Below are 56,726 nucleotides of genomic sequence, written 5' to 3'. Positions count from 1 at the left end.
ACACGACATAGAATGAAGGAACGAAGAGCACGGCAAGGCAGGTCGAGGCGATCATGCCGCTGAAGACCGATATGCCGATCGACTTGCGGGCGGAAGCGCCGGCGCCGGTGGCAAGCACGAGCGGCAGCACGCCGAGGATAAAGGCAAAGGATGTCATCAGGATCGGCCTGAAGCGCAAACGAGCCGCTTCGACCGCCGCGTCGAGGATCTCCATGCCTTCCTGGCGTCTCTCCCGTGCATATTCGACGATGAGAATGGCGTTTTTCGAGGCGAGCGCGATCAGCAGGATCAGCCCGATCTGAGTATAGAGGTTGTTGGCGACACCGACGGCGCTCAGCGTCCCTACCGTTCCGAGCAGGGCGAGCGGCACGGCCAATAGCACTGCCAACGGCAGAATCCAGCTCTCATATTGGCCGGCGAGCACGAAATAGACCAGAAGCATCGCAAGGGCGAAGACGAAATAGATCTGCCCGCCGACAGCCTTTTCCTGGTAGGACAAAGCTGTCCACTCGAAGCCCGCGCCGCGCGACAGTGTGCGGTTGGCGATCTGTTCCATGACATCGAGCGCCTGCCCGGAACTGAAGCCAGTGGCGGCCCCGCCAACGATCGTCGCTGTCGGATAAAGGTTGTAGAGGCTGATGAGGGACGGCCCTTGGACGTTGGTGACATCCGTCACCGTGCCGATCGGCACCATGGTGCCATCGCCAGCCTTGACCTTCAAATTGCGGATGTCGTCAGGACGGACGCGAAAATCGGGAGACGCTTGTACATAGACCTGGAAGGTTCGTCCGAATTTGTTGAACTGGGTGACGTAGCTCGATCCCACATAACCCGAGAGCGCCGAGAAAACCTGCCCAACGCTGATACCGAGCGTCTCCGCCTTGATGCGATCGATCGAGACGGCGTACTGCGGCACCTCGGCCCGGAAAGATGTGCTTAGCCTTTGCAGCGCCGACTGGGCGTTGCCGTTCTTGACGATGGTATCGGCCAAGTTCTGCAGCAGCGGATAGTCGAAATTTCCGCTCCGGATCTCGACCTGCATGGTGAAGCCATTGGCGTTGCCGATGCCCTGGATCGGCGGAGGCACCACCACCAGCGTCTTTGCAGTCAATATATCCCTCAGGGCGCCGTTCAAATGCTCGTAGATCGACAGCAGATCCTGCCCCTTTGCCTTGCCGCGGACACCCCAATCCTTGAGCACGACATAGGCGACGCCGGCATTCGGCAAGCTCGCACTGTTGTCGAGGATGGAGATGCCGCTGATGGTCAGCACCTGCTCGACGCCGGGCGTCTGCTGCGCAATCTTGCCGACCTGCGCCATGACCGCATCGGTGCGTTCCTTCGAGGCGCCGTCGGGAAGCTGCGCGCTGATCAGTACATAACCTTGATCCTCGGGCGGCAGGAAGGCAGTCGGCAGTCGTGTGAGCCCCCACACGGCGACGCCGATCAACGCCAAGGCAACCAGAACGGCAATGCCGCTATGGTGAACCATGCCGCTGATGAGCTTGGCATACCCATGCTCCGCCCGATCGTAGACCTTGTTGAAACCGCGGTAAAAGAAGTTGCGCCTCTCGGGCGGCACTGCCGGGCGCAGCCAGAGCGCGCATTGCGTCGGCTTGAGCGTCATTGCGTTGATGGCGCTGATCAATGCGGTGGCGGCAATGACGAGTGCGAATTGCTTGTAGAGTTGTCCCGTCAAGCCCGGAAGGAAGGCCGCAGGAATGAACACCGCCATCAGGACGAGCGTGATGCCGATAACAGGACCGAACAGCTCGTCCATCGCCTTTTCCGCGGCCTGTTGGCCCGGCATTCCTGCCTCGATGTGTCGAGAGACACCCTCGACGATGACGATGGCGTCGTCGACGACGATGCCGATGGCTAGAACGATGGCAAACAGCGTCGATAGATTGATGGTGAAACCGAGCGCCGCCATTGCCGCGAAGGCGCCAATAATCGTGACCGGGACGGTCGTCGCCGGCACCAGCATTGCGCGCCAATCCTGAAGAAAGACGAGAATGACGATGAGCACTAGGACGCCCGCTTCCACCAGCGTTATGTAGACTTCGTTGATCGAAGCCCTCACGAACTTGGTGGTGTCGAACGGGACTTCATAGGTAAGGCCGGGCGGAAAGCTTTTGGAGAGCTGCGCCATCCTCGCGGCGACATCGCCGGCGACCGTGATGGCGTTTGCTTCCGGCAATTGAAAAATGCCGATGCCGGCTGCAGGGTGCCCATTCTGCATGAAGGACTGGCTGTAGGTCTGGGCGCCGAGTTCGACGCGACCGATGTCGCGAATGCGCGTGATGCGCCCGCCATTCTGCTGATCGACCTTGACGATGATATTCTCAAAATCGGCCGCGTCGTCCAGCCGCCCGCTGACGTTGAGCGTGTACTGGAAAGCCTGGCCTTGCGGCACTGGCGGTATGCCCACCTGACCCGCCGTCACCTCCTGGCTCTGGTCCTGCACGACGTTGATGACGTCTTGCGGCGTCAGGCCGCGCGCTTGCAGGAGCTCGGGATTCATCCAGATGCGCATGGCATATTGGCCGGCACCGAATACCGAGACATTGCCAACGCCAGGCAGGCGGGCCAGTTCGTTCTGCAGATTGATGACGGCATAGTTGGACAGGAAAAGGCTGTCATATCGGTTGTCTGGCGAGGTCAGGCTGACAAATTCCAGAATGGCCGTCGATTTCTTCTGCGTCGTGACGCCCTGAAGCTGGACGGCTTGCGGCAGCGACGACATGGCTATGGCGACACGGTTCTGCACGAGGACTTGCGCCTGGTCCGGATCGGTGCCGATCGCAAAGGTGACGGTCAGGGAATAGGTGCCGTCGCTGGCGCTCGTCGACTGCATATAGAGCATGTTCTGGACGCCGTTGACCTGCTGTTCGATCGGCAGCGCCACGGTATCGATAAGCGTGCTGGCACTTGCGCCCGGATAACGCGTCGTCACCTGTACCGTCGGCGGAACGACGTTCGGATATTGCGCGACCGGCAATTGGAAAAGCGCGACCGCGCCGATGAGGACGATGACAAGAGCCAGGACATTCGCAAGCACCGGCCGTTCGATGAAGAAGCGCGAAATCATGCTGTCCCCCTCGGATATTGGCGTGAAAACGCGAGCGAGCTCATGGCGTGTCAGACTTTGACGTGCCGGGTTTAGGCGCATCCGCTGCGGGTGCGACATCGTTCGATGCGCTTGCCGTCGCGGTTGCGTCCATTGCAACCTTCTCCGGCGCAACCTTGCTGCCGGGGATGGCCTGTTGAATGCCTTCCGTCACCACCCAATCGCCGGCGTCAAGTCCAGAGTCGATGACGCGCAGAGGGCCCTCGCGCTGACCTGCTTGCACCACCTTTTGTTCGATAGTTTCATCTTTCCCAAGGACCAGCACATAGCTGCCCTGCTGGTTGGTGCCGATTGCGTCGCTCCTTACCAACAGCGCCTTGTCCTCGCGTCCGACCGGCACGCGCACGCGCACAAAAAGACCTGGCAGAAGGGCGTGAGCCTTGTTGTCGATAATGCCGCGCACCGACAGGGTGCCGCTCGCCGAATCGATCTGCGGCGAGGCATAATCGAGATGGCCCTTGAAGGGATAACCGCTCTCGCTCTGCAGGCCGATTTCAAAGGGAACGGTCGGCAGGTCTATCTGCCGGAGCGTGTGGCCCTGTTTTGCCATGTCTTGCTTGATCATCAACACTTGTGGTTCGCTGACGCTGAAATTGACATAAATCGGATCCGTCTGGACGATGGTCGCGAGTGTGGTCGGGCCGGCTACCCCGACGAGGGCGCCGACATCAACGAGATGGGCGGTTACCACGCCGTCGAACGGCGCCACGACTTTCGTATATCCGAGGTTGATCATCGCAAGGTCGAGACTGGCCTTGGCGTTGGCGATGGAAGCGTTGGCTTGATCAAGCGTCGCCTTGGCGCTGTCGAGCGCCGTTTGTGTCGTGACCCGCTGCCTGCTTAGATTGAGCTGCCGCTGGTATTCCTGATCGGCGCCGACCTGCGATGCCTGCGCCGAGGCGAGTGTCGCTTGGGCCCCATCGACTTGTGCCTGGTAGGTATTGCTTTGGATGCTGAAGAGCTGGGTACCCTGCGGGACCATCATGCCGTCGCGATAGTCTATCGACTCGATGAAGCCTTGGACGCGCGCTTCTACATCGACGGACTTGAACGCCGCGGTATTGCCCGTCAGCTCGAAATATCGGGTGACGGGCTGCTGCAACGGGAGCGCTACGCGTACCTTCGGCGGTGGCGGCGCGACATAGGTGTTGTTGCTTCTTTCGCATGCCTGAAGAGAAATCGCGCAGAGCAGCACGACGCAAAATTGCAGACCTTGAGAAAATCCCCCACGCATTCCTGACCCCCATATCTTGCGAGTTCCAGTCTTCATGCGCAGCCTCGTCGGCAACCAAATGGCTTCGATGGATCAAGGCATGCGACACTATGAAGCGGCATCGCTAAAAATTGCAATAGCCCCGCGCCCTGCAATTATGGTGAGCCGCAACGGCGAAAGCCGAACCCGATCAGGCAGGCCTGCGTTTGCGGAACGTCATCATGACAAGCAGCAGGGCAGCAATAATCCCGGCCGCGATCAGGACGTGGTGATGCAGCGGAAGGTGGCCGAACGTCTGCTCGATGCTCTGGCCGAACAAGTAGCCTATTCCGGTGAAGAACGATCCCCAGATCAAGGCCGCCGCAGCGTTGATCAAGACGAACTTTACTGCTGGGACATCCGACATTCCGATTGCGACCGGACTGATCGTCCTCACGCCGTAAATGAACCGGAACGCGAAGATAAAGCCGGTGGGATAACGCTCCAGAAAATCCGTGACGCGGGCGAAAGCCGGCTTTTCGATGATTTTCTGTATACGCGGATAGTGGCGGGCACAGCGACCGGTGAAAAAGAGCGTCTGGTCCGCGAGAAAGGAACCGGCACAAGCGGTTGCCGCCGCACTCCAAAACGTCATGAGGTGGCGATGCGAAAACACGCCGCCGAGGATAACCATGGTTTCTCCCTCGAAAGCGGCACCCAGGAAGATTGCCAATAGGCCATATCTTGCGATCAGAAGTTCGATTGTCATGGCGAGCGACTCCTGATCGAGAGGGCGTGACCTCTACTGTTGGAAAATGAGCAGCACATAAGCCACGAAGAGCACGAGATGAACGGCGCCCTGCATGACATGGGTCCGGCCGCTGGCGAAGGTGATGATACTGACGGCAAGCGTCAGGATGAGCATCACGAGATCGCTGCCTTCAAGCCCCAGCGTAACGGGGTGTGCGAAGATATAGCTGACGGCGAGCATGGCGGGGACGGTAATCCCGATCGTCGAGAGGACCGAGCCCAGGAAGATGTTGATTGACCGCTGTAAATGATTGGCGGCGGCGGCGCGCACAGCGCTGATGGCTTCCGGTGTGGCCACCAAAACCGCCATGACGGCACCGCCGAAGGCCACAGGCGCGCGCAATGTTTCGATGACGTAGTCGATCGGCTTGGCGAGTTCTTCGACGAGGAACACCACCGGCCCCATGTAGGCGAACAGCAGGATGGTATGAAGCCATAGGGATCGGGGCGCCGGGCGCGCCTTGTGTTTGACGGGTAGTTCGTCCTCCTCTGCGAAAAAATGGTGATGGCGGCCCGCTTGAAGCATCAGGAATACGCCATAGAGTCCGATGGACATGATCCCCAGGACCATCTGTCTCGGCGCGGAAGGGTGGGGGCCTCCGGTGGTATATAGGAAACTGGGCATGATGAGGCTCAGCGTCGCCAGCGGTACGATAAGCCCGAGATAGGCGTTGGCCCCCTGCAAATTGTGGGACTGTTCCGGCCGTCGCCAGGCGCCGAACAGCAACGACAATCCGACCATGCCGTTGAGGATGATCATGACCACTGCAAAAAGCGTATCGCGCGCAAGGGTCGGATTGTTTTCGCCGTGGATCATCACGGCGGAAATGGCCATCACTTCGATCGAGGTGACAGCCAGCGTCAGGATCAATGTACCATATGGCTCCCCAAGTCGCTCCGCCAGATGATCGGCATGCCGCACGACCGAAAGCGCGGAACCAAGGACGGCGGCAAACAGCACGAGGAATATGAGAGCGAGCCAAAAAGGGTCGGCCAATTGTTTCAACAACGGACCCTCGAAGCCAAGGACGACGAGGCAGGTCAGAATGCTGATCGCCAGAAACCATTCCTCGCGCAAAAGCCGGGTCAGTACGACGGGACGAAATGCCAGACTGTCCGTCATGGGAGTGATGGCCGCGCAGGGAGCCGTGGCTGCAAAACGATAACCAATGTCATCATGTCATCCCCCGTTGCCGGACGCCTGCAAACCGCGTGAATCCATCGCCCGGAGCCCAAAATTTTACACGTGTTCGCCGTTTCCTGCGAGTGCAGCCTTTGATCGTTGATCGAGGCGTACGCCGGCAAAGGCTGTCGGGATCGATCAATCCTTCCTTCGAACCTTCTTATAGGCCCCGCTGTTGCGCTTGTCCTCTCCTCAAAAAGGGCAGGCAGGGGTGCTGCCCCAATCAGACAGGCGTCCGGCAATGTGCTGTCGTCAGTCTGCCCATCGTCTCCCACCGCACTGCGCTCCGGGCGAGTTCGCAGATACCGGCTTCGTCAATGCCATAGGTTAGCTTTTTCGTTCACACCGTACCGCATTGGTCGGAACTGACCTCGTGCAGTTTGGATAGTCCTGATTTATTGCGTCCGCTCCCTCCCCATTTTGAGGGAGCTTTCCCCGCTTGCCCCGCCTTATTCAATTGGCGGGGCTTTTTCCTCATCGTCAGGAATGCCGAAAAAACCCGCGAGCGGCGCCAAATGCGGATCATTTAACTTTCTTGATTTAGACAACTTTTATTTAGCTATTGACGATATTTAATTATCGTTTAACTTCAACCCGTTGGATTTTTTAGCGCCCGCCTGTCACCGCTTAGCAGGTGGGCGCTTTTTTATTGCCTATGCGAATCGATAGATTATGTTATCGTGATAACATTCTTTACACCTCGCCATCCCCCCAAAGTGGCGGGGTTTTCTTTTTGCCGATCACTCCGATCGATTGTGCGGGCCGTTTCGGCAATAGATGCTTCGGCTCCGCCATTCAAAGTTCTGTTCAACTCACCTTAAGTTAAGTGCGCTTCCTGCGAGAGAAAATCAAAGCATCGCGCCGTATGCAGTTGCCTAAATTAGGAAGATGTACAATAAATATACCGAGGAAAAGATCTGATAACTATGTTGTCTACAACGGGAGGGGACCATGACACTTGCAATCAATGATATTGCACCGGATTTCGAGGTGGAATCGACCGAAGGCACGATGCGATTTCACGACTGGGCCGATAATTCCTGGGTCGTCCTGTTCTCGCATCCGAAGGATTTTACGCCGGTATGCACGACCGAGCTCGGCTATATGGCCAGGATAAAACCCGAATTCGACAAGCGTGGCGTGAAAATTGTCGGTCTGTCGGTCGATCCGCTCGATCGTCATTCCGGTTGGGCAAGCGACATCGAGGAGACGCAGGGCTTTGCGCCGAATTTCCCGATGATTGCCGATGTCGATTACACGGTATCGAAGCTCTACGGCATGCTGCCGGCGGCAGTGTCCGGCGATCCGACCAAGCGCACCCCGGCTGACAATCAGACCGTGCGGAACGTCTTTGTGGTCGGCCCCGACAAGAAGATCAAATTGATTCTCGTCTATCCAATGACCACAGGCCGCAATTTCGACGAGGTCCTGCGTGTGATAGACTCGCTCCAGCTTACCGCGAAGCACAGGGTCGCAACTCCCGTGAACTGGAAGCAGGGCGAAGATGTGATCATCGCCGGTTCGGTGAGCGACGACGAAGCCAAGACCCTATATCCGCAGGGGTGGAGCGCGCCTAAGCCTTATATCCGGATCGTTCCGCAGCCGAAAGCGTAACAAGGATGCCCCTTCGGGTGGGGCGAGATTCGCGCAGGGGTGTCGCCGATGATCTTCCGCCAGCTCTTCGACAGCGTGTCCGGTACCTATACCTATCTCATCGCCAGCCGCCAGGGTGGCGAGGCACTGATCATCGATCCCGTGCTTGAGAAGGTCGAGCGCTATCTTAAGCTGGTGGAGGAGCTTGATCTCAAGCTCGTCAAGGCCGTGGACACGCATTTGCATGCCGACCACATCACCGGATTGGGTGCGCTGCGCGATCGCACCCATTGCATTACCGTCATGGGGGAGCAGACGCTTGCCGACGTCGTTTCCATGCGTGTGGCGGAAGGCGATCGTGTCGCGATCGAGGGTTTGAGCCTCGACGTACTCTATACGCCCGGCCACACGGACGATTCCTACTCCTTCCTCATGGGTGGCCGGGTGTTCACGGGCGACACGCTCCTCATTCGTGGTACGGGACGCACCGATTTTCAGAACGGCAATCCGCACCAGCAATATGATTCGATCTTCAACAAGCTTCTGAAATTGCCGGACGAGACGCTGGTCTATCCGGCCCACGACTACAAGGGCGATACGGTTTCCACCATCGGCGAGGAGAGGCTGTTCAATCCCCGCCTCAGGGTTCGGTCGGCGGACGAATATGCCGACCTCATGAACAACCTCAAGCTTCCCAACCCGAAGATGATGGATGTGGCCGTGCCGGCCAATGTCCATGTCGGTCTTCATCAGGATGAGATCGCGCGCAAAGGCTGGGCCGTCTCGGCGACCGAGGCATTGGCGCTGCGCGGCCGCCCCGACATTGCAATCGTCGACCTGCGCGAGAAGGGCGAGCGCGAAAAGCATGGAACGATCCCAGGCTCGCTGCACGCCCCCTATCCGGATTTGCTGGAAAACATCAGTGCAGGCGGCATGCTGCATGAGCTGGCGGCAGCCACCGGCAAGCGGATCGTGTTCTATTGCGCTTTCGGCGAACGATCGGCGATGGCCGTGCAGGCGGCCCAAGACGCCGGGCTATCAACCGCCTGTCATATCGAGGGCGGCATCGCTGCCTGGAAGAAGGTGAACGGGCCAGTGGCTCATTAAGCGGCAAGGCCGGTCCACAGCCGGACAACGGATCCTCCAAAGGGCGACAGGTGCCCATGTGGGGCGCTTGCAATTCTGGCGGATGCGGCCGGCCTTATTCTGGAACTGACTGCATCAATATCTCGCTGCGCAGAAAAGACGCCTCGTCTCCGAAATAGGTCTTCAGCAATTTCGGAAAATCATCGGACTGATAGAAGGCGGTGAGCGCCCGATCCACGAGAAGGCGGAAGGTGGAATCGTCTCGCGGCAACGCGATCCCATAGGGCTCATGCGTGAACAGGCGGTTGCCGATCGCAAGCTGCGAGGGATTGCGTGCATGACTGGCGAGGCCGATGAGGAGAGCCCGGTCGGCGAAATAGGCGTCGATCCTGTGGTCTTCGAGGGCTTTGAGTCCGTCCTGATGCGTTGCGAAATCCGCGACCCGCGTCTTGGGCACATCGGAGCCGAGCGCGTCACGCAGCGTTGCGCCGGTGGTCGTATCCGAGCGGACGCCGATGATGCTCGCTGAAGGCGATTGTGCATCCACCGCACGCACCGGGCGCTTATCGAGGAACAGTATCTGCAGGTATTCCGGCGAATCCTTGCGCAGCAACGCGCTCGCTCCGGTCAGAAAGATCGGTTGCGAAAAATCGACGCTTTCGCGCCTGGTAAGGTTGACGGTGATCGCGCCGCACAGAAGATCGATCTGCCCGCTTTTCACGGCGTTGAATCCATCGGCGAGAGTGGTTTCGACGTATTCCCGCTTCACGTTAGGAATTTTACCGCCGATCGCATCCACGATCTTTCCGCAGAGATCGATGGAATATCCCGCCGCGCTGCCGTCCTTTTTCTTGAAGGAAAACGGCGCCTCGTCGGCAATATAACCGATCCGAACGGTTCCCCTCTGAGCGATGAGATCGAGCGCTTGTGTGGCGGCGGCCATGTAGGCCGAGACGCAAAGGAAGAGGCCTGCCAGAACCAATCGTCTCGTGCATTTCGCCAGCATGATCCTCATCTCCGAAAGAATGGTAGCGATCGCAAGTGCTTAGGCGGAGACTATGGCCTCGGCGTCATTTGTCAACGATGGATTGTCTTCGAAAAATTTCGCGGCAAAGGAGAGACGGCTCCTAAGCCGCCCCGTCGCTTTTTCCCGGCACCAATTCCATCGGCCATACTTCGTGAACGAAGTCGCTGCGGTCGGCGCCTTTCGCCTCGGCGTCGAGTTCGGCGATGATCATCTCGCCGAGGCGGGCGCCATATTGCTTGAGATCGATGCGGAAGCTTGTGAGTGACGGCGTCAGGTAGCGGCAGACGGGATTTTCGCGAAAACCGATGACGGCGAGGTCCTTGCCAGGCTGCAGGCCGGCTTCGCCCAGCCTTTGATAAAGGCCCATCGCCATCGTTTCCTGGATAAGGAGCGCGGCCGTCGGGCGGTCGTCCATAGCAAGCAGCGTGGAAGCCAGCTCGTATCCGCCGGAAATGCGGTCATGCAGGCGCAGCACCAGCCTTTCATCGAAGGCGAGGCCGGCTTTTTCCAAGCCTGTCTTGAAGCCCGCCAGAAAGACGTAGTTGTTGTTTGTCTCTTGCGCTGTCAGGCCGAGCAGGATGCGTTGGTGCCCCTGTGTCGCCAAACGCCGCACCGAGGTCTCGGCCACCCCGGCAAAATCGAGATCGAGTGCAGCATAGTCGCCCTTGGTCTCGCTGCTGCCGAGCGCGACGAAAGGCATGTGCCACTTCCTCAGATAGTCTATGCGCGGATCGATGCGCTGGACATTGGAGATGATGAAGGCGTCGGCGAGCCTGCGGTCGACGGCGCGATAGAGGAATTCGTTTTCATCCTGATCGGAGGCGCAGGGCAGGATCATCAGATCATAGCCGACATTGGCAAGCGTGCTCTGCAATCCCTCACTCAGCGCCATGAAGAAGGTTTCGCCGGACATGGTGCGGCCGATATCGGTTCGCATGGTGAGCGCGACCGCTTTTGTCGAGCCACTGCGCAGGCTGCGTCCCGATTGATTGGGCCGGTAGCCCAGGCGCTCGGCTTCGGCGAGAATGCGCTTGCGCGTTTCGGGGCTGACCTCGCTGCGATCGTTCATCGCTCGCGAAACGGTGCTGATCGCCATCCCGAGATGCGCGGCCAATTCCCGGATACCGACTGTCCGCGGCTTCTTCATGCTGCTCCGTATCGTCGCAAATCGATCAGATCGTCTTGACATCCCCATATCGTCATGGCAATTCCCGGAAACGTTTCCGGGATTCAATCATGTGAATGCCCGGCGAAGACGTAGGCGCTGGCGGGAGGGGCCGCGGTCCGAAGTGCCCACAGCGCAAAGGAAATTTTCAGGAGGAGTAAATGGCTGTTTCCGAAGAAGTGATTATTCGCAAGCTGACATGGCGTCTGCTGCCCATTCTCATATTTTCGTATTTCATCGCGATCCTCGATCGCGCCAATGTCGGTGTCGCGGCATTGACCATGAACAAGGATCTTGGCCTGTCGATGACCGCTTTCGGTTTTGCGGCGAGCATATTCTTCGTACCCTATGTGCTGCTTGAAATCCCGTCGAACCTGGCGCTTCAGCGCTTCGGCGCGCGTTGGTGGATTGCCCGCATCATGTTGACCTGGGGACTTCTGGCCGGCGCGCACGCGTTCGTCTGGAATGCCGGCAGCCTTTATGTGCTGCGCGCGCTTCTGGGCGCGGCCGAGGCCGGCTTCTTTCCGGGCGTCGTCTTCTACCTGACCCTCTGGTATCCGTCGGCCTATCGCGGCCGCATCATCAGCGCCTTCATGGCCGGCATTCCGATCTCGCTCGTCATCGGCACGCCGGTGTCGACGCTGCTTCTCGAGCTCGATGGCATCCTTGGCCTGCATGGCTGGCAGTGGATGTATCTGCTGGAAGGCCTGCCGGCCCTGATCGTCGCCGTATTCATTCCGTTCATCCTGCCGAGCGGCCCGAAAGAAGCGAAGTTCCTGGAACCCGCCGAGCGCAATTGGCTGATGGCGCGGCTGGACCGGGAGCAGCGCGAGCGCGCGGCCCTTAGCGGCAGCGGCCATGGCAAGCAGTTGTTGGCCGCGCTTCTCAGCCCGCAGGTTCTGTTGTTCTGCCTGATGTATTATGGCCTCACCAATCTCAACGGCGCCGTCAGCACGTTCCTGCCATTGATCCTGAAAGGCTTTGGTTTCAGCCAGTTGCAGACCGGCTTCGTCGCCGCAATTCCCTATCTCTTCGGGATCGCCGGCATGCTGCTGCTCGGCCGTCTCGCGGACCGCCCTGGCAAGCGCCGCCTGGCCAATTACACCGCGCTGATCATTTCGATCATCGGCCTCGTAGGCTCGGCTGCCAGCGCCGATCCGACGGTTAAACTGTTGATGCTCTGCATTGCCGCCTTCGGCGTCTTCGGCGCGATGCCGGTGTTCTGGGGGCTGCCGACTGCACTCCTCAGCGGGACTGCGGCAGCGGGCGGCATTGCCCTCATCAATTCGCTCGGCAATATTTCCAGCGTCGTCAATCCCTGGGTGATCGGTATGATCCATGACTCGACCGGCAATTTCGACGACGGCCTCTATTGGCTGGCATTGATGGCGGCCATGTCGGTCGTCACCCTCATCGTCATTTCAACGCTCTTTGGCCGCACCCCCGAAGCCGGGGCGATCAAGGCGCGACAAAGCGAGGTATAATCATGTTGATCACTGAAGTTCGCCTTCGCCGCCTCGAAGGCACCCTGCCGACCAAGGGTGATCTCTGGGAGGAACGGCTCGTCCGCCCCATCGATATCTATCCGGAATATCGTGTGAGAAACGATCACGAGGGGGGTATCCAAACCCCCGACGGATTCAAGATCACCACGCATTTCGTGGAAATCCATACGGATGAAGGCGTCACCGGTCTCGCCGGGCCGATCCCGGAAGGGGTCGCCTACATCATCGCCAAACACTTGCGCAAATATCTGATCGGCCAGGACGCGATTGCCGGAGAGAAGCTATGGGATCAGATGCATCGCGGTATGGTGCACGGCCGCCAGGGCGACGCGATGCTGGCGATCAGCGCCGTCGACTGTGCGCTGTGGGACCTGCGCGGCAAATGGCTGAACCAGCCCGTTTACCGGCTGCTCGGCGGACCGACGCAGACGAAGATTCCGGCCTATGCCTCGATGCTCGGCTTTGCCGTGCTCGATGCCGGCAAGGTTCGCGAGCGCGCCATCGAGTACAAGGAAAAGGGCTACCGCGCCCAGAAATGGTTCTTCCGCCACGGCCCGATGAGTGGCACCGAGGGCATGAAGAAGAATGTCGAACTGGTGCGCACGCTGCGCGAAGCGGTCGGCGAGGATTACGATCTGATGTTCGACTGCTGGCAGTCGATGGATGTCGGCTATGTCGTCGATCTCGCAGAACGGATCGAAGAATACAAGCCGCGCTGGCTGGAAGAATGCGTCATGCCCGACCGCATCGACAGCTATCGGAAACTCAGCGAACGCATCCGCATCCCGCTTTCGGGCGCCGAACACGAATATACCCGCTGGGGCTTCAAGCGCTTCATCGACAGCGAAGCGCTCGACGTCATCCAGCCCGATATCTACTGGTGTGGCGGCCTGACGGAGACGCTGAAGATCGCGGCCTATGCCACGGTGCACGATCTCGTCACCATCCCGCACGGTCATTCGAGCTTCGTCACCGCGCACTTCTCGGCGGTGCAGTCGCCGATCCATACGCCTTATCAGGAATATCTGGTGAAGTGGAATGCGGTGCATCAGCATTTCCTCGTCGATCCGCTCGATGTCATCGACGGCATGATCGAAGTGCCCGAGAGACCCGGCCTGGCGATGGAGATCGATAAAAGCAAGATCGAGGCGGAAGACATTATCTTCGCGGCCTGATGCCAAAAATCGCGGCCGGGGGAGCAGATCGCCCGGCCTGCAACAGGTTGTCCGATAACGCGGGGATCACGAAGAGTTTCGTTATCAATCTCCGAGGTTTGACCTATCTAAATTGTAAGGTCAGGCCAATGAAACCCAGGGGTTCTTCAGGAGAGCGATTTCATGAGACATATCGGTAGCATAGTGCAAAAGGCAGCGTTTGCTTTCGGCGTTGGTTTCATAGCTTTCGGCGCGGCCCTGAGTCCTATCGGAGCGATGCCGGCTTCCGCTCAGACCATCATCGACGACTGGCAGAAGGTGAAGCCGCCTGCGCCGCCGCAATTGAAGCCGGTTATGGTCGATCCGAAGACGACGGCACTGTTGATCCTCGATTTCAATGGCGCACAGGATCCCACGAAGGGGCCATGCAACAAGAACACCAAGCCGCGCTGCCTTGCCTCCGTGCCGAAGGTCAAGGCCATGCTTGACGAGGCCCGTGCCAAAGGCATGCTTGTGGTCTACAGCCTGGCCGGTGCGGGCGAACCTCAGGACATCGCCAAGGATCTTGCGCCGCTGGCCAGCGACCCGATCGTAAAGTCCAGCGCCGACAAATTCATCGGCACCAATCTCCGCAATATCCTCGCCGACAAGGGCATCAAGACCTTAATCGTCACGGGCACGGCCTCCGAAGGCGCGGTTCTCGACACGGCGACCGATGCGGCGCTGAACGGGATGAACATCATCCTCCCCGTCGACGGCATGTCTTCCACCGAACTCTACGGCGAACAATATGTCGCCTCGCATATGGTCAACGCGCCCGGCGTTTCGCAGAAGACGACGCTGACCAGGAGCGACATGATCAAGTTCTGACGTCCTGGCTGCTTCGCAATGACGCCGAACATGTGAGAAATCCCGCTTTCTAAGAAGAAGTCGGGATTTCCTTTTTGCGTTGCGGTCCTTACGCCAGCGCCTCATCGAACAAATTCAAAAGGCGCTTCCAGTGCCTTTCGGCGCCGGTCTGGTCGTAGACACCATGATCGGAGACGGTCCAGCCGTGGGCCATGCCGACGTAGTTCTCGATCATGTGGTCGACACCGCCTATGCGGAGCGCTTCGGCGAGCCGGGCGGACTGTTCCGGTGGGAAGCTGTTGTCGACACCGGCGACGCCGATATAGACGCGGCCCTTGATGTCGGCGGCCAGGAGATGCGGGCTGTCTTCCGCATCGCTGGCGAGATTGCCGCCGTGGAAGCTGGCTGCAGCCGTGATACGGTCGGAATAGGCGGCCGCTGCCGTCAGCGCGCGGGCGCCGCCCATGCAATAACCGACGGTGGCGACCGGGCCGGTAGCGCCGGCTGCCGTCAGGGTGTCAAGGAAGGCTGCGCCGTCGCGCTTGGTCATCTCCTGCGTCGTGCCGCGCAACATGGTCATGATCTTTTCGCGCGAGGCCAGGTCGCCAAAGGACGTGCCGTCGAATGGACCATAGGCGCCAAATCGATAGAACAGGTCAGGCAGCAGCACGGTATAGCCGGAATCGGCAAGCCGCTGCGCCATGTCAAAGAGCGCCTGACGCGGACCCATGGCGTCCATGTAGAAAATAATGCCACACTTGGCGGAAGCACCATTGTCGGGGCGGAAGATGGTGGCTTTCGCGATGCCATCGGCCGCATTGATTTCAATATCTTGTTTCATCATCAAATCCCTTAGGGTCTTGGTTTGAGTGTTCGTTTCCCCGGAGCGGCACTCTGGCAAATGGCCGGCAGGCGCTCAATGGCATTTCCTTTTCAAAGAGATGTGACAGCCGGATCGGCGATCAACATCTCTTGAATTCGCGCTTTTGCCATTGGTGGAATAGTATTCGAGGCAACGGCACCGATGTGTGGGGCCGATGGAGGTTGCATACGCATGTCTTTTCGCAAGATCGTCCCAAGCATTGCGCTGGTCTTTTCCCTCGTCTCGACGCTGGCACTTGCCGCGCCGCCGGAGCAGGGCCGCTCTGCCGGCGGTGGGGGCGGTGGAAGCGTACTCTCCCTGTTGCCATCCGATGCCGTCACCGACCATGTGTTGAATGCCGATGGCAAAAGCATTCCCTATACGGCGACGGCAGGCACGCTGAACCTCTTCGGCCAGGATGGCGAGCGCACTGCGGCGATCTTCTATACCGCCTACGTCGCCAAGAACAGGGATCCCGGCAGGCCGATAACCTTCGTCTTCAATGGCGGGCCGGGCGCTGCCTCGGCCTTTCTCAGCCTCGGATTGGTTGGGCCGCGTGTTCTCGATTTCGGTCCGAGCGGCCGCGACGGTGCCAATGCCAAGCTGGTCGACAATCCGCATAGCTGGCTGAACTTCACCGATCTTGTCTTGATCGATCCGATCGGCACCGGCTGGAGCCGCACGGCCAAGGCCGATGATGCCAATGAGTTCTACAACATGCGTGCGGATGCGGAGAGCCTTGCCAAGGCGATCGCGCTTTATGTTGCCCACAACGGACGCGCCGACTCGCCGAAATTTATTCTCGGAGAAAGCTATGGCGGACTGCGCGCGGCGAAAGTGGCCACCAGCTTGCGGCAGGATCAAGGCATCCTGATTTCCGGGATCGTCATGCTGTCGCCGCTGATCGAGGGCCGGCTTGTGTTTGGAGCGAATGATTTAGCGCTTGGTGCGGCACTCGAGCTGCCGTCGCTGGCCGCCGCTGAACTCGAGCGGAAAAACGCCTTCAATGAGCAGGGGGTTCAGGATGCCGAAAAATTTGCGCTGAACGAGTATCTGCCCGCGCTCGCAGGCAAGCCCCCAACCGGCGACGCCGGCCGCGTTTTCTACGACCGCGTTGCCAAGCTGACCGGCATTCCCGAGGATGTCGTGGCCAAGAACCAGGGCTTTCTCGGCGGGGTGTATCAGAAACACTCCGATGGTGATGGTGCCGATATCGTCAGTTCCTACGACGCCTCGTTCCTGGCGCCCGACCCCTATCCGGAATCGGAGGCCGGCCGCAGCGACGACCCGATTCTTGACGGCTTCGTGCGTGCCTATGGTGGTGCCTTCTCAAGCTATGCGCGCGACGAACTCGGCTTTCATACCGACATGACCTACAATCTGCTGTCGAGTTCCGTGAACGAGCATTGGAACTGGGGCGGCCGCAACGGCGGTTCCCGCCTGCACGCAAGTGGGACGGACGACATCAAGGAAATGCTGACCCTCGTCCCGTCCTTCCGGCTCATGGTCGCGCAGGGCTATAGCGATCTCATCGTGCCCTTCGGCGTCAACAAATACGTGCTTGATCATCTGCCGCCGGCCTTTGCCGACCGGGTGGCGCTGAACCTCTATCGTGGCGGGCACATGTTCTACACGCGGCCGACGTCGCGTGAGCAATTCACCGCGGACGCCAAGGCATTTTTCACGGCGCCGCCGGTGATAGTACCCGCCGTGCAGTCGAACTAAAGCATGTCGCGCAAAAGTGTGCAGCGGTTTTGCGATAACGACATGCGCGAGATCAAGAGCTAAGGCGCAAGGAGCGAATCCCAGAGATCGCGATGCGCTTTAGTCGTGCTGCAGCTGGAACAGATGCCTGATGCGTGAGGTCAGGGAGCCGATCGGCGCGCCATTGACCATTATATCGCTGGCGCGGAAGAGATGGCGTTCGGCTTCGATGCGTTTCGACATGATGGTTCCCAGCTCGTCGGCCATGGAGGGCCGGTCGTGCAAAAGCGGCGCCAGGCAGGCTTCGCCGATCTCATAGGTCACCACGAAGGTCAGCGCCTGAACCGTGCCGACTTCCACGGCTCCCATCAGCAGACCGCCTTCGCCGAAATAATCGCCGGGGGCGAGCCGCGTCAGTTCGATCTGGCGCTGTGCTTCCCTGCGGGTGACGCTGACGACACCTGAGCGCACGATGGTCAGCGCGCGTAGCCGCGAATCCTGTTCGACGATGATGGCATCCTTGGGATAGGTGCGGCGCTGCATATGCGATGCCAGATGTTCCTTCTCGTCCTCGGTCAGTGACGAGAACAGCGGGACATTGTTGAGCAGCCGCCACGCCGTACCGGGATGCTGGGCGGCGGTCACCGACTCTGCCTGTGGTTCCGGCGGCACCATGATCGCGTCGGGTGGACCGGCGAGTTTCAGCCCGCCTGCCTTCGTATGGCGGTAGATGAGGTCGTAGATCTCATTCTTGGCCGCCATTGTCTGCGATATGTCGCGGACGCGGAAGTATAGTTGCAGTTCGACCGCCTGTCCGTCGATCGCATCGATCATCACGCTGGGCTCAGGCGTCTTCTGGATCGTGTTGCAACTGATCAGCACGTTGCGCATTACCTGGACGATGACGTTCGGCTGGGTGGTCGGCTGGACGCGGACTGTGATGGTGACGCCGTGGCTTTCGTCGGGGCTCGACAGATTGGTGATCCGGGTCTTTGCAAGAGCGCTGTTCGGGATGACAACGAGGTCGTTGGTGCCGCTCAGCAGATGCGTGGCACGCCAGTTGGTCTCGACGACACGGCCCTGGACGTCATTGTCGAGCACCACCCAATCGCCCACGGAATAGGGTCTGCCGAGGTTCAGCGCGATGCCGGAAAAGACGTCGCTTAGCGTATTCTGCAACGCAAGGCCGAGAATAATGGCGAAGACGCCGGAGGTCGCAATCAGCGTGCCTATGGGGACGCTGAAGACATCGGCGACGACGGAGAGAGCCGCGCCAAGATAGATGATGCCGACCACCAGATCCTGTAGCAGGCGGGCCTCACGCGGCTTGCGCTCGAAGATCAGGAACAGGCGCACGAAGGCGATCAGCACCCAGGCGCCGTTGATCCACCAGACGATCTTGGCGAAGCCGATGAAGATACGCAGCTGCACCGTGTCCTGTGCCTGCGACTGTGCCGAACTGGGCTCATAGGGCACGATGCCGTGATACAGCAACAGCGCGGTCAGGCTGATGAAAAAGGCGATCTGTCCAATCAATCGTCCGGCGCGCCGATGGCGAAGCACGAAACGGCTGATGAATGTGCCGACAACCACCAGGATGCAGAACTGGACGATCGGATCGGCGAGGAGCGCAATGTACATAAGAACTTGGCCGCGTTCAGTCTTTCGGATGGGCGGTAAATTGGCACGAACTCGGCCGCAATGCCATACGGTTAGGTCCGAGCTTTTCTGAGCGCATCCGAAATCTCATCGCGGGCGACGCCGATCAGGCGCTCCATCGCGCTGCGGGCCTCGTCGGGACGGCGCATGCGGATAGCTTCCAGTACGTCCTGGTGCATCGCGATCGCCTGTTCATGCGATTGGCTGGCGCGGTTGGTCAGTCGGAAGCTGGCGAGCAGTGCTGCCCGGATGGCGGTGGCGAATTGCAGATAGACCCAATTGCCGCTCGCCCGGATGATCGCTGTGTGGAATTCGAGATCGGCGCGGCTCCAGGCCTCGTTGTCGCGGGCATTGGCCTCCACCATCTCTTCGAAGGCCTTCGATATGCGGAAGAGGTGATGAGCATTGGCGTTAGCGGCGGCCTGGGCAGCGGCCGCCGGTTCCAGCAATTGCCGGGCCTCGATCAGCGAGACGTGAAAACGGTCGTCATTGCCGAGCCGCAGGGTGGCGTCGAGGACGAGCGGATCGAGATAGTTCCAGTTTTCCCGCGGCAGTACGGTGGTGCCGGCGCGGGTGCGCGAGCGGATCATGCCGAGCGCCGCCAGATATTGCATGGCCTCACGCAGACTGGTGCGGCTAACACCGAATTGCTCGGTCAGTTCCGCCTCGTTCGGCAGCGTCGACCCTTCGACCATTTCGCCGGAGATGATCTTGTCGATGAAGCGTTGCAGCAGGGCTTCGCGGACGCTGCGCTTGCCGCTCTCCGTAAGCCCGGGCATCGCCTTGGTCAATTTATCCCCCGTTTTGCCGCTGGCCATGCCGTCTCCCTGATTGTTCCCCATCCTGCCCCTCCTGCAATCGCCAAAGCAATCACCAAGCGCAGCCATCCCCAGGCGACTGTATATAAATCCTACCTATGTTGACAATAAATATGATGAAATCTACCGTCCCCGCTAAGTTGGCCAATGCGAACGGAGGCGAGTGGCTGGACATGACGGTGGTGGAGCTCAGGGGCAGCAGCCTCACAGCTCGGCTTTCGACACGTGGCGGCATCGTGCTCGGCCTCTGGTGGGAGCGGGGCGGCGGACGTGCACCATTGTTGCGCGAAGCATCGTCGGATGACGCCGACGCGCTCTATTCCGGTTGCTATCCGCTTGTTCCCTTCGGCAACAGGGTCAAGGGCAATCGCTTTACCTTCCGCGGCAAGGACTATGCATTCGAGCCCAACACGCCTTGGGATCCGCACTATCTGCATGGCGAGGGCTGGCAATCGGAATGGACTATTCTGAGCCAAAATGGCGACGAAGCGGAACTTGGCTTCTCGCATGAAGGCCGTGGCACGCCTTACGCCTATGAAGCACGGCAGCGATTCATCATTCATGACGATCGTTTCGACATGCATCTCCAAGTCAGAAACCTTGGACCGGAGGCACTTCCTTTCGGCTTGGGTTGGCATCCCTACTTTCCCATGACGCCGGCCACCACGCTCAAGGCGACGGCCCGGCTGTTCTGGACGGAAGTGGGGGGCTGGCTGCCGGGGGACGCCGTGGACATTCCCGACGACCTGGATTTCGCAACGGCACGCGGCTTGCCGCATCGCTGGATCAACAACGGCTTCGAGGGATGGGACGGCTTTGCCGAAGTCGCCTGGCCCGAGCATGGGGTGCGCCTTAGTCTTACGGCCGACGAGCGGCTTAGGCACTATTTCATCTTCGTTTCCGATGCCGTCTTCGATCCGGGCTTCCAACGCGACTATTTCTGTTTCGAGCCGATGTCGCATCTGGCGAACGGCCATAACCTGCCTGATCTCGGTGATCTCACCGTACTGGAACCGGGCGAGGGGATGGCAGTCAGCCTGCAATTGCGTCCGGAAGCAATTGCCTAGCGACCCCATTTCAAGAAAGGACACTCATGACCGACCGTCTTTCCGCCAAGCGCATCCTGATCACCGGCGCGGCGCAGGGCATAGGCCTGGCGATCGCCAAGGCCTGTGTCGCGGAAGGTGCGCGGCTGTTCCTCATCGACATGGACGGCCCGTTGCTGGCGCGGGAGGCAGAGGCGCTGAAGGCAGCGGGTGCGGTACTCGGCTATGCCGCGGCCGACATTACCGACGTCGCAAAGATCGAATCTATCGTGGAGCAGGCGGGCACTGAGATCGGCCGGCTCAATGCGCTGATCAACAACGCCGGGGTCAACGTTTTCTCCGAGCCGCTGGCAACGACCGATGAGGAGTGGCAGCGCTGTTTCGATATCAATCTCAAGGGTGCCTGGAATTGCTGCAGGGCGGTGCTGCCGGGCATCATTGAAGAGAGTGGCGGTGCCATCCTCAACATTGCATCCACCCATGCCTTCACCATCATCCCGCATACGTTTCCCTATCCGCTTGCCAAACATGCGCTGCTCGGCATGACGAAATCGCTGGGGCTCGAATATGCGGCAAAGGGCGTCAGGGTGAATGCGCTGGCGCCGGGCTATGTCTCGACGCAGAAGGTCATCGACTATTGGAACAGCTTTGACGACCCCGAAGCCGCCAGGGCGGAGACGATGCGGCTGCATCCAGGCGGCCGTATCGCAACGCCGGAAGAGATCGCGCTCGCCGCCGTCTTCATGATTTCCGATGAGTGCCCGTTCATGAATGCCGCCAGCCTGACTATCGACGGCGGCTTGAGCGTGCAGCAGCATCCTTGATTTCGAGACGCTGCGGTGCAAAAGGTCGCAGCCGTCTTATCTGCCCGGATAAGGCTTGATATTTAGATGACGATTATCATCTTACAATTGTCATTCCATCTTGCTATCTGCTTCTGACGGGCGCACCTCCCGGCGCCCTGGCATCATCAAGGAATACCCATGACACAGTCTTTTGTGATTAGCGGCGATTTGCTGATCGGCGCGGATTCGACCGGCGACAACAAATCCGTGCGCGCCATCAACCCGGCGACCGGCGCGAACCTGGAACCAGCATTTGCGATTGCGAGTGAGGCGGACGTTGCTCGCGCCTGCGAGCTGGCAGGCAAGGCATTCGATACCTATCGCGCCACCAGCCCGGAAGCTCGCGCGACCTTCCTGGAAACGATCGCAACCAACATCATGGAGATCGGCGATGCGCTGATCGAACGCGCGAGCGAAGAGACCGGGCTGCCGGCTGCCCGCCTGCAGGGAGAGCGCGCCCGCACCGTCGGCCAACTCCGGCTGTTTGCGCAAGTTGTTCGTTCCGGCGAATGGCTGGACCTGCGTGTCGATCCGGCCTTGCCTGATCGCAAGCCGCTGCCGCGTCCGGATCTGCGCCTGCGCCAGATTCCGCTCGGCCCCGTCGCCGTCTTCGGCGCCAGCAACTTCCCGCTCGCGTTCTCGGTTGCCGGTGGTGATACCGCTTCGGCGCTGGCGGCCGGTTGCCCTGTTGTCGTCAAGGGCCATCTTGCCCATCCGGGTACCGGTGAACTGGTCGGCCGCGCCATTCGCGCCGCCGTCGTCGCTTGCGGTCTGCCGGAAGGCACCTTCTCGCTGCTGACCGGCGCGAATGAGACCGGTGCCGCGCTGGTGCGCAATCCGCATATCAAGGCGGTCGGCTTTACCGGCTCGCGCGGTGGCGGACTGGCGCTCGGTGCCATCGCGGCGGCCCGGCCGGAGCCGATTCCGGTCTATGCCGAAATGAGCAGCGTCAACCCGGTCTTCCTGTTCCCGGCAGCCCTTGCGGCTCGCGCCGAAGCGATCGGTACAGGTTTTGTCGGTTCGCTGACGATGGGCGCCGGTCAGTTCTGCACCAATCCCGGCCTGCTTTTTGCCATCGATAGTCCCGATCTCGACCGTTTCGTTGCTACGGCCAGTGCCGCGCTTACCGGCAGCGTGCCGGCGCCGATGCTGACGCCCGGCATCCATGCCGCCTTCGATAATGGCGTTGCAGCCCTTGCCGGCCATGAAGCCGTAAAGACGATCGCACGCGGCGCCCCGGCTGAAGGCGTCAACCGCAGCCCCGGCGCCTTCTTCGAGACGGATGTCGAGGAATTCCTTGCTGACGAGCGGCTAGGCCATGAGGTTTTCGGTGCGAGCGGCCTGCTCGTGCGATGCAAGGACATTGACCAGATGATTGCTGTTGCCGAAAAGCTCGAGGGCCAGCTCACCGCGACCGTGCAGGTCGATGCGGGCGATTACACGATTGCCGCCAAGCTGCTGCCGGTGCTGGAGCGCAAAGTCGGGCGCATCCTCGCCAACGGTTGGCCGACCGGCGTCGAAGTCAGCCACGCCATGGTGCATGGCGGCCCGTTCCCGGCGACATCGGACAGCCGCACCACATCGGTCGGCACGCTCGCCATCCGCCGCTTCCTGCGGCCGGTGTCCTATCAGGACTTGCCGGAAGGCCTGCTGCCGGTGGAATTGCAGGACGAGGGTGTTAAGGGCCTGCCGCATCTGATGGATGGTGTGCGCAAGGGCAATTGACCGGATCCATCCGCCCTCGCCCTTCGACGGCCCGATGGGCCACCTCAGGGTGAGGGCTGATCTTTTCCGCCAAGCCCAGCCGAGTATGGGCAGCATCAGCATCTCGATTCAAGTGGGGGGCTCGTTCCGCCCTCATCCTGTGGCCGACCCTCGAAGGACGAGGGTCGGCCACAGCGTTACCCAAAGCAATGCCGCTACCCGAGGCGCCTTGAACCTCAAACCACCGCGTAGACGATCCCGGTGAATGAACCGGCATGATGCAGCAGCTCGCGTTCGCCGGCGCCGTCCAGGCTTGCCGAATAGAGGTTGCCGCCGATGTCGGTGAAGAACATGCGGTTGTTCGGCAGATCCAGCGACAGGCCGATGCCTTCGTCGAGGCCCTCGAGGATGACCTCGGAGGTCGCGGCAAGGTTGTCCATGCTGGCGCAGTTGACCGTATTGCCGCGCGGAAGATTGCCGCGGTCGGTCCAGTAGATGGTGCGCGTGGCAAGATCGAGTTCGAGGTCGATCGGTTCCGGCAGCTTGTCGAGCAGGGTCTCGATATCGCTACGTTTCGTTGCCGTCTCACCCTGGGGAATATTGACGCCGGCGCGGAAGATGCGTCCGAGACCGGCATTCGGCGGTCCCTTCTGCGTCCAGTAGATCTGCCCGCGCGGCAGGTCGAGCGCAATGCCGACGCACCAGCGTTCGATATCGGCGCTGTCGGCAGGGCTGTCGCCGTTTTGGACGAGAGTTTCGATGTCAGAGCCATCGATATTGGCGCGCATCACCCGCATGCCTTCGCGGTCGCACCAGTAAAGCTTGCCACCATCGCTGTCGATCTGGATCTGCTTCGGCGTTACCAGCGTGCTGCCCGGAGCAATCAGCGTCACATGATTGCTGCCGTCGCGATCGATGCGCTCGATCGAGCCGTCATGGGCATTGTAGTCGGTGCCCATTTCCGTCCAGTAAAGCCAGCCGTTTTCGCTGTCGACGAGGATACCGTCCGGGCTGCGGTTCGGTCGCTGGATGATCAGCTTGAGGTCGGTTCCGTCGATGGCGGTGGAGATTATTCGCCCATCGTTGATATCGAGGAAAAACAGCCGTTCGGTCTTTCCGGGAGAGGCGGCAGGCGTCCGTACTTCTGCTTCTGACATGAGAGCATCCTTTCAAGGTCGGATCTGCGGGTCGTCGCGGGAAGATGATGACATCGGTTGATGACAGCATCATTCGTCATTCCCGTTGAGGATCTGCTGCAGCGCAGCAAAGAATCAAGAGACTAGATGTCGCGGATTGCTGGTGGTCAGCATGAGTCGGCTTCTCTCATCGCGATCGGTGCAACATCGAACGCGGCTAATATCTGCGATTCCCGCCAACGTCCCGGCGTGAGGCCGACGGATTGCGAGAAAACGCGTGTCAGGTGGCTTTGATCGGAGAAACCACACATCAGCGCGATCTCGGCAAGCGGCGTCCCCCTCCGCATCAACTCCTTGGCGCGGTCGACGCGACGCTGCATCACCCAGCGATGCGGCGGGATGCCGGTGCTGCGGGCGAAGGCTCGGGCGAAATGGCTGGTGGAAAGGCCGCAGTCGCTGGCAAGCTGCGCCAGGGACAGATCCCGATCCAGCCGGGCATTGATCGTGTCGCGGGCGCGGCGCAACTGCCACGGCGTCAGCCCGCCGATCACAGCGGGTCGGGTCATCCGCATGCGGCCATAGCGTTGAGCGATATGAGCATTGAAAGCTTTGCCGACGTGATCGATGAATAATGCGCTCATCCGTTCCGGTTGCTCGACGGCCGGGATCAGGCAGGAAAACAGGTTTTCGATGACGGTGTCGCCGGAGGCGATGCCGGGTGCGAGCGGAAGTTCGACGATGCGGTCGGTGCCGAGCGTATCGGCAATCTGGTCGAAGGTCCGGCGTGACAGATAGATACTGGTCGTTTCCTCGCGTCGCGTCTGACTGGGCGGATCGAGGATCAGTCTGGCAAGCCCGATCGTACCGTGCGGGAAGGGAATGACGGGAACGAAACATTCGCCCAGCTTCACCCGGTCCAACGCGGGTTCCTGACGCTGCAGGCCGAGTACAAAACCGGGCTCGCCGGTGCGGCCCGCAACTGTCTCGGGACAGTCCAGGTTAATGCCGTTTTTGGAAAGCACGGCTTCGAACGCACTCGCTGGTGCGCTCAGCCTGAAATAGTCTTCGGACCCCGCACCATCAGGCATCGTTGCTACGCCCCACGCCTCACAACAGCCGGTCCCTCCGAGACCGATGCCAGCGACGACTACCAATTTTTGGGGCACTATCCTAGATAGTGCAGCGTAAAAACAGCAAGTTGAGTCCAAATGTGATATAAATATCCCGTTGCTAATATATGTCGTGTGTCAGCGCCTCACGTAGGGAAACGCTGACACACCCCAATTTATAAAGCGTGCCTTTTCAGTGGCTTAGGCGACCTTATAGCGTTCGGCCGGCTTGGTGCGCGACAGATTGGGCATCATGGCCTGGCGGGCGCTTTCGTAAGCATTCCACTCCGCAATCTCGGCAAGAGCAGGTACGGTCGCAAATTCGCCCTGGTCAAAACCGGCAAGTGCGGAGTCCACCAGATCTTCCGCCGACATGACGATTTCGTTCGGCAGATGCTCGACCGGCGTGCCGGCGATGCCCCAGAAATCCGTGGCGGTCGCGCCCGGCAGCACGACCTGGACCTTGACGTTCTTGTCGGCCAGCTCGTGCTTCAGCGACTGACTGAAGGCCAGGACGAAAGCCTTGCTGCCGCCATAGACGCCGTTGAGGACTTCAGGCGCTACGGCAACGATCGAGGCGATGTTGATGATGGCACCGCCGCCGCGGGCGACGAAACCTGGAACCGCCGCGTAGGTCAGCCGCGTCAATGCCGTGACGTTGAGGTTGATCATCTGTTCCATCTTGTCGATGTCGGAGGCGAGCAGCGGCGCGGTGCCGCCAACGCCGGCATTGTTGACCAACAGAGTAATGCTGGCGTCGTTGCGCAAGGTCTCTTCGACGCGAGCGAGATCGGCCTTTTCGTTGAGATCGGCTGCAATGATTTCAACCGTGCGGCCCGTTTCGGCGGTAAGGCGCTGGGCAAGCGCCGTCAGGCGATCGCGATTGCGGGCAACTAGGATCAGGTCATAGCCGCGCTTGGCAAGCCGGTGGGCATAGAGGGCGCCGATGCCGGTAGATGCGCCGGTGACAAGTGCGGTGCCTTTATGTTCGCTGGACATTGTTTGTCTCCTTCGTTTCGGTTCAGAGCGTCGGCATTCGCCGTTCGCTTGAGGAGATTTATAGTCCTGCTTGTTCGCGTCTCAAATGTCATATATACCACCTTTTAGGACATGATGGAGATTTTGGCCATGCAACGCGTCGCCTTTCTTTTGTTCCCCGGCTTTCAGGTCATGAGCCTGGCCGCAGCCTCGGTGTTTGAATTCGCCAACATCGAGGTGAAGGGGCCGATCTACGAGATGCTCTATATCTCCGAGACCGGCGGAAAAATCGTGAGCTCGCTCGGCTTGGCGGTGGAAACTCAGGCATTTGACAATCCGACGTTCGATACGCTGATCGTCAGCGGCGCGCCGCAGGAAGCCATGCCGACGGAAAAGGAGCGGCTGTTCATGCGGGAGGCGTTGACGCATTCGCGACGTCTGGCCTCCATTTGCACGGGCACCTATTTCCTCGCCCATGCGGGCCTGCTCGATGGGCGACGGGCGACGACGCATTGGATCGTGGCCCGCGATATCCAGAAGCGGTTTCCCAAGATCAAGATGGACGAGGACCGCATCTTCATCATCGACGGTTCGATCTGGACCTCCGCAGGCATGACGGCCGGCGTCGATCTCGCTTTGGCCATGGTGGAGAAGGATCACGGTATCGATTTGGCGCGTGCCGTAGCGAAGAAACTCGTCGTCTATCACCGCCGCGCCGGCGGCCAGTCGCAGTTTTCGGCACTTCTGGAGATGGACCCGAAATCTGACCGGATACAGAGCGCGCTTGCCTATGCCAAACGCAATCTGCGCGCGCCGCTATCGGTGGAACAGCTCGCCGAAGCCGCCCATTTGAGCCCCCGACAATTCAGCCGCGCTTTCCGTTCGGAGACAGGGCAGTCGCCGGCCAAGGCGGTGGAGAACCTGCGGGTCGAGGCGGCGCGGCTGATGATGGAGGAGGGGCGGCACTCGATCGACGTGGTGGCGCAGGAAACCGGCTTCGCCGACCGCGAACGCATGCGGCGCGCATTCCTGCGGGCTTTCGGGCAGCCGCCGCAGGCGATCCGGCGGAATGTGCAGCGAGCGGAGCTCTAGTATCGGTCAGTATTGTCTTGCAAAATCTGGTACTTAGCTAAAGCTAAGATGCTGATTTTGCTTTCTCGCCAGCCAAGGGCGAGATTAAATCCGGTGCAAACAGCTCGATCTCTTCGTCAAATCCCTTGAGCAGTCGGCTGCCGATCGAGATGCTCTGTTTATCGCTGAGCATCATTGCAAAATCCCGCGACATCAGCAGCGGCTCGCCGCTATCGCTGCAGACGCCCTGTATCCGGCTGACGAGATTGACGTCGGGGCCTATGACGGTGAAATCCAGGCGGCGGCCGGAGCCGATATTGCCGTAACTGACTTCGCCGTAGTGCAGTGCGATACCGGCCTGCAGGCGGGCATCGAGGAAATGCAGCTTTTCGAGGCGGGCGAGGATGGTTTTAGCGGCGGTGAGTGCGGCATCGCTTGAACGGGTCGCGTCATAGCCGGGAAAGACCGCGAGAACGGCGTCCCCCATGAATTTCAGCACTTCGCCGCCTTCGCGGGTAATTGCTGGCACGACCGCATCGAAATAGACGTTCAGCAGTTCCAGCACGCGTTCGCCGGCCAGGCGATTGGAAAGCTCGGTGAAACCGCGCAGGTCGCAGAGCATGAGCGCGGCCTCCATGGTTTCGATCTCGCCCTTGCGAATGTGGCCGGCGAGAATGCGTTGCGCCGTCATCGGACCGATATAGGTGTCGAGAAGGCTGAGCTCGACCTGCCGCAGCGTCCGGATCTCGCAGGCATTACGCAGAGATGGCATGATGCGTTCGATCACCTGCCGCTCCGAAGCGGTGAAGCCGCCCGGACGTTTGGTGCCGAAAGAGGCGGCGCTGACCGGGCCGTCGGCATTGCAGAGCGGGACGATCATCAATTCCACCAGATCACGGCCGGCGAATATGTCGAGCTGTTCCCATTGGTCGCTGTCGTCGTCCCGGCCGGCGATGACGATATCGCGGATATTCATAGCCTTCCATAGTGCGCTGTGCAGGAATGTCTGGGTGATCGTCCCGTGCTCGCGGTCCCGGATCTGTACCGGTTCATTCGGCGACCAGGCGACGGAGCGGCCGACGATCTCCGGATGCAGGGTCATGAGATGCAAGGTCAGCCGGTCGACCGGAAGGCCGAGCCTTCTGAGACGGCGGCCAAGGCCGAAGGTCAGGCTGGCCTCATCCAGCGCGTGGGCCTCGTCGCCCGAGAGCCATTCGATGAGAGCGAGGATGGCGGCCGGGCTGATGGCGCCCGGCTCGGAGACCGGATGCTCGATATCGAGAAGATCAGACAATGAGTTTGCTGCTTGGGAAGTTGCAGGCTCGCGGGTTTTGACGGTGGTCATGATCGTATCTCCGGAGGCGAGGGAGGGAGCGGCGCTTAGTGGGCGCCGCCGCCTTCGATATGGCCGGGTTTCTTGAGAAAAAGGCTGGCGATGAGCGCGGCGACGAGTGCGATGCCGAGCAGATAGAAGGTATCGCTATAGGCCATGATATTGGCCTGTTGCCGCAGGCGCAGTGCTACGGCGATGATCGCCTTGTGCTGGGCGGTCGCAACGTCGGAGATGCCGTGGTTCATGAAGTAGGTGGTCAGCTGCGCAATGCGGGTGCGGGTGGCTTCATCGAAGACCGAGACGGAGTCCGTCAGGATGTTCGAATGGAACTGCTCGCGCTTCTGGGCGAAGGTCTGCAGCATGGCGATGCCGACGGCGCCGCCGAGGTTGCGCATCATGTTGAAGAGCGACGAGGCGGAACCGGCATTTTCCTGTTCGATGCCCGAGGTGGCGATGGCCGACAGCGGCGTGAAAACAAGGGCCTGACCGATGGCACGGACGATATTCGGCCAAAACAGTTGGTCGCTGGCGTAGTTCGCGGTCATGTAGATGTTCATGAAGTTCGAGGCGGCGAAGAGGGCGAAGCCGACGACGATCATGATGCGAAGGTCGACACGCTTCATCAGACGTGGAACCAGCGGGATCAATAATAGCTGCGGGATGCCGGTCCAGGCGAGCACCATGCCGATCTGCTCGGAATTATAGCCCTGGATGCGGGTCAGATAGATCGGCAGGATGAAGACCGAACCATAGAGCGCGATGCCGAGCAGGAAGTTGGCGACGATACCGAAACCGAAGTTGCGGCGTACCAGTAGGCGCAGGTTCAGGAGCGGATGGGCGGCGCGCAGCTCGATGATCAGAAAGAGGGTCAGCGAGACAGCAGCGATGACCGACAGGCGGACGATGAAGGGCGAGCCGAACCAATCGTCCTTATTGCCTTCTTCCAAGACGGTCTGCAGCGAGGCAAGGCCGATCGCCATGGTGATGATGCCGGGCCAGTCACCCTTGGCCAGCAGGCCGAGGTTCATCGGCGCGCGATCGAGCGAGGCCCAGAGCATGCCGACCATAACCGCACCGGGGACGAGGTTGACGTAGAAGATATATTCCCAGCCCCAATTTTCGGTGAGATAGCCGCCGATGGTCGGGCCGATGGCCGGTGCGAAGGTGGCCGACAGGGCGAAGAGGGCGAGGCCGATCGGCTGCTTGGCCTTGGGCAGCAGCGTGATGATGATGGTAAATGCCATCGGGATCAGCACGCCGCCGGAGAAGCCCTGGATGGCGCGCAGGATGATCATCTGCTGCAAATTGGCGGCAAAAGCGCAGGCAACTGAGAAGACGAGGAACAGGACTGCGTTGACCAGGAGATAGATGCGCACCGAGAAGACGCGCGCGAGCCAGCCGGTCAGAGGAATGACGACGATCTCAGCGATCAGGTAGGAAGTCGAAATCCAGCCGCCGTCGTCCGTGCCGGCACCGATCGCTCCCTGAATGTCGGCGAGGGAGGCGTTGACGATCTGGATGTTCAGGACCGCCATGAAGGCGCCGAGGGTGGAGCCGATGACGGCGGTCCACATCCTCAATGGGCTCATGGTAGCCGCGCCGCCGCCTGCGGGTGCGGGCTTTGCGGAGGAATTGCTGTTTGCGGCGATCTGAAGCGTAGCCATGACGTTTCTCCTCTGGCTCTCTGGAAGAGACAGTCTCATGTGGAGGTCCGAGTGATAATCGAGGAAGGAAGGGAAGGATCATCCAGTCTGACTGGATAATCCTTCATGCTTCAGTGCTGGCCTTGAACGGCGGCCTTGGTGTCGATCTCGGGTTCGACCGACATGCCGGAGCGCAGCAGGCCGGCAAGGCTTGCATCATCGAGCGTGATCTTGACGGGAATGCGCTGGACGATCTTGGTGAAGTTGCCGGTCGCGTTGTCCGGAGGCAGCAGCGAGAATTCCAGCCCGCTTGCCGGCGACACGCTATTGACGTGGCCTTTGATCTCGGCGTCCGGGAAACTGTCGACCTTGATTTCGACCGGCTGGCCCGGGCGAACATAGGTCAACTGTGTTTCCTTGAAATTGGCGACGACATAGACCGCATTGAGCGGAACGACAGCCATCAGCTGCGTGCCCGCGGTGACGAACTGGCCGACGCGCAGCGTACGGGCGCCGACCGTGCCGTCTACCGGGGCGACAATCTCGGTATAGGAGAGGTTCAGCTCAGCCTGATGGGCGGCGGCGGCGCTGCGATCGCGCTGGGCGACGGCCTGGTCGTGCTGGGTCTGAAGGACCGCGATCTTCTTCTGTTCGGCGATGAGAGCTGCCTGATCGCGCTGAAGGTTGGCTGCGGCCTGGTCACGTGCCGATTGGCTTTGTTCGGCGCGCTGCGTGGTGCCGGCGCCATTGCGGATCAGGTTCTGCGAGCGCTGCGAGTCCGCTTCGGCGAAGGTCAGCGAAGCCTGCGAAGCGACGATGGTGGCCTTGGCCTGGTCGATGACGGATTGTTGCAGGGCGATTTGCGCATCGAGGTTGGTTATGGCAGCCTCGGCGGCTTTGACATCGGCCTGAGCCTGGGTCAGCGCCGAGCGATAGTCGCGGTCGTCGATGCGGGCGAGTATTTGGCCGGCCTTGACGTGATCGTTGTCGTTGACCAGCACCTCGGCGATATAGCCGGAAACCTTCGGAGCTATCGTGGTGTAATCGGCCTTCACATAGGCATCGTCGGTCGATTCAATGAAGCGGCCGGTCGTCCAGTATTGGTAGCCATAGTCGCCGATAAAGGCGGCGCCAGCCAGCAATGCGGCGGCGATGATCGTGCACTTGACGATCTTGCGGCCAGACTTGGACTTCGGGGCTTCAGCGGCAGGGGTTCCCGTAGCAGGCGCCTCGGCGACGGCGGGGGTTTTCACATCTGCTTCCAGGACAGTCTGAAACTGCTCCTTGCGCGGCAACTCAACCATTGTCTCTCTCCATAGTCTCGACCTCTGTCTCGAGGTCCGTGTTTCGTTGGGTGGACAATGCACCGTGACGCGTCACGTGATAATGTGCATATATCGGGAAGGATCATCAACTCAGAGCGGATAATCGGGGAGCAAAATGGACAGGCTGACGAGCCTCCAGGTGTTTGGTCGCGTGGTGGAATGCGGCGGGTTTTCGGCGGCCGCCAGACGTCTCAACATGTCGGTCACCATGGTCGGCAACCATATACAATCATTGGAGGATCGGCTCGGCGTCCGGCTGCTCAACCGCACCACGCGCAAGGTCAGCCTCACCGAAACCGGCAAGCTTTATTATGAGCGGTCGAGCCAGATTCTCGCCGATCTGGAGGAGGCCGACAGCGCCGCAGGCGCGGCGACGTCGATGCCGCGCGGTACGCTGAAATTCTATACCAGCACGCATATCACTCGCTTCCTGTCGCCAGTCATCAGCGAGTATTTGAGCCTCTATCCGTCCGTGAGCGTCGACTTGAGCATTGGCGAGCGAATGATCGATCTGATTGAGGAGGGCTACGATCTCGCCATCCGCACGACGATGCCGGCCGATTCGAGCCTGGTGGCGCGACGGCTGACGCCCTGGCGGCACGTGCTCGTCTGCTCGCCGGACTATATCCGCACGCATCCGGCCGTGACGACGCCCGCCGATCTCGCAAGCCACAATTGCCTGCGCTACTCCTATTATCCCTATGGCGACGACTGGCGCTTTTTCAACGAGGCCGGGGAACAGGTGAGCGTCAAGGTCGGAGGCAATATCGTCACGACGAGTGCCGACACGTTGCGCTATATGGCGCAGAACGGTCAGGGGATTTTCCTCGCGCCTAGCTTTGTCATCATGGACGACGTGGTTTCCGGCGCGCTAGTGCGGCTGTTGCCGGACTACAAGCCTGCGGAATTCTCCATCAACGCGATCTATCCCAACCGCACCTATTTGCCGACGAAAACGCGGTTATTCATCGACCTGGTCGCGGAGCGCTTTGCCGAACATCGGAAATGGATGAGCTGAGGCGACAAGAATCCTTCAAATAACTGTCACGGACCTCGGATAAATAGCCGGCTACTCTGGTGCTCGATCTATTTTCGTTGCTGCCGGACCTGAAGCCGGAGGTGCGTGAGATCATGTCGACGCTCCAGCAAGTCGCCTTTCGTGCCGGCTGCTCGGTTGCGACTGCCAGCCGGGTGTTGAACCGCAATGGCCCGGTTAGCGACGAGATGGTGCGCCGCGTGCGTCGCGCCGCAGCCGAGATCGGTTACCGCACCAGCGGCCGTGCCGGCAATCGGCGGCCGGCGATCGGCGTGCTCATTCCCAGCATCACCAATCCGGTCTTCGCGTCCTCGCTCTCCAGCATCCAGAGCCGGGCCTTGCATGCGGGGCACAGCGTGCTGATCGCGCAATCGAACTATGATCCGGCGCAGGAGGCCGATGCCGTCGCATCGCTGCTCCAACAGCAGCCGACCGGCCTCATTCTCACGGTCTGCGATCCTGAACATAGTCCCGCTCTTTCTTCCGCTCTGCCGCCGACCGTGCTGCTCGGCAATCTGCCGACGGCACGCTTCACCGCCGCCGTCGCGACAGACAATTTCGGCGCCGGCCGGGATCTGACCGATTATCTGCTGCGCAAGGGGCATAGCCGTATCCTGTTCATCGCCGGTCATTTCGCGGCATCGGATCGAGCGAGGCAGCGCTATCTCGGATACATCAGGGCGATGGAGGCGGCGGGCCATCCGCCTTTCGAGCCCTTGGAGATTTCCTTCGTCAACAGCCTGGACCAGCTCGATCTCTCGGATGTCGTGTCGCGTCTGAAACCGACGGCGATCATAGCTTCCAATGATCTCCTGGCCATCGGTGTCATGGGCGCGCTGCGACGCCAGGGGCTTTCGATCCCGCGCGATATCTCCGTTGCCGGTTTCGATGGTATCTCCCTCGGCCTGCTGATGGAGCTTTCGTTGACGACGGTGGAGATACCGGAAGTGACTATGGGTGCGGCCGCGGCCTCTCTGCTGCTCGACATGGCGGAGAATGCCGCGCCGCCGCGCCATCTGACCGTACCCTATCGGCTGCGGCCCGGCGGAACGGTCAGCAATCTTTGAAATTGCTCCAGCGCGCTAGCAAACGAAAGCGCCGCCTCCCGGAAGAGAGGCGGCGCGGCTTTCGTCGTCAGATCGAAATATCAGCTGCGCGGCAGCATGCCTTCGACGTCGGAAGCGGCGTCGTCAAGCGCTTCCTTCGGCGTGGCCGAGCCGTCGACGATGCGCGACAGGTTGTCGACGATCGTCTGGGTGACCTTGACGCCGTTTGCGCCGGGGAAGGCGTACCACGGGATCATCAGCGGCATCTGGTTGAGGCTTGCCTGGAAGAGCGGGTTCTTCTTGTAGAAGTCGCCGAGATAGTCAGCCGATTTGGCGGCAAGCTCGTTGTTCGGAACATAGCCGGTGCCGGGCACGACGACCGAAGCGCCATAGGGGCCGGCGGCGAACTTGGCAAACTTCCAGGCGGCGTCTTCCTTGGCCGGATCGTGCGTCAGGATGACGACGGCGTTGCCGCCGGTCGGCAGACGACCGTTGACGGGGTCGATCAGCGGGATCGGGGCGGTGCGCAGGTCGAACTTGGTGCCGACGTTCTTGATCGTGTTGATCAGTGCGCCGGTGGTCTGGAATTCGAAGCCGACTTTACCGGCGGCGAAAGCCTGTTCGCCTGCAGCCTTGGTGAACACCGGCATGCCGCCTTCCTTGACGAAACGCTCGATCATGTCGACGGCCTTCTGGCCTTCCGGACCGTTGAAGGCGACCTTGGTTTCGTCGTCGCTCAGCATCTTGCCGCCAGCGCCGAAGAGAAGGGCGGAGAACATCCAGTCGTCGCCCTGCCAGCGGAAATCGATGCCGTCGACGCCGTTGCCGAGCGCCTTGATCTTGCCGCCAAGCGCGATGACTTCATCCCAGGTCTTCGGCGGGTTGTTCGGGTCGCCGCCGGCTGCCTTCACGAGGTCGGCGTTGTAGTACATGATCGGGTTCGACGTCGCGAAAGCGAGGCCGACCTGCTTGCCCTTGACCTGGGCGAGCTTGAGAATGGTGTCGGAGAAGCCCTGCGCGGCCATGTTGCCGTCCTTCTGGACGAGCGGTCCGAGATCGACGGCGACATTGCGCTCATCCATCATACGCAGGCGGTTGAGGCCGATGAAGGTGACGTCGGGCATTTCATTCGTGCCGGCTTCCCGCAGGATGGTCTGGATACCTTCCTCGTAGGTGGCCGAAGGAGCAGCGAACTGGATCTTGATATCCGGATTTTGCTCCATGAACTTCTTCGAGATCGTGTCCATCACGTCCTTGAAGAAGCCGGGCATCGGATAGTGAACCGTCAAGGTCGTTTCGGCGTAGGCCGGAACCGCCACAACCATCGAGATGGCCGTGGCGGCGAGAATCTGGGTGATATGCTTCATCGCTCGTTCTCCTGTTCGAGCATGATGCCGAAAAGTGTAAGCGGTTTCGGACGACATCATGCTCTACTTCTTTGATTCTAGAGCGGATTCAGATTTTAGATCGATGCGATTTAAAATCATCCGCTCTAGGGAACCGGTCATCCCTTGAGACCGGTCATGGTGATGCCCTCGACGAAGCGCTTCTGCGCGAGAAGGAATGCGACGACGAGGGGAAGGGTGATAATCAGCGTGGCGGCCATCAGCGCGCCGTAGTCGTCGCCGGCCTCGGCAGCGCGGAAATACATGAGGCCGAGCGGCGGCGTCGCGTAGTCCTGCTTGCTGATGACGATCAGCGGCCAATAAAGGTCATTCCAATGCGCCACGACCGAGAAGATCGCGAAGGCGGTCACCGCAGGCCAGGCGTTCGGCACGATGACGCGGCCGACGATACCGAGTTCCGACATGCCGTCGAGGCGGGCGGCGTGGATCAGATCGTCGGGCATGGCGCGGAAGAACTGCAGGAACATGAAGATCGCGAAGACCGAGATCGAGAAGGGCGCCACCAGCGCGGTGTAGCTGTTCAGCAGGGAAAGATTGTTGAAGGCGACATAGAGCGGCAGTGCCGTGGCATGGATCGGGATCAGCAGGCCGAGCATGATCAGCACCATCATCGTGCGCGCGGCGCGGAACTTCAGCTTGGCCATGGCATAGGCACAGGGGATGGCGATCAGCACCTGGAAGAAGAAGATCAGGCCGCAGACGAGGACGCCGTTCCAAAGCAGTGTGCCCATCGGCACCTTGCTCAGCGCATGGGTGATGTTCTCGACGTAGAAGATATGCGTCGGGATCAGCTTCAGGGCGGATGTGAAGATATCGTCCTGCGCCTTGCCGGCGGTCGAGATCATGAAGATGTAGGGCGCGAGGAAGACGATGGCGCCTGATATCAGCAGCGAGAGACGCAGAATGCGGCCGGGGGTGAAGCCAGAGGAGGTCATGTATAGTGCACCTGCCGGTCGAGAACGCGATATTGCAGGAAGGTCAGCACCACCAGGATGGCAAGAAAGACCGTCGTCATCGCCGAGGCATAGCCGACCTGCAGATAGACGAACCCCTGCTGATAGATGGTGAAAAGCAGGACTTCCGACGCATGGTTCGGGCCGCCATCGGTCAGCGTCTTGACGGTATCGAAGACCTTGACGGCGTTGATGATGCTGATGGTGGTTACAAACAAAGTCGTCGGCCCGAGCATCGGCCAGGTGACCAGCCAGAAGCGGTCAAGAGCCGATTTCGCGCCATCCACCTCCGCGGCGGCGTAGAGTTCACGCGGGATGGCGGTGAGGCCGGCGAGGAACAGCACCATGTTGAAGCCGACAGTCTGCCAGACGCCGATGATCGACAGGCTGTAGAGCGCGGTTGCCGAAGAGCCGAGCCAGTTCGGGCGCGGCAGGCCGATTTCAGCCAGCATGGCGTTGATCGGGCCGATGGTCGGATGGAAAAGATATTGCCAGACAGTCGCCATGGCGACGATCAGCGAGGCGACCGGCAGGAAATAGGCGGTCCTGAAGAAACTGCGGCCGATGCCTTCGCTTTCGATCAGCAGCGCCACGCCGAGGCCGAGCACGATCGAGACGGGCGCGACGATGACGGTATAGATCGTCGTGTTCCACAGGGACTTCTGGAATGTCCGGTCGCGGAGCAGGTGCGCGAAATTCTCGAAGGCGACGAAGCGGAAGCTTTTGTCGCCAAGCTGGAAATCGGTGAAGCCGAGAAAGACGACCGCGACGATCGGCAGGAGAACGAAAAGCACGATCAGGATGATGGCAGGCAGCGCCAGCAGCAGGGCCGTGCGAACCTCGCTACGCTCGCGCGCCGCCACCGACTGCATCGGCATGGCCGTGGCGGCGATGCTAGCCATGGGCCTTCTCCCTGGTCGCATCGACTGTAACGGGCACGGCGCGCAGGCGACGGCCGTCTTCGGCAAAGACCATCGCCTGTTCGGCCGACAGGGTCAGCGCAACTGGCATGCCGGCGGAAAGGCCGACAACTTCTGCTGGCGCGAGCTTGACGACCATGGTTTCGCCGATGGCGTCAAGCTTGGTATAGAGAATGACTTCGGAGCCGAGGAATTCCAGCCGCTCGATATGGGCCGCGAGTGCATCCTGACGGCCCTGGGTGAGGCGAACGAATTCCGGCCGAATGCCGAGCGTGACATTGTTGCCGGTAAAGCTACCGTCTTCCAGCGCCAGCCTTATGCCGCCGAAGGCGACGGTGCCGTTGTCGGCCAATGCCGGCAGGAGGTTGATACGCGGCTGACCGACAAAGCGGGCGACTTCGATATGGGCCGGATCGTCATAGATCGTCTGCGGCGTGGCGAGTTGCAGCAATTGGCCGCCGATCATCACGGCAACGCGGTCGGCCATGGAAAGCGCCTCGGCCTGATCGTGGGTGACATAAACGGTCGGCACGCCGGCGCGGCGATGCAGCTCGACGATTTCGCCCCGGGCATGGACGCGCAGGTTGGCGTCCAGATTGGAGAGCGGCTCGTCCATCAGGAAGACGCTAGGCTGGCGCACCATGGCGCGGGCAAGCGCCACGCGTTGCCGCTGGCCGCCGGACATCTGGCCGGGCTTGCGATCGAGCAGATGGTCGATCTTCAGTGAAGTCGCCATCTCACGGACATCGCGGAGGATGCCGGTGCGGACGCTCTTCTGGCCGGGGATCAGTCCGCCGACGAAGGGCAGGCGCTGGATGCGCGTCAGTCGGCGCATGGCGAGCGGCACGGCGATATTTTCCGATGCGGTCAGATGCGGATAGAGCGCGTAGGACTGGAAAACCATGGCGATATTGCGGTCAGCCGCCGCCACACCCGAGATGTCATTGCCGGAAACAAGGATCTCGCCGCTGTCGGCGTGATCGAGCCCCGCGAGGATGCGCAGCAAGGTGCTCTTGCCGCAGCCGGACGGGCCGACGAGGGCGATGAACTCGCCGGGCTCGACCTCGAGGCTGACACCCTTCAGGATGTCGTTGGCGCCGAAAGATTTGGTGACGCCGCGAAGCGAGAGCGTGCTCATACCGTCGGCTCCCGCTGAACCTTGTGGGCCTCGTGCGGATAGACCTCCTCGACGACATCGTCGAGGAAATACGTCTTCATACCGGGAATGGCCACGATCTCGGTCGCAACGTCGTCACCGAGGGTGTGGACGGCGGCACCGATCAGGCGTTCGCCCGGCATCAGGCGCTCCATCTTGTCGAGGATGAAGGAGGCAGCCGGCGCCCAGACCAAAGCCGTTTTGTCGAGCTGCCCCTTCCAGGCCCAGTGCAGGTGGCCGCTGGCGAAGAGGGCGACGTCATGGGCCGCGATCAGATCGTAGAAACGGCGGCGCTGTACCGGGCGCACGCTCCAATAGCCGGTGTCGCCTTCGTTCGGCTCATCGACGAATAGCGGTTTGTGGGCGAAGAGCGCCACGCGCCGGTCGCCGCGGCTCTCAAGCATATCTTGCAGCCACGCGAATTGGGCCTTCTCTTCGGCGTCCTCGAAGCCCATCAACAGGCTGTCGAGGCCGATCAATCGCCAGTTTTCTAGATCTTCCGCCCAATAGTCCGGGCCGACCAGCCGACGCCAGCGCTGCAGCCGTTCAGTGTTGACGGGTTGGAGAGAGCCTGGCAGATGGCCGACATCATGATTGCCGGGTACGATCAGCATCGGCACGGAGATCTGCCGCATCAGGTCCATGGAAAAGGCGATATCCTCATCCTTGTCGGCACCGTCGACGCTGAGATCGCCGGTATGAACGACGAGATCGGCACCGCTCGCTTCGATCCACTGCGCCAGGGGCTCCCAATTGCCGTTGAAATGCGGCTTGCTCGGGCTGAAATGCGTGTCGGTGATCTGGATGATCTTCAAGGCGCTTCTCCGAAAATCTTAAAAGGAGAGCGCTTGCGGAGGGAAATTCCTTCAAAACCGGCGCTTCTCGCCGCTCTGTTTAGAAGGCCCTGATGTCAGTTAAGTAACGGGTCTTTTCACCTGTTTTTCAGTTTTGTCACATCATCGTCAAATGGCGCCGGTGCCGAATTGAAACACTATACGCAGGTGGTGCAGGTGCTATAGATCGTTGCCGAAAGGGAACAGAAATGTCAGACGAACAAAGCCGTATCACCGCACTCGAAGAACAGGTGGCCCATCAGGCCAAGACGATCGAGGAACTGTCCGATCAGGTGGCGGAGCAGTGGAAAGTGATCGAGCAGACACGGCAGAAGCTCGACCGGCTGACCGAGCGCTTCCTGACGCTGGAAGAACAGTCCCTGGACGCCCCGCCCATCACCAAACCGCCCCATTATTGAGGGCTCTATCGCATAGCTAGATCAACAAGCCCTGGCCGCCGTCGACGAAGATCGGCGTGCCGGTGATGTGACGGGAGCGCTCGGAGGCGAGGAACAAGACGGTTTCGGCGATGTCGTCGGCGCTGCAGGGTTGGCCATCATTCAAGGGAATATTGCCCTTCGGCCAGACGACGGGAATGGCGGCTTCTTGCTGGTTGCGCTTGACGGTGCTTTCGGAAATGTTGGTAACCACGCCGCCGGGGCAGACCGCATTGATGCGGATACGGTGTCTGGCAAGTTCGAGAGCAAGATGCTGGACGACAGTGATCTGGGCGGCCTTGGAGGCGCTATAGGCGGTGGCGCCGGCATTGGTGAAGGTGCGTGTGCCGTTGATGGACGAGATGACCACGATCGAGCCGGCACCTTGCGCTTTCAGATGCGGCACGGCGTAGTGCAGCGTCAGATAAGTGCCGCGCAGATTGACGGCGATGGTCCGGTCCCATTCCTCGGGCTTCAGATCGTCGATTGGCGCCCAGACGCCGTTGATGCCGGCATTGGCGAGCACGATATCGAGCCGGCCGAAATGCGCGATCAACGTGCCGACGGCAATTTCCATGGCCGCTTCATCGGCGACATCGGCGATCAATCCCAGCGCCTTTCCGCCGGCAGCGACAAGCGCCGTTACGGTGTCGTTGACCTCCTTCGCCCCATGGCCGAGAACGCCGATTGCCGCGCCTTCCGAGGCCAGCCGAAAGGCCGATGCTCGGCCGATGCCCGACGTTGCGCCGGTAATCAGCGCGACTTTTCCCGATAGCTCCATTCCATTCCCCTCTGGCTGCTGCCTGTGGCAAACCCGTCGGCGCAGCGATCATTCCCAAGTTCTAACCCGTTCGCCGGCGATTCCGGCTGCGGCGCATCATCACGTTTCGGTGTTTCACACGCCTGTGTGTAACAAAAAGCGCGGTCGTCCCGTATCCCCTGGTGACGAGAGATTTTATAATCGCTGCCAGGAGGAGAAGATCATGAACGGTCCATCGAAAGATACGATCCGCAGGACATTGTCGCGCGTTGCCCGTCCTGCCGCCTTTGCCGTCGGCGCGGTCTTGCTTGCCGGCGTAGCACTGCAATTTGTCAGCCGCGCCTCGGCCGAAGACGCGCGCGTCATTCCGGCGCCGATCGTGGACGAAAAGGCGGGCTCCGCCAGCGCGGAAACCACCATTCTCGCGGGCGGCTGCTTCTGGGGCGTGCAGGGCGTGTTCCAGCACGTCAACGGCGTCATCAGCGCCACGTCGGGCTATGCCGGCGGCAACAAGGACGCGGCCCATTATGAGATGGTGAGCACCGGCGATACGGGGCATGCCGAATCCGTGCGCATCGTCTTCGATCCGCACAAGATCAGCTACGGGCATCTCTTGCAGATCTACTTCTCCGTCGCCCATGATCCGACGGAGCTCAACTATCAGGGGCCGGATAGCGGCACGCAATATCGCTCGGCAATCTTTCCGACCAACGCGGAGCAGGCCAACGTTGCCAAGGCCTATATCGACCAGCTCAATCATGCCAAGGTTTTCGATGGGGCTGTTGTCACCAAGATCGAGCCGGCGCGGCAGTTCTATGCTGCGGAGGACTATCACCAGGACTTCCTGACGACGCATCCCAATTACCCCTACATCGTCATCAACGACCTGCCGAAGATCAAAAATCTGCAACGCATTTTCCCGAAGGACTATCGCGCCGATCCGGTTCTGGTCGAAGCGAGCGCCTCGGCGAAGTAGCGCCGTTCGACCTGCTTGAAGTGCTGGCGATGCTGGCCGATCACGGCAGCTTTGCAGGAAATGCTCGTTACTCTTGCGATGCCTGGTGTATTCCTCCATTCCCCAGGCATCAAACAGAGTGCTCTTCGTCATGATCGTCCGTGACCGACCAGGTCTCTTCCAGCTTTTCTTCATAGTTCGCGGTTCGATTATCCGCCAGATACTGCCGCAGATCGTCGTGATCTTCCTGCTGTCGGCGCTGATCGTCTGGGGGCATCAGGAGCGGCCGAACGTGATCCTCTCGTTCAGCGGTTCGCCGTTCGCGCTGCTCGGCATCGCGCTTTCGATATTTCTCGGCTTTCGCAACAACGCCTGCTACGACCGCTGGTGGGAGGGACGGCGCAATTGGGGCCAGCTTGTCTATGCGGCCCGCGGCTTCGCCCGTCAAACGCTGATATTGGAGGCGACAGGGGAGGCCGGTGGTGCGGCGCGACGGAACCTGCTGCGCTTGACTATGGCCTTCACGCAGGCGCTGGTTTGCCATCTGCGGCCGGGCGGAGACGAGAGCAAGGTTTTGCGTCATCTGACGCCGAGCGAAGTCGAGTTCTATCGCACGGCTCAAAATCGGCCGGATCTGCTTCTGCGCCTGATGTCGGCCGACCTAGCGCGTTTGCGGGCCGGAGGCGGAATTTCGGATATCCAATATCAGATGCTCGATGCCAGCGTCGGCCAGATGGGGGCAGCGCAGGCAGCTTGCGAACGCCTCCGCAATACGCCGCTGCCCTTCGGCTATACGCTGCTCTTGCATCGTACGGCCTATCTCTTCTGTTTCCTGCTGCCCTTCGGTTTCGTGGATACGCTCGGCCGGGGCTCGCCTTTTGTGGCGGCCCTCGTGGCCTATACCTTCTTCGGCCTCGACGCGCTGGGGGACGAGTTGGAGGATCCATTCAGCAACCGCCCGAATGCGCTGGCGATCGGTGCTCTCGCCGATACGATCGAGATCAATCTGCGAGAAGCGCTTGGCGAAACCGATCTGCCGCCGCTGCCGCAGCCGAAGGATTTCGTGCTGATGTAAGCAATCGGCAAAAATATTCGCCGGTCCATGGAATAAGGCCGCCTCAGCTTCCGTATATTGGGGTATGGAACGCAAAGGACGCACATTCGATGTTTTGGGGCAGCTCGGTTCGCTGAGACGTTATGCCCGTTCGCTGGTCCGCAACGCGGATGAGGCGGAGGACCTGGTGCATGATGCGCTGGTCAAGGCCTACGAACGGAAGTCGTCGTTCCGCCGCGGCGCGAACCTGCGAACCTGGCTGCTTTCAATCCTGCACAATGCCCATATCGACCGGCTGCGACAGGCCCGTTCGCTCAATCGGCGCCATGAAGAGGCTGCCGCCGAATTCGATCAGTCGCTCCCGGCTTCGCAAGATCATGCGGTGCGTCTGAAACAGGTGCGCGACGCATTCTTTAATCTGCCGGAAGAGCAGCGCGAGGCGCTGCATCTCGTGGCGATCGAGGACCTTTCCTATCAGGAGGCAGCATTCGCGCTCGGCATTCCCGTCGGGACGCTGATGTCCCGCATCGCCCGCGCGCGCGCCAGCCTGAGGAATTTCGAGGAGACATCGCGCGCGGGCTCGCATCTCCGGCTCATCGAAGGAGGCGGCAATGAAAACAATTGATCCCGTCATCGACGCCGATCTCGACGCCTATGTCGATGGTGAACTGGCTGTCGCGCGCCGTGTCGAGGTGGAATCCTACCTTTCGGAACATCCGGCGATCGCTGCCAAGGTCATGGCCGACAAGAGCATCCGCGGCGAGCTGCGCATGGCGCTCGCTGGCGAAGGACTGGCGGCGAAGGCGGAAACGCGCGAAGCCGCACGGCGACTGGAGCGCGGGCTCGCTTATGGCTGGGTTCTGAACTCGTTCCAGCGGGTTGCCGCTGTCGCCATGCTGATGGCGGCCGGCTGGGTCGCGCACACGTCCTTCGGCGCCTTTACCGCGAGCGAAGTCAACGCATCCGTTCCGGCGCCCGCTTTCGTCGATGATGCGGTGCAGGCCTACCGGGCAACGGCCGTTCGCGAAGCGATGAAATCGCAGCCGGCGCATGCGGCCTACAATCCGGACGAGATCCGCGCGTCGACGGCGATCGTCCTGCCGACACTGCCGGAAGGCTGGCACGTCACCGATGCGCAGATTTATCCGTCCGATTTCGGCCCGAGCGTTGAATTGACGGTCAATGCCGGCCAAGGCGGGCAATTGTCGCTGTTTGCCGTCCGTCCAGGCAATTTCGCCGTCCAGAAGGTCAGTCATGTCAAGCGCGACAACGTTCAGGCTGCGTATTGGCAGATCGGCGAGGTTGCCTACGCGCTGATTGGCGACGGCAAGGCGGCCGTACTCGACGGCGAGGCCGAAAAGCTCGCCCGTACCTTGTATTAGTTTGAATTAAAGGAGAACGACCATGAACCCGACCAATCCGCGATACAGCTATGGAGCCGCCGCCGGCTCGCAGGCGCTCTTCGACGAAGGCCTGCGCAAGCATATGCTGCGCGTCTACAACTACATGGGCATCGGCCTTGTGGTGACCGGCATCGTTGCGCTGATCGTCGGTACGACACCGGCGCTCTATGTGCCAATCTTCCAGACGCCGCTGAAGTGGGTCGTCATGCTGGCGCCGCTTGGCTTCGTGCTGTTCTTCTCGTTCCGCATCCAGTCGATGTCGGCGAGTACCGCGCAGACGATGTTCTGGGCATTCTGCGCCGTCATGGGCCTGTCGCTCGCCTCAATCTTCCTGGTCTTCACCGGCACCAGCATCGCGCGGACCTTCTTCATCGCCGCAACCATGTTCGGCGCGACCAGTCTCTATGGCTACACGACCAAGCGTGACCTTTCCAACATCGGCTCGTTCCTGATGATGGGTCTGTTCGGCGTGATCATCGCCGGCGTCGTCAATATCTTCCTGGCTTCGAGCGCGCTGCAGTTTGCAATCTCGGTCATCGGCATCGTCGTCTTCGTCGGCCTGACCGCCTGGGATACGCAGAACATCAAGGAGCAATATGCCGAGAATTACGACCAGGAATCCTCGCAGAAGCTGGCCGTCTTCGGTGCCCTGTCGCTCTACCTGAACTTCGTCAACATCTTCCAGCTTCTCCTGAATTTCACGGGCGAGCGGGAGTGATCCAGACAATAGATTGCGTCCCACTGGGGGTTAGTAGGGACGCATGACGCGCCTGCGGTATCTGCGCCGATACCGCAGGCGCAACCTTTTTGAGATCAGGAGCCGGCGCATTCGTCCAGCCGGTCGCGCAGCATGCTCCACGGGAGCAGCATGTTCGGCGCATGTTTGAGCAGGCCGTGAAACGGGATCGGCGCCGGCGGCGCGAAGGGGATCGGCAGATCGTCGGGCTTTGCGCCCGCAGCCCAATCGCCCAATACACGGCCCATGGCCGTCGTCATGGCGATGCCGCGGCCGTTGCAGGCAAAGCCAGCGACAAGGCCCGTGGCAAGATCTACCAGATGCGGCAGGAAATCCGGCTCGACGGCAGCGATGCCGGACCAGCTATAGGCAAGCGGCGGAATATCCCTGAGATTCAGATGACGGGCGAGGCGCCGGTGGATGGCGCGCGGCACGCGCTCATCCGCGCCTGGGCCGATGACATGCATGCCGCCGGTAATCAGCCGATTTTCGGCATCGAATCGGAAGGTGAAGAGATTGCGCCGCGTATCGGAAACGCATTGGCCGCCTGGCAACAAACGTTGCCGTGCCGAAGCCGGCAGCGGCTCCGTTGCGATCTGGAAGACCTTGAGCGGAAAATAGGTGCGCGCCAGCATCGGATTGAGCCGGCCGCCGTAGGCATTGGCGGCTACGACGACTTTGCCGGCCCGGACCTTTCCGCCTGTGGTTGTGAGCACCCATCCGTCGCCTGCGTGTTGGATCGAACCAACGGGAGAATGTTCGAAGATGCGCGCGCCTGCCGCTTCGGCAGCCGCGGCAAGACCATATGCATAGCCGACGGGATTTAAAACGCCGCCGGACTTGTCCATCCAGCCGCCGAAATAACCGTCCGCGCCTGTGGTATCTCGAACCGCCTGCCGATCGAGGATCACGGCCGGACGTCCGCGGCTTGTCCATTGTTCGGCACGAGATTTGACCTTTTCGAACGCGGCGGGCGAATGTGCCGGCTGAATCCAGCCGCTTTGCAATGCATCGCAATCGATATCGTGGCGCCTGATCAGATCGAAGACCAGATCGGCGCTGCCGGCGGCCATCTGGATCAGTCGCTCACCACGCTCGGGGCCGAGATGTGCGATGATGTTATCGGGATCCATCTTGGCGAAGTTCGGCACCACGAAACCGGCATTACGGCCGGTCGCTCCCCAGGCAACGATTTCAGCCTCCAATACCACGACCGAAAGCCCTTTTTCCGCAGCATGCAATGCCGTCGAGAGGCCTGAGAATCCGCCGCCGATGATGGCGAGGTCGGCATCGATATCGGTTTCCAGCGGCGGTCTGGTTTTGCGGTTACAGCTGGTGGCGTGCCAGAGGGAGATTGGTTGTTTCTGCTGGTCAGGCTTGTCTGCCGATGAGGGACTTCTGTACATGGCCCCTCACCCCAACCCTCTCCCCGCCGATGCGGGGAGAGGGGGCGCTGCTGTTGCGGACGTGGCTATCTCGCTTCGTCGTCCCCTCTCCCCGCGTTGCGGGGAGAGGGCTAGGGTGAGGGGCCAGCGTCGAGAGTGCGGCAAAACAGGACATGCCTGACAAAAACCATACCTCATGGCGTCGCACCGCTTTCATCGATGACGACCTTTTGTTTCCGCTTGCCGAAGCGCGGGCGGCGGGGCATGTCGCCGAAGAGACCATTGGGGCGGATGAGCAGGATGACGCAGAGCATCACGCCGATGGCGACGATCTGCAGCGAGGCGGCGCGGGCTTGTTGTTCCGGTGTGAAGAGCACGCTGGTCAGCGCGCCGGAGCCGGCCCATATCGCCCAGACGAGGATGCTTCCGATGACCGCGCCCTTGTTGCTGCCGGAGCCGCCGACAATCAGCATCACCCAGACCTGAAAGGTCAGCGTAGGCACGTAATTGTCCGGGGCGATGAAGCCGATGAAATGCGCCTGCACCGCACCCGCCAGCCCCATGATCGCGCCGCCGACGGCGAAGGCCTGCACCCGGTAGAAGCGCGCGCTCTTGCCAAGCGAAATGGCGGCGCGTTCGTCTTCGCGCAGCGCTTTCAGCACACGTCCCCAGGGACTGCGCGACAGATGTTCCAGGGCGAGGAAAACAATCAGCGTCACCACGGCGGCGACGGCAAGATTGGAGAGATTGAACAGCAATGGTGTCTCGGCCAGGGCGGCGAAGGGGCGCGGAATGAAACCAACGCCGAAAGGACCGCCGGTCAAGCTCTGCGCATTCAGTGCCACGAGCTGGACGACGACGGCGACGCCGAAAGTGGTGATAGCGAGGTAATCGGACCTCAGCCTGAGGGTGGCGATACCGGTGATGGCCGCGGCGGCGCCGGCGATCACCATGGCGCCGAGCCAGCCGATCAGGATCGGCATGTCGAAACCGCCCAAACGGCCGGCCGTGTCCGGCGTCGTCAGGAGCGCCGACGTATAGGCACCAATGGCGACGAAGCCGGCGAGGCCGACGTTGAAGAGGCCGGTCAGGCCCCATTGCAGGTTCAGTCCGAGGGTGATCAGCGAGAAGATCAGCGCCGTGGTCAGGAAGAATGCGCCATAACCGACAAGATCCATCATCGTTCCTTCACTCCGAAGAGGCCGATCGGCCGGACGAACAGCACCGCCATCAGGATGATGAAGGAGACGGCGGCACGCCATTCCGCGCCGATCAACTGCACCGCGCCGGCTTCTGCCAGGCCGATGATCAGTCCGCCGAGGACGGCGCCGGGCACGCTGCCAATGCCGCCGAGGATGGCGGCGGCAAACATCGGCAACAGCATGTCGAAGCCCATCAGCGGCCGGATCTGCACGAGAATGCCGATCATCACGCCGGCGACGCAGGCGAGCGCTCCACCGACCAGCCAGGTGACGCGCACGACCTTGGCGACATCGATGCCGACGACGCGGGCAAGCGCCGGGTTCTGGCTCAGCGCCTGCATGGAGCGGCCGGTCTGCGTGCGCGTTATCAGAAGATGCACGCCGAGAACGAGGATAGCGGTTACCAGCAGCAGCACGATCTGATCCGGGGTGATGCGGATGCCGAAACCAATGGGCATGGCGATCTGGATGGCGCGGCTGAAATAGGTTGGCCGCGAGGTAAAGAGAAATTCCAAGAGACTGCGCAGCGCCATTGAGGCGCCGAAGCTCGCCATAACGACGATGATCGCCTGGCCCTTGGCCCGCAGCCGCGCGAAGAGAACCATGTCGAGGAGCAGCGCCAGCAGGCCTGTCAGCCCCATGGCGATGATGACCGCTACGATGAGCGGCCAGCCGAAGGAGAGCGGGCCGATCGGCGCGATCTTGCCGAACATGGCGCCGATGGCGCTGACGACGGCGAGCGTCGCATAGGTGCCCCAGGCCATGAAATCGCCATGGGCGAAGTTGGAGAAGCGCAGGATCGAATAGGTGAGCGTCACGCCGATGGCGCCAAGGCCGATCATCGAGCCGGTCAGCAGCCCATCGACAATGAATTGCAGGCTCATGCTGCGCCTCCCGACTTGGTGTGCGACGGGCGCTGGCCGAGATAGAGTTCGGCGACGACGGGGTCGTTCCAGAGTTCAGAGGCAACACCCTCATGCCGGTCCTTGCCCTCGACGAGGACATAGGCACGGTCGCCGATCGCCAATGCGGCCTTGGCATTCTGCTCGACGAGCAGGATGGTGACGCCCCCTTTACGGATCTCAGTCAGCATCTCGAAGACCATGGAAACGAATTTCGGCGAGAGACCCGCCGAAGGCTCGTCCAGCACCAGCACCTTCGGATGCACGATCAGGGCGCGGGCGACCGCCAGCATCTGGCGCTGACCACCCGACAGGTTGCCTGCGGCAATGCGGCGGTGGCGGGCGAGATCGGGGAAGGTCTCGTACATCTCCGCGATACGGCCAGGGATCTCTCTTGGCTTCAGGATGCCGCCGGCCACTTTCAGATTGTCCTCGACCGACATCAGCGGGAAGACATTTTCCGTCTGCGGCACGAAGGCGAGCCCGAGTCGGACCATGGTATGGGCGGGTGCTGCGGTAATGTCCTTGCCATCGAGCAAGACCGTGCCGCCGGTGACCGGCACGAGGCCGGCGATCGCCTTGATGAAACTTGATTTGCCCGCGCCGTTCGGGCCGAGGACGACGACGATCTCGCCTTGATGGACCGTGATCGATGCGCCGCGAACGATCGGGACGCCGGGCTCGTAGCCGGCGATGAGGTCGCGGACGAGAAGGGCGGTTTCGCTCATGCCGCACCCCCGAGATAGGCTTCGATGACCCTTGGATCGCGCGCGACTTCGTCGGCCGTGCCTTCACAGAGCAATTGGCCTGCCGCCATGACGAGAACGCGATGGCAGAGGCGGGTCACCATGTCGATATTGTGTTCGATCAGCAGGAAGGTGATGCCGCGCGCGTTGATGTCCTTGATACGGTCGATAATGACTTCAAGCAGTGTGGCATTGACGCCGGCTGCCGGCTCATCGAGCAGGATGATGGCGGGATCGGCCATCATGACGCGGGCAAGCTCCAGTAGCTTGCGCTGGCCGCCGGAGAGCACGCGGGCGGGCTCATGCGCCAGCCGCGTCAGGTTGACTAGCTCCAGCAGCTCCGCCGCCTTGTCGCGCGCGGCTTTCTCCTCGGCCTTGACGCGCCAGGGTTTCAGGAAGTTTGCCAGCAGCCCTTCGCCGGCCTGGGATTGCGCGGCCAGCATGACGTTGTCGAGCAGCGTCAGATTTGGAAAGGGGCGCGGGATCTGAAAAGTGCGGCCGAGACCGCGGCCGATGCGGCGGTGCGCGGCTTCCCCGGACACAGCCATGCCGTTCAGCACGATCTCGCCGCTGTTCGGCTGAACACTGCCGGCAAGCAGATCGAACATCGTCGTCTTGCCGGCACCGTTCGGGCCGATCAGACCGAGGATTTCACCGCGGCGGACGTCGAAGGACACGTCGTTGACCGCGGTAACGCCGCCGAAGCGCCGCACCACGTTTTTCGCCGTCAGAACGGGTGGACGGGTGTCCTCTTCCCGCCGTTCGCTCAGTGCACTCATGGATCCCTCTGGCCGAAGACGATCCTTGCCGCCTTCTGATTTTTGATTTGTGATCACACTTGTAATGATCACGCTAATCGGCTTTAATCCTCTCTGCAAGCCAAAAGCGGGGAGGCCATGCAAAAGACGGCTGTCGTGAAAAGCAACGACCCCATTGCCGCTCAGCTCGCGCCCGTCGGCCGCGAGACCGTGCAGGATCGCGTCTATCTGGAGCTTCGCCGGGCGCTGATCGGCGGCTTGTTCGAGCCGAGCCAGGTGCTCACCATTCGCGGCCTCGCCGATGCCCTGATGACCAGCACCATGCCTGTTCGCGAGGCTCTGGGCCGTCTGATCACCGAAAAGGCGCTGGAGGCATTGCCGAACCGCTCCGTCCGCGTTCCGCCGATCACGCTCGAGCGCATGGACGATCTCTTACGTGCCCGCATCCTGATCGAGGGCGAAGCGATCGCGCTTGCGGCGACGCGGATGGCCTCGCGTCAAGTCTCCGTCATCGAAAGCATGCTCAGCGAGTGGGACGAGATGCGGGCGCTGAAGCTTAAGAAGGATGTCGACCGCGAGGTCACCCTGAATCAGAGCTTCCATTTCGAAATCTATCGCGCTTGCGGCTCGGCCGTGCTGATCCCGATGATCGAGAGCCTATGGCTGCAATCCGGCCCCTGCATCCGCGTGGCGATCTATGCTTTCTCCGAGGCCGGCGAGGTCGATACGGCGCATTTCCATCGCAGCATCGTGGCAGCGCTCTCGGCTCAGGATGCCACGGCTGCCCGCGAGGCGCTGATCGCCGACATCAGCCGGCCTTTCAATTTTCTCCGCAACAAGCTGCAATCCGAAGCGGCAAGCAAAGGTATGTCATGAGCACGCGCGCCATCCGCATCACCGAGCCCCGCTCCGCGCTTTCCGTTACCGCCGTGCTGCTCGACGGCAAGGCTCCGGACAATGTGGAGTTCCTCTGGACCTATCTGGCCGAGCCGCGCATTGTGCCGGGTATCCATGCCATGTGGACGGGACCGGAAATCTCCTGCCCGATCCCGCCGGATCATCTCGTCGGCAGCGAATGGGCAAATCCCCTGCCGGCGGAAAACGCGACGTTGACGCCGCAGCCGGGCGATATCGTGCTGAGCTATGTCCCGGCGCGCGTCTGGGGCGGAAGCCCCAACCCGATCTTCGATATCGGCCTGTTCTACGGGCAGGGTGCTCGACTGCTGTTCCCGATCGGCTGGTTGCCGGGCAGCGTCGTTGCGCAGGTGCGGCCCGAAGAGCGCGAGCATTTCGCTGCGGCCTGCGGTGTTATTCGCCGCAACGGCGCCTGCGACGTGACTTTCGCCCGCGTCATGGAGGTCTGAGATGAGCGCGGCAGACGATTCCTTCGAGCTGTTCGACCTGCGTGTCGAAGCCGTCATTCCCGAGGGCAAGCCGATCTATTGCGGCGCCAAAGAGGGCGATTATTTCGAGCTCAAGGGCGAAATGCTGTCGCTGCCACCGGGGCAGGGTTTCTCCATTTATTCCATTTCCGCCGTATTGCCGCTGCTCGCGGCCAAGCAGCGGCCCACCCATAAGAACGACTGGATGACATCCGACGCCGAGATCGCCTGTCCGGACCCGAACTGCGCGAGCCGCCTCAGGATCATCCGAACGGGCAAGCGGCGGTTCAGCCATGCCGAGACGACGGCAGTGCCGTTGCCCGAGGAGAATAAATAGATGAATGCCAAGACTTTCGAACTCAGCCCTGGTTATTCGATCTCGCGCGTCATTCGCGGTGGCTGGCAATTGGCCGGGGGTCATGGGTCGATCGACCGAGCGCAGGCCGTGACCGACCTCATCGCCGCTTTCGACGCCGGCATCATCACTTACGATTGCGCTGATATCTATACCGGCGTCGAAGAGCTGATCGGCGCTGCACGCCTGCGGCTCGCCAAGGAGCGCGGGCTCGACGCCGCCGCCAGGATGAAGGTGCACACCAAGCTGGTGCCTGATCTCGAAGTGCTGTCGCGCATCAGCCGCGATTATATCAGGGGAATTGTCGAGCAATCGCTGCGGCGGTTGAAAACCGAGCGGCTGGACCTCGTGCAGTTTCACTGGTGGGATTATGCGCTACCCGGCTATCTCGATGCGCTCGGCTGGCTGGACGAGATGCGGCGGGAAGGCAAGGTCCGCAATGTCGGCACGACGAATTTCGATACGCCGCACATCGCTGAAATCCTGAAAGCCGGCATTCCTCTCGTCAGCCAGCAGCTGCAATATTCCGTGCTCGACCAGCGGCCGGCAAACAGCCTGACAGCACTTGCTGCCGACAACAATGTCCGCTTCCTCTGCTACGGCTCCGTCGCGGGTGGATTCCTCGGCGACAGATGGCTGGGCCAGCTGGAACCGGAGATGCCGCTCGAGAACCGTTCACTGATCAAATACAAGCTGATCATCGACGATTTCGGCGGTTGGGAACTGTTCCAGTCGCTGCTTCAGACATTGAAGGCCATCGGCGACCGCCATGGCGTCGATATCGCCACTGCTGCCAGCGCCTGGGTGCTGGAGCAGCCGCAGGTGGCTGCCGCCATCGTCGGCGCCCGCAATCAGGCGCATGCACTCGCCAATGCGAGGATCATGGATATTGCGCTCACAGCAGAGGATCGGTCTCAGATTGCCGCGATCATCGCGCAGAGCAACGGCCCACTCGGCGATGTCTACACGCTGGAGCGCGACCGCACCGGGCGGCATGGCTCAATCATGCACTACAATCTGAACGCGGGGAAAAAATGAGCACGAGCCCATCCCTCTTCGAGCGCGCCAAGGCCGAAATCATCGACCTGCATCGCTATTTCGCCGACTGGTATAATGCAACGGACCACAACCAAACGGATTTCAGCCGGTTCGAAAAAGTCCTGGGTGAGGAGTTCCGCATCGTCACGCCGGACGACGGGCGCATTATCGAGCGCGATACCATCATCAACCATGTCCGGGCCAACCGTGGCTGTTTTCACGGTGATTTCGTGATCAAAATCGACGACGTCAGGCCCGGCTGGGAGGCCGCCGGCATCATTGTCGTCACCTATGTCGAGGCACAATTTCGAGCGGGCGCCTGGAGCTGGCGGCGGTCAAGCGCGCTTTTTACCGAGAGTTCATCGATGCCGAACGGTGTCGAATGGCGGCATCTGCATGAAACCTGGCTGCAGGCGCCGGAGACGAAACAGGCTTAACCACTGAAATAGAAGTCGTGCACCTAACAAGGGGAACAAAGATGAAAAAGACGATATTTCAAATCACCACCGCTCTGGCGCTCCTTGCTGCGGCGGGCGTTGCCAACGCGGCAGACTGCAAAATCACCGTCGGGCTGGTCATGGAATTGACGGGCCCCGCCGGCGAATATGGTCAGGCGGGCGCGAAATCGGTCGAAATGGCCTTCCGCGACATCAACGCCGCCGGCGGCGTGCGCGGCTGCGATCTGGTAACCGATACGCGTGACAGCCAGAGCCAAGGCAATGTCGCCGTCGACGCCGCGACCCAGCTCGTGCAAGTGAAGAAGGTGCCAGTCATTATCGGCGGCATCATCTCGTCGGTCTCGATTCCAATCCTGACCTCGGTCACCGCACCGGCCAAGATCGTGCAGGTGTCGCCGGCCTCGTCCTCGCCGACGTTGACGGCGCTCGGCCGTGACGGCAAGACCAACGGCATCTTCTTCCGCACCATCACATCTGATGCGCTGCAGGGCGTGGCGGCCGCGAAATACGCGATCGACAAGGGCTTCAAGAAGCTGGCGGTCATTCACGTCAACAGCGACTTTGGCGTCAACATGGTGAAGGAGTTTTCTCGTGCCTATAAGGCGCTCGGCGGCACTATCGTGTCCGACACGCCCTATAACGAAAAGCAGTCGAGCTACGCCTCGGAAGTCACCGCCGCCATGGCGGGCAATCCGGACGGCCTCTACCTTGTCAGTACGCCGGTCGATGGAGCAACCATCGCCCGCACCTGGATTTCACAAGGCGGCGTGCAGAAATTCCTGCTCAACGACGGCATGAACAGCCCGGATTTCATCGACTCGGTCGGTGCCGACTACCTCAAGGATGCCTATGGCACGTCTTCTGGTACCAGCCCGACGGCTTCGACCGACTATTTCATGAAGAACTACAAGGATTTTTCGGGCATCGAACCGTCCAACCCGGCGGCGGACCGTTCCTATGACGCCGGTGCTATCGTCGGCCTCGCCATCGCGATTGCTGGCTCGGACGATCCGGCCAAGATCAAGGATGCGATGTATAAAGCAGTCGATCCCCAAGGCACGCCGATCTATGCCGGCAAGGATGAATTCGCCAAGGCGCTCGGCTTGATCAAAGACGGTAAGCCGATCCGCTATGAGGGCGTCATAGGCCCGGTCGCCTTCGACAAATATGGCGACATCACCGGCCCGTTTCGTCTCTGGAAGATCACGGACGGCAAGGTGACAACGGACGGCGAAATGTCGATCGATGATGTCAACAAGCTGCAGGCGCAGTTGAACAAATAAGGCCTGCGGTTTCTTAGATTTTCTTTTCGTTTCCATGGGACGCCCGGCAACCACTCGGTTGCCGGGCGTTTCTGCGCGCCCGATTAGGATGGAAATTTAGACCGTTCCAAAAATCAATGACGATACTCTTGTAAATCGAAATCCGGGCACAATGCCTATTTGGCTCTCGAAATGCGAGGAAAGCCGCGCATTTCCGGCTGCCTTTAGCCGCTATCGCTATACTTTCGAATTTACCAATTGACAACGTTTGGAACGTTCCAAATAATCGTCCGTGACGACGGATGGAGACCCTGGAGGAGATTCATGAGCAAGGGACGTGTCACGGTCATCGATATTGCGCATGCCGCTGGCGTGTCGAAGTCGACCGTGTCGCTCGTTCTGCAGGGCAGCCCGCTGGTCAATGAAGCGACACGGGCCAAGGTCAATGCGGTGATCCGCGAGCTCGGATACGTCTATAATCGCGGCGCCGCCAACTTGCGGCAGGCGAAGTCGAAGATTGTCGGCATAGTCGTCAACGATCTCACCAACAGCTTCCTTGCTGAGCTCGCCGTCGGCGTCGACATGGTCGTGCAGTCGGCCGGCTATGTGCAGTTCCTGTCCAATACCGGCGAGAGCATAGATCGGCAGCGTGAGGTCGTCGCCTCGATGCGCGAGCACGGCATTTCCGGCCTGATCGTCTCGCCGGCGCGCGGCACGGACGCGGCCGACTTCAAGCCGCTCACCAATGCCGGTATTCCGGTGATGATCGTCGTGCGCAATATTCCCGGTGCAAAGGTCTCGTCGCTGGTGTCTGACAATTTCGCCGGCGCGTCCGCGGCGGTCGAGCATCTGGCCGGCCTCGGCCATCGCCGCATCGCTTTCATGGGCGGTTTTGCCAACACCGCCGTGTTTGCCGAACGGCTCGGCGGCTATCGTGATGCGCTGGCCAAGGCGGGAATCGCTTTTGATGACGAGCTCGTCGTTGCAACCGCGCCCTCGCGGGCCGGCGGCGTCGAGGCGGTTGGTCGCGCGATGCTGCTTGCGCATAAGCCGACAGCGGCCTTGTGTTTCAACGATGCGGTCGCCTTCGGCGTCTGCGATGGTCTGAGGGCGCGTCGGCTGGAGCCGGGTGTCGATTTCGCTGTGGTCGGTTTCGACGATGTGATCGAGGCCGAGAGTGCAGTGCCGGCGCTGACGACGATTTCCGTCGATCCGCAGGGCATGGGCCGGCGGGCGGCGCAATTGCTCCTGAAGCAAATCAATTCCGGCAAGGTGGAGGCGGAGGCGATCGTCAGCGCTGTGCGGTTGGTAGTGCGCCAGAGCTCCGGAACAGCGCTGGACGCAACGGCAAGGAGGGCCGTGTCATGACAAGTGGAGGTGTAAAATGGGGCCTGATCGGCGCAAGCACGATCGCCCATGAATGGATGATCAACGCCATTCGTGCAACTGGCGGCGATGTCGTCTCCGTCATGAGCAGGGACGCGGAGCGCGGCCGTGCCTATGCAGCCGAAAACGGTATTGCCCAATCGGTGACGGATATCGCGGATCTCGTCAGCGATCCGGATGTCGATGCCGTCTACATCTCGACAACCAATGAATTGCATCGCGACCAGACCTTGGCGGCGGTGAAGGCCGGCAAGCATGTGCTTTGCGAAAAGCCGCTGGCACTGACGCTGGAAGATGCGCGTCTCATGGTGCAGGCGGCGAAGGGCGCCGGTGTGGTCATGGGCACCAACCATCATCTGCGCAATGCCGCAAGCCACCGCGCCATGCGGGAGGCAATTGCGGCCGGGCGCATCGGCAAGCCGCTCAGCGCCCGCGTTTTCCATGCCGTCTATCTGCCGCCGCATTTGCAGGGCTGGCGCCTGGACAAGCCGCAAGCGGGTGGGGGTGTCATTCTCGATATCACCGTTCATGACGCCGACACGCTGCGCTTCGTGCTGAATGACGATCCGGTGGAAGCGATCGCCCTCGGCCAGCACGGCGGTATGAGCAAAGCCGGGCTTGAGGATGCTGTTATGGGCGCCTTGCGGTTTAAATCCGGCGTCATCGCGCAGTTTCACGACGGCTTCACCACGAAATATGCGGAGACCGGCTTCGAGGTGCACGGTACCGATGGATCGCTGATCGGCCGCAATGTCATGACGCAGCAGCCTATCGGTCATGTCTTCCTGCGCAACAGGGACGGTCAGACGGAGCTGCCGCTTCATCACCACAATCTCTATGAGACGGCGCTTGCCGCCTTTCATGCCGCGATCGAGGGGCGGGGAAAACCGTCAGCCACCGGCGAAGACGGCGTGTGGTCGTTGGCGGCGGGCCTTGCCGTCGTCAAATCGGCCGCCACAGGTGAAGCCGCCAAGATTGATCCAGGACTTTGAGCGTCGCAATGAATAAGCATATCACTCCCGCGGCGGCAGCGACGTTTGCGACAGCTCGGTCATGCCGCGCGTGCGGTAACGATTTACCCTCTCCCCATTGGGGAGAGCGACTGTCTTTTTGGTCAAGCTGGTTGCCATTGTTTTTGATCCCGGATGATGGCATTGAGGATGGTTAGCAGCTTTCGCATGGTGGCGACGATAGCAACGATCTTTGGCTTGCCGGCAGCGACCAGTTTGT

General features: G+C 60.9%; 52 protein-coding genes and 1 pseudogene (1 of these 53 running past the window's edge). 26 read left to right on the top strand and 27 right to left on the bottom strand.

All coding sequences use genetic code 11. The features are described from left to right. From PY649_RS23345 to PY649_RS23330, 4 genes are all read right to left on the bottom strand, one after another. Nucleotides 1–3,091, bottom strand: partial view of an efflux RND transporter permease subunit gene (locus PY649_RS23345; protein ID WP_285871125.1) — the 5' portion only. It extends 68 nt beyond the left edge of the window; the window shows 3,091 of its 3,159 coding nt (coding positions 1–3,091); it begins with the start codon at nt 3,089–3,091; the stop codon falls past the left edge of the window. A gap of 40 nt (nt 3,092–3,131) precedes the next feature. After that, nucleotides 3,132–4,364, bottom strand: a complete 1,233-nt coding sequence (locus PY649_RS23340) for an efflux RND transporter periplasmic adaptor subunit (protein ID WP_285871178.1) — start codon at nt 4,362–4,364, stop codon at nt 3,132–3,134. Nucleotides 4,365–4,533: 169 nt separating this feature from the next. Continuing rightward, nucleotides 4,534–5,091, bottom strand: coding sequence for a DedA family protein (locus PY649_RS23335; RefSeq protein ID WP_285871124.1), 558 nt, complete (start codon nt 5,089–5,091; stop codon nt 4,534–4,536). A 33-nt stretch (nt 5,092–5,124) separates the two neighbouring features. Beyond that, nucleotides 5,125–6,255: a calcium:cation antiporter gene (locus tag PY649_RS23330; protein ID WP_285871123.1), complete on the bottom strand. Its 1,131-nt coding sequence runs from the start codon at nt 6,253–6,255 to the stop codon at nt 5,125–5,127. 1,011 nt (nt 6,256–7,266) lie between these two features. Between PY649_RS23330 and PY649_RS23325 the strand changes: the two genes are divergently transcribed. Both PY649_RS23325 and PY649_RS23320 read left to right on the top strand, forming a co-directional pair. After that, nucleotides 7,267–7,929: a peroxiredoxin gene (locus tag PY649_RS23325; RefSeq protein ID WP_285871122.1), complete on the top strand. Its 663-nt coding sequence runs from the start codon at nt 7,267–7,269 to the stop codon at nt 7,927–7,929. A gap of 48 nt (nt 7,930–7,977) precedes the next feature. Further along, nucleotides 7,978–9,015: an MBL fold metallo-hydrolase gene (locus tag PY649_RS23320; protein ID WP_285871121.1), complete on the top strand. Its 1,038-nt coding sequence runs from the start codon at nt 7,978–7,980 to the stop codon at nt 9,013–9,015. 94 nt (nt 9,016–9,109) lie between these two features. Here PY649_RS23320 and PY649_RS23315 read toward each other — a convergent pair whose 3' ends face one another. After that, nucleotides 9,110–10,000 (bottom strand): amino acid ABC transporter substrate-binding protein, encoded by an 891-nt coding sequence (locus PY649_RS23315; RefSeq protein WP_285871120.1) that lies wholly within the window; start codon nt 9,998–10,000, stop codon nt 9,110–9,112. Between the two features lie 121 nt (nt 10,001–10,121). Beyond that, the gene (locus tag PY649_RS23310) at nt 10,122–11,168 is read right to left on the bottom strand and encodes a LacI family DNA-binding transcriptional regulator (protein WP_285871119.1); all 1,047 of its coding nucleotides are present in this window, start codon (nt 11,166–11,168) and stop codon (nt 10,122–10,124) included. A gap of 179 nt (nt 11,169–11,347) precedes the next feature. Here PY649_RS23310 and PY649_RS23305 point away from each other — a divergent pair, with 179 nt between their 5' ends. The 3 genes from PY649_RS23305 to PY649_RS23295 all read left to right on the top strand — a co-directional run bounded on the left by PY649_RS23305 (nt 11,348) and on the right by PY649_RS23295 (nt 14,715). Beyond that, entirely contained in the window at nt 11,348–12,670 is a 1,323-nt protein-coding gene (locus tag PY649_RS23305; protein WP_285871118.1) for an MFS transporter, read from the top strand. Between the two features lie 2 nt (nt 12,671–12,672). Further along, nucleotides 12,673–13,866 carry an enolase C-terminal domain-like protein gene (locus PY649_RS23300; RefSeq protein WP_285871117.1) on the top strand — a complete coding sequence of 398 codons (1,194 nt, stop codon included), beginning with the start codon at nt 12,673–12,675 and terminating at the stop codon, nt 13,864–13,866. A 162-nt stretch (nt 13,867–14,028) separates the two neighbouring features. Next, nucleotides 14,029–14,715 carry a cysteine hydrolase family protein gene (locus tag PY649_RS23295; RefSeq protein ID WP_285871116.1) on the top strand — a complete coding sequence of 229 codons (687 nt, stop codon included), beginning with the start codon at nt 14,029–14,031 and terminating at the stop codon, nt 14,713–14,715. Between the two features lie 88 nt (nt 14,716–14,803). On the opposite strand, the gene PY649_RS23290 is transcribed toward PY649_RS23295, so the two are convergent. Beyond that, nucleotides 14,804–15,535, bottom strand: a complete 732-nt coding sequence (locus PY649_RS23290; protein ID WP_285871115.1) for a dienelactone hydrolase family protein — start codon at nt 15,533–15,535, stop codon at nt 14,804–14,806. Between the two features lie 213 nt (nt 15,536–15,748). Between PY649_RS23290 and PY649_RS23285 the strand changes: the two genes are divergently transcribed. Further along, entirely contained in the window at nt 15,749–17,281 is a 1,533-nt protein-coding gene (locus tag PY649_RS23285) for a S10 family peptidase (RefSeq protein WP_285871114.1), read from the top strand. Between the two features lie 99 nt (nt 17,282–17,380). On the opposite strand, the gene PY649_RS23280 is transcribed toward PY649_RS23285, so the two are convergent. Together PY649_RS23280 and PY649_RS23275 are read right to left on the bottom strand one after the other, a co-directional pair. Next, entirely contained in the window at nt 17,381–18,901 is a 1,521-nt protein-coding gene (locus PY649_RS23280; RefSeq protein WP_285871113.1) for a mechanosensitive ion channel family protein, read from the bottom strand. 71 nt (nt 18,902–18,972) lie between these two features. Further along, the gene (locus PY649_RS23275; protein WP_285871176.1) at nt 18,973–19,737 is read right to left on the bottom strand and encodes a FadR/GntR family transcriptional regulator; all 765 of its coding nucleotides are present in this window, start codon (nt 19,735–19,737) and stop codon (nt 18,973–18,975) included. Between the two features lie 116 nt (nt 19,738–19,853). Here PY649_RS23275 and PY649_RS23270 point away from each other — a divergent pair, with 116 nt between their 5' ends. From PY649_RS23270 to PY649_RS23260, 3 genes are all read left to right on the top strand, one after another. Further along, the gene (locus PY649_RS23270; RefSeq protein WP_349644441.1) at nt 19,854–20,804 is read left to right on the top strand and encodes an aldose 1-epimerase; all 951 of its coding nucleotides are present in this window, start codon (nt 19,854–19,856) and stop codon (nt 20,802–20,804) included. Nucleotides 20,805–20,830: 26 nt separating this feature from the next. Beyond that, nucleotides 20,831–21,607: an SDR family oxidoreductase gene (locus tag PY649_RS23265; protein WP_285871112.1), complete on the top strand. Its 777-nt coding sequence runs from the start codon at nt 20,831–20,833 to the stop codon at nt 21,605–21,607. Nucleotides 21,608–21,766: 159 nt separating this feature from the next. After that, nucleotides 21,767–23,353, top strand: a complete 1,587-nt coding sequence (locus PY649_RS23260; protein ID WP_285871111.1) for an aldehyde dehydrogenase (NADP(+)) — start codon at nt 21,767–21,769, stop codon at nt 23,351–23,353. A 215-nt stretch (nt 23,354–23,568) separates the two neighbouring features. Here PY649_RS23260 and PY649_RS23255 read toward each other — a convergent pair whose 3' ends face one another. The 3 genes from PY649_RS23255 to PY649_RS23245 all read right to left on the bottom strand — a co-directional run bounded on the left by PY649_RS23255 (nt 23,569) and on the right by PY649_RS23245 (nt 26,576). Further along, nucleotides 23,569–24,489, bottom strand: coding sequence for an SMP-30/gluconolactonase/LRE family protein (locus PY649_RS23255; protein ID WP_285871110.1), 921 nt, complete (start codon nt 24,487–24,489; stop codon nt 23,569–23,571). 146 nt (nt 24,490–24,635) lie between these two features. Next, on the bottom strand, nt 24,636–25,556 hold the full coding sequence (locus PY649_RS23250) for an AraC family transcriptional regulator (RefSeq protein ID WP_285871109.1): 921 nt from the start codon (nt 25,554–25,556) through the stop codon (nt 24,636–24,638). Nucleotides 25,557–25,778: 222 nt separating this feature from the next. Then, a complete protein-coding gene (locus tag PY649_RS23245; RefSeq protein WP_285871108.1) occupies nt 25,779–26,576 on the bottom strand; it encodes an SDR family NAD(P)-dependent oxidoreductase in 798 nt (265 codons plus the stop codon). Nucleotides 26,577–26,705: 129 nt separating this feature from the next. On the opposite strand from PY649_RS23245, the gene PY649_RS23240 reads away from it, so the two are divergent. Beyond that, entirely contained in the window at nt 26,706–27,647 is a 942-nt protein-coding gene (locus tag PY649_RS23240; RefSeq protein ID WP_285871107.1) for a GlxA family transcriptional regulator, read from the top strand. A gap of 43 nt (nt 27,648–27,690) precedes the next feature. On the opposite strand, the gene PY649_RS23235 is transcribed toward PY649_RS23240, so the two are convergent. From PY649_RS23235 to PY649_RS23225, 3 genes are all read right to left on the bottom strand, one after another. Then, nucleotides 27,691–28,971 carry an adenylate/guanylate cyclase domain-containing protein gene (locus PY649_RS23235; protein ID WP_285871106.1) on the bottom strand — a complete coding sequence of 427 codons (1,281 nt, stop codon included), beginning with the start codon at nt 28,969–28,971 and terminating at the stop codon, nt 27,691–27,693. A gap of 35 nt (nt 28,972–29,006) precedes the next feature. Beyond that, a complete protein-coding gene (locus tag PY649_RS23230) occupies nt 29,007–30,623 on the bottom strand; it encodes a DHA2 family efflux MFS transporter permease subunit (RefSeq protein WP_285871105.1) in 1,617 nt (538 codons plus the stop codon). 110 nt (nt 30,624–30,733) lie between these two features. Further along, the gene (locus PY649_RS23225; protein ID WP_285871104.1) at nt 30,734–31,906 is read right to left on the bottom strand and encodes an HlyD family secretion protein; all 1,173 of its coding nucleotides are present in this window, start codon (nt 31,904–31,906) and stop codon (nt 30,734–30,736) included. A 136-nt stretch (nt 31,907–32,042) separates the two neighbouring features. On the opposite strand from PY649_RS23225, the gene PY649_RS23220 reads away from it, so the two are divergent. Further along, nucleotides 32,043–32,945, top strand: coding sequence for a LysR family transcriptional regulator (locus PY649_RS23220; RefSeq protein WP_285871102.1), 903 nt, complete (start codon nt 32,043–32,045; stop codon nt 32,943–32,945). Nucleotides 32,946–33,058: 113 nt separating this feature from the next. Next, nucleotides 33,059–34,030 carry a substrate-binding domain-containing protein gene (locus PY649_RS23215; RefSeq protein ID WP_285871173.1) on the top strand — a complete coding sequence of 324 codons (972 nt, stop codon included), beginning with the start codon at nt 33,059–33,061 and terminating at the stop codon, nt 34,028–34,030. Between the two features lie 80 nt (nt 34,031–34,110). On the opposite strand, the gene PY649_RS23210 is transcribed toward PY649_RS23215, so the two are convergent. From PY649_RS23210 to PY649_RS23190, 5 genes are all read right to left on the bottom strand, one after another. Then, nucleotides 34,111–35,376: an ABC transporter substrate-binding protein gene (locus tag PY649_RS23210; protein ID WP_285871101.1), complete on the bottom strand. Its 1,266-nt coding sequence runs from the start codon at nt 35,374–35,376 to the stop codon at nt 34,111–34,113. 137 nt (nt 35,377–35,513) lie between these two features. Next, entirely contained in the window at nt 35,514–36,350 is an 837-nt protein-coding gene (locus PY649_RS23205; protein WP_285871100.1) for a carbohydrate ABC transporter permease, read from the bottom strand. Further along, on the bottom strand, nt 36,347–37,270 hold the full coding sequence (locus PY649_RS23200) for a carbohydrate ABC transporter permease (protein WP_432761395.1): 924 nt from the start codon (nt 37,268–37,270) through the stop codon (nt 36,347–36,349). The genes PY649_RS23205 and PY649_RS23200 overlap by 4 nt, the downstream gene beginning before the upstream one ends. After that, nucleotides 37,263–38,426 carry an ABC transporter ATP-binding protein gene (locus tag PY649_RS23195; RefSeq protein WP_285871098.1) on the bottom strand — a complete coding sequence of 388 codons (1,164 nt, stop codon included), beginning with the start codon at nt 38,424–38,426 and terminating at the stop codon, nt 37,263–37,265. Before PY649_RS23195 ends, PY649_RS23200 begins: the two co-directional genes overlap by 8 nt. Continuing rightward, the gene (locus tag PY649_RS23190; protein ID WP_285871097.1) at nt 38,423–39,259 is read right to left on the bottom strand and encodes a metallophosphoesterase family protein; all 837 of its coding nucleotides are present in this window, start codon (nt 39,257–39,259) and stop codon (nt 38,423–38,425) included. Before PY649_RS23190 ends, PY649_RS23195 begins: the two co-directional genes overlap by 4 nt. Nucleotides 39,260–39,486: 227 nt before the next feature. On the opposite strand from PY649_RS23190, the gene PY649_RS23185 reads away from it, so the two are divergent. Next, nucleotides 39,487–39,696, top strand: a complete 210-nt coding sequence (locus tag PY649_RS23185; protein ID WP_285871096.1) for a SlyX family protein — start codon at nt 39,487–39,489, stop codon at nt 39,694–39,696. Between the two features lie 16 nt (nt 39,697–39,712). Here PY649_RS23185 and PY649_RS23180 read toward each other — a convergent pair whose 3' ends face one another. Next, entirely contained in the window at nt 39,713–40,495 is a 783-nt protein-coding gene (locus PY649_RS23180) for an SDR family oxidoreductase (RefSeq protein WP_285871095.1), read from the bottom strand. A 202-nt stretch (nt 40,496–40,697) separates the two neighbouring features. Here PY649_RS23180 and msrA point away from each other — a divergent pair, with 202 nt between their 5' ends. From msrA to PY649_RS23155, 5 genes are all read left to right on the top strand, one after another. Next, complete coding sequence (gene msrA, locus PY649_RS23175) at nt 40,698–41,450, top strand: peptide-methionine (S)-S-oxide reductase MsrA (RefSeq protein WP_285871094.1); 753 nt, start codon at nt 40,698–40,700, stop codon at nt 41,448–41,450. A 130-nt stretch (nt 41,451–41,580) separates the two neighbouring features. Continuing rightward, nucleotides 41,581–42,504 (top strand): bestrophin family protein, encoded by a 924-nt coding sequence (locus PY649_RS23170; RefSeq protein WP_285871171.1) that lies wholly within the window; start codon nt 41,581–41,583, stop codon nt 42,502–42,504. Nucleotides 42,505–42,568: 64 nt separating this feature from the next. Continuing rightward, nucleotides 42,569–43,108 (top strand): sigma-70 family RNA polymerase sigma factor, encoded by a 540-nt coding sequence (locus PY649_RS23165; protein WP_285871093.1) that lies wholly within the window; start codon nt 42,569–42,571, stop codon nt 43,106–43,108. Beyond that, nucleotides 43,095–43,865: an anti-sigma factor family protein gene (locus PY649_RS23160; RefSeq protein WP_285871092.1), complete on the top strand. Its 771-nt coding sequence runs from the start codon at nt 43,095–43,097 to the stop codon at nt 43,863–43,865. Before PY649_RS23165 ends, PY649_RS23160 begins: the two co-directional genes overlap by 14 nt. A 22-nt stretch (nt 43,866–43,887) precedes the next feature. Then, the gene (locus PY649_RS23155; protein WP_285871091.1) at nt 43,888–44,604 is read left to right on the top strand and encodes a Bax inhibitor-1/YccA family protein; all 717 of its coding nucleotides are present in this window, start codon (nt 43,888–43,890) and stop codon (nt 44,602–44,604) included. Between the two features lie 95 nt (nt 44,605–44,699). On the opposite strand, the gene PY649_RS23150 is transcribed toward PY649_RS23155, so the two are convergent. The 5 genes from PY649_RS23150 to PY649_RS23130 all read right to left on the bottom strand — a co-directional run bounded on the left by PY649_RS23150 (nt 44,700) and on the right by PY649_RS23130 (nt 49,636). Further along, a complete protein-coding gene (locus PY649_RS23150) occupies nt 44,700–46,028 on the bottom strand; it encodes an NAD(P)/FAD-dependent oxidoreductase (protein ID WP_285871089.1) in 1,329 nt (442 codons plus the stop codon). Between the two features lie 173 nt (nt 46,029–46,201). Beyond that, nucleotides 46,202–47,188 (bottom strand): branched-chain amino acid ABC transporter permease, encoded by a 987-nt coding sequence (locus PY649_RS23145; protein WP_285871088.1) that lies wholly within the window; start codon nt 47,186–47,188, stop codon nt 46,202–46,204. Beyond that, a complete protein-coding gene (locus PY649_RS23140) occupies nt 47,185–48,093 on the bottom strand; it encodes a branched-chain amino acid ABC transporter permease (RefSeq protein ID WP_285871086.1) in 909 nt (302 codons plus the stop codon). The genes PY649_RS23145 and PY649_RS23140 overlap by 4 nt, the downstream gene beginning before the upstream one ends. Further along, nucleotides 48,090–48,839: an ABC transporter ATP-binding protein gene (locus tag PY649_RS23135; RefSeq protein WP_285871084.1), complete on the bottom strand. Its 750-nt coding sequence runs from the start codon at nt 48,837–48,839 to the stop codon at nt 48,090–48,092. The genes PY649_RS23140 and PY649_RS23135 overlap by 4 nt, the downstream gene beginning before the upstream one ends. Beyond that, on the bottom strand, nt 48,836–49,636 hold the full coding sequence (locus PY649_RS23130) for an ABC transporter ATP-binding protein (protein WP_285871082.1): 801 nt from the start codon (nt 49,634–49,636) through the stop codon (nt 48,836–48,838). The genes PY649_RS23135 and PY649_RS23130 overlap by 4 nt, the downstream gene beginning before the upstream one ends. A 117-nt stretch (nt 49,637–49,753) precedes the next feature. Between PY649_RS23130 and PY649_RS23125 the strand changes: the two genes are divergently transcribed. The 8 genes from PY649_RS23125 to PY649_RS23090 all read left to right on the top strand — a co-directional run bounded on the left by PY649_RS23125 (nt 49,754) and on the right by PY649_RS23090 (nt 56,488). Continuing rightward, entirely contained in the window at nt 49,754–50,491 is a 738-nt protein-coding gene (locus PY649_RS23125) for a GntR family transcriptional regulator (RefSeq protein WP_285871081.1), read from the top strand. Then, nucleotides 50,488–50,979 carry a DUF3830 family protein gene (locus tag PY649_RS23120; RefSeq protein WP_285871079.1) on the top strand — a complete coding sequence of 164 codons (492 nt, stop codon included), beginning with the start codon at nt 50,488–50,490 and terminating at the stop codon, nt 50,977–50,979. The genes PY649_RS23125 and PY649_RS23120 overlap by 4 nt, the downstream gene beginning before the upstream one ends. Nucleotide 50,980: 1 nt before the next feature. Beyond that, entirely contained in the window at nt 50,981–51,334 is a 354-nt protein-coding gene (locus PY649_RS23115; RefSeq protein ID WP_285871078.1) for a TIGR04076 family protein, read from the top strand. Next, a complete protein-coding gene (locus tag PY649_RS23110; protein ID WP_285871077.1) occupies nt 51,335–52,390 on the top strand; it encodes an aldo/keto reductase in 1,056 nt (351 codons plus the stop codon). It begins immediately after the preceding gene. Next, nucleotides 52,387–52,827 carry a DUF4440 domain-containing protein gene (locus PY649_RS23105; protein ID WP_285871076.1) on the top strand — a complete coding sequence of 147 codons (441 nt, stop codon included), beginning with the start codon at nt 52,387–52,389 and terminating at the stop codon, nt 52,825–52,827. Before PY649_RS23110 ends, PY649_RS23105 begins: the two co-directional genes overlap by 4 nt. A 41-nt stretch (nt 52,828–52,868) precedes the next feature. Continuing rightward, on the top strand, nt 52,869–54,131 hold the full coding sequence (locus PY649_RS23100) for an ABC transporter substrate-binding protein (RefSeq protein ID WP_285871075.1): 1,263 nt from the start codon (nt 52,869–52,871) through the stop codon (nt 54,129–54,131). A gap of 303 nt (nt 54,132–54,434) precedes the next feature. Beyond that, entirely contained in the window at nt 54,435–55,478 is a 1,044-nt protein-coding gene (locus PY649_RS23095; protein ID WP_285871074.1) for a LacI family DNA-binding transcriptional regulator, read from the top strand. Further along, nucleotides 55,475–56,488 carry a Gfo/Idh/MocA family protein gene (locus PY649_RS23090; protein WP_285871073.1) on the top strand — a complete coding sequence of 338 codons (1,014 nt, stop codon included), beginning with the start codon at nt 55,475–55,477 and terminating at the stop codon, nt 56,486–56,488. The genes PY649_RS23095 and PY649_RS23090 overlap by 4 nt, the downstream gene beginning before the upstream one ends. Nucleotides 56,489–56,610: 122 nt before the next feature. On the opposite strand, the pseudogene PY649_RS23085 reads toward PY649_RS23090, so the two are convergent. Continuing rightward, nucleotides 56,611–56,726, bottom strand: a pseudogene (locus PY649_RS23085) (IS110 family transposase); the annotation flags it as partial.

This window comes from Rhizobium mayense (genome assembly GCF_030272705.1).
Lineage (GTDB): Bacteria > Pseudomonadota > Alphaproteobacteria > Rhizobiales > Rhizobiaceae > Rhizobium > Rhizobium mayense.
This window is presented reverse-complemented; position numbering and strand designations above follow the sequence as displayed.

Coding starts and splice junctions, on each gene's coding strand:
- PY649_RS23340 (WP_285871178.1), bottom strand. CDS start 4,364: ATGCGTGGGGGATTTTCTCAAGGTCTGCAATTTTGCGTCGTGCTGCTC.
- PY649_RS23335 (WP_285871124.1), bottom strand. CDS start 5,091: ATGACAATCGAACTTCTGATCGCAAGATATGGCCTATTGGCAATCTTC.
- PY649_RS23330 (WP_285871123.1), bottom strand. CDS start 6,255: ATGACGGACAGTCTGGCATTTCGTCCCGTCGTACTGACCCGGCTTTTG.
- PY649_RS23325 (WP_285871122.1), top strand. CDS start 7,267: ATGACACTTGCAATCAATGATATTGCACCGGATTTCGAGGTGGAATCG.
- PY649_RS23320 (WP_285871121.1), top strand. CDS start 7,978: ATGATCTTCCGCCAGCTCTTCGACAGCGTGTCCGGTACCTATACCTAT.
- PY649_RS23315 (WP_285871120.1), bottom strand. CDS start 10,000: ATGCTGGCGAAATGCACGAGACGATTGGTTCTGGCAGGCCTCTTCCTT.
- PY649_RS23310 (WP_285871119.1), bottom strand. CDS start 11,168: ATGAAGAAGCCGCGGACAGTCGGTATCCGGGAATTGGCCGCGCATCTC.
- PY649_RS23305 (WP_285871118.1), top strand. CDS start 11,348: ATGGCTGTTTCCGAAGAAGTGATTATTCGCAAGCTGACATGGCGTCTG.
- PY649_RS23300 (WP_285871117.1), top strand. CDS start 12,673: ATGTTGATCACTGAAGTTCGCCTTCGCCGCCTCGAAGGCACCCTGCCG.
- PY649_RS23295 (WP_285871116.1), top strand. CDS start 14,029: ATGAGACATATCGGTAGCATAGTGCAAAAGGCAGCGTTTGCTTTCGGC.
- PY649_RS23290 (WP_285871115.1), bottom strand. CDS start 15,535: ATGAAACAAGATATTGAAATCAATGCGGCCGATGGCATCGCGAAAGCC.
- PY649_RS23285 (WP_285871114.1), top strand. CDS start 15,749: ATGTCTTTTCGCAAGATCGTCCCAAGCATTGCGCTGGTCTTTTCCCTC.
- PY649_RS23280 (WP_285871113.1), bottom strand. CDS start 18,901: ATGTACATTGCGCTCCTCGCCGATCCGATCGTCCAGTTCTGCATCCTG.
- PY649_RS23275 (WP_285871176.1), bottom strand. CDS start 19,737: ATGGCCAGCGGCAAAACGGGGGATAAATTGACCAAGGCGATGCCCGGG.
- PY649_RS23270 (WP_349644441.1), top strand. CDS start 19,854: ATGAAATCTACCGTCCCCGCTAAGTTGGCCAATGCGAACGGAGGCGAG.
- PY649_RS23265 (WP_285871112.1), top strand. CDS start 20,831: ATGACCGACCGTCTTTCCGCCAAGCGCATCCTGATCACCGGCGCGGCG.
- PY649_RS23260 (WP_285871111.1), top strand. CDS start 21,767: ATGACACAGTCTTTTGTGATTAGCGGCGATTTGCTGATCGGCGCGGAT.
- PY649_RS23255 (WP_285871110.1), bottom strand. CDS start 24,489: ATGTCAGAAGCAGAAGTACGGACGCCTGCCGCCTCTCCCGGAAAGACC.
- PY649_RS23250 (WP_285871109.1), bottom strand. CDS start 25,556: ATGCCTGATGGTGCGGGGTCCGAAGACTATTTCAGGCTGAGCGCACCA.
- PY649_RS23245 (WP_285871108.1), bottom strand. CDS start 26,576: ATGTCCAGCGAACATAAAGGCACCGCACTTGTCACCGGCGCATCTACC.
- PY649_RS23240 (WP_285871107.1), top strand. CDS start 26,706: ATGCAACGCGTCGCCTTTCTTTTGTTCCCCGGCTTTCAGGTCATGAGC.
- PY649_RS23235 (WP_285871106.1), bottom strand. CDS start 28,971: ATGACCACCGTCAAAACCCGCGAGCCTGCAACTTCCCAAGCAGCAAAC.
- PY649_RS23230 (WP_285871105.1), bottom strand. CDS start 30,623: ATGGCTACGCTTCAGATCGCCGCAAACAGCAATTCCTCCGCAAAGCCC.
- PY649_RS23225 (WP_285871104.1), bottom strand. CDS start 31,906: ATGGTTGAGTTGCCGCGCAAGGAGCAGTTTCAGACTGTCCTGGAAGCA.
- PY649_RS23220 (WP_285871102.1), top strand. CDS start 32,043: ATGGACAGGCTGACGAGCCTCCAGGTGTTTGGTCGCGTGGTGGAATGC.
- PY649_RS23215 (WP_285871173.1), top strand. CDS start 33,059: ATGTCGACGCTCCAGCAAGTCGCCTTTCGTGCCGGCTGCTCGGTTGCG.
- PY649_RS23210 (WP_285871101.1), bottom strand. CDS start 35,376: ATGAAGCATATCACCCAGATTCTCGCCGCCACGGCCATCTCGATGGTT.
- PY649_RS23205 (WP_285871100.1), bottom strand. CDS start 36,350: ATGACCTCCTCTGGCTTCACCCCCGGCCGCATTCTGCGTCTCTCGCTG.
- PY649_RS23200 (WP_432761395.1), bottom strand. CDS start 37,270: ATGGCTAGCATCGCCGCCACGGCCATGCCGATGCAGTCGGTGGCGGCG.
- PY649_RS23195 (WP_285871098.1), bottom strand. CDS start 38,426: ATGAGCACGCTCTCGCTTCGCGGCGTCACCAAATCTTTCGGCGCCAAC.
- PY649_RS23185 (WP_285871096.1), top strand. CDS start 39,487: ATGTCAGACGAACAAAGCCGTATCACCGCACTCGAAGAACAGGTGGCC.
- PY649_RS23180 (WP_285871095.1), bottom strand. CDS start 40,495: ATGGAGCTATCGGGAAAAGTCGCGCTGATTACCGGCGCAACGTCGGGC.
- msrA (WP_285871094.1), top strand. CDS start 40,698: ATGAACGGTCCATCGAAAGATACGATCCGCAGGACATTGTCGCGCGTT.
- PY649_RS23170 (WP_285871171.1), top strand. CDS start 41,581: ATGATCGTCCGTGACCGACCAGGTCTCTTCCAGCTTTTCTTCATAGTT.
- PY649_RS23165 (WP_285871093.1), top strand. CDS start 42,569: ATGGAACGCAAAGGACGCACATTCGATGTTTTGGGGCAGCTCGGTTCG.
- PY649_RS23160 (WP_285871092.1), top strand. CDS start 43,095: ATGAAAACAATTGATCCCGTCATCGACGCCGATCTCGACGCCTATGTC.
- PY649_RS23155 (WP_285871091.1), top strand. CDS start 43,888: ATGAACCCGACCAATCCGCGATACAGCTATGGAGCCGCCGCCGGCTCG.
- PY649_RS23150 (WP_285871089.1), bottom strand. CDS start 46,028: ATGTACAGAAGTCCCTCATCGGCAGACAAGCCTGACCAGCAGAAACAA.
- PY649_RS23145 (WP_285871088.1), bottom strand. CDS start 47,188: ATGATGGATCTTGTCGGTTATGGCGCATTCTTCCTGACCACGGCGCTG.
- PY649_RS23140 (WP_285871086.1), bottom strand. CDS start 48,093: ATGAGCCTGCAATTCATTGTCGATGGGCTGCTGACCGGCTCGATGATC.
- PY649_RS23135 (WP_285871084.1), bottom strand. CDS start 48,839: ATGAGCGAAACCGCCCTTCTCGTCCGCGACCTCATCGCCGGCTACGAG.
- PY649_RS23130 (WP_285871082.1), bottom strand. CDS start 49,636: ATGAGTGCACTGAGCGAACGGCGGGAAGAGGACACCCGTCCACCCGTT.
- PY649_RS23125 (WP_285871081.1), top strand. CDS start 49,754: ATGCAAAAGACGGCTGTCGTGAAAAGCAACGACCCCATTGCCGCTCAG.
- PY649_RS23120 (WP_285871079.1), top strand. CDS start 50,488: ATGAGCACGCGCGCCATCCGCATCACCGAGCCCCGCTCCGCGCTTTCC.
- PY649_RS23115 (WP_285871078.1), top strand. CDS start 50,981: ATGAGCGCGGCAGACGATTCCTTCGAGCTGTTCGACCTGCGTGTCGAA.
- PY649_RS23110 (WP_285871077.1), top strand. CDS start 51,335: ATGAATGCCAAGACTTTCGAACTCAGCCCTGGTTATTCGATCTCGCGC.
- PY649_RS23105 (WP_285871076.1), top strand. CDS start 52,387: ATGAGCACGAGCCCATCCCTCTTCGAGCGCGCCAAGGCCGAAATCATC.
- PY649_RS23100 (WP_285871075.1), top strand. CDS start 52,869: ATGAAAAAGACGATATTTCAAATCACCACCGCTCTGGCGCTCCTTGCT.
- PY649_RS23095 (WP_285871074.1), top strand. CDS start 54,435: ATGAGCAAGGGACGTGTCACGGTCATCGATATTGCGCATGCCGCTGGC.
- PY649_RS23090 (WP_285871073.1), top strand. CDS start 55,475: ATGACAAGTGGAGGTGTAAAATGGGGCCTGATCGGCGCAAGCACGATC.